Here is a 57671-nt window from a genome sequence, read left to right as displayed (position 1 = left end):
CGCGCTCGGCCGGGACAACGGGCACCTCGTCATCGCGGGCGCCGGCTGGATCGGCCTGGAGGTCGCGGCGGCGGCACGGACGTACGGCGCCGAGGTGACCGTCATCGAGCACGGGCCGACCCCGCTGCACAGCGTGCTCGGGCCCGAACTGGGCAACGTCTTCGCCCAGCTGCACAAGGAGCACGGGGTGCGGTTCCGCTTCGGGGTGCGGCTCACCGAGATCGTCGGCCAGGACGGCATGGTGCTCGCCGCGCGCACCGACGACGGCGAGGAGCACCCGGCGCACGACGTGCTCGCGGCGATCGGCGCGGCGCCGCGGGTCGGGCTGGCCGAGGCGGCGGGGCTGGAGCTGGCCGACCGGGCGCACGGCGGGGGCATCGTCGTCGACGAACGGCTGCGGACGTCCGACCCGGACATCTACGCGGCCGGCGACGTGGCCGCGTTCCCGCACGCGCTGTTCGACACGAGGCTCCGCGTGGAGCACTGGGCCAACGCGCTGAACGGCGCTCCGGCGGCGGCCCGCTCGATGCTGGGGCAGGACGTCACCTACGACCGGGTGCCCTACTTCTTCACCGACCAGTACGACCTGGGCATGGAGTACAGCGGGTGGGCGCCGCCGGGGTCCTACGACCAGGTGGTGATCCGGGGGGACGCGGGCAAGCGGGAGTTCATCGCGTTCTGGGTGAAGGAGGGGCGGGTGCTGGCCGGGATGAACGTGAACGTGTGGGATGTCACAGAGCCGATCCAGAGGCTGATCACTTCGCGGGCCGCGGTGGACACCGACGCCTTGGCGGATCCTCATGTGCCGTTGGAGAGCCTGGGCGCCTGAGGGGGGTACCGCTTTCGTCGTCGGGCGGGTGCGGGCCGTACGGGGCTGGTCGCGCCCACGCGGCGGAGCCGCATATCGGACATAGCCCCGCGCCCCTGAAGGGGCGCTCCGGCTCGCCGGAGTTGTCACCGCGCCCCCGTAGAATTCACCCGTGGCTGGACGGATCAATGACGAGGATGTGAAGGCGGTACGGGACGCGGTCCCGATCGACGCCGTCGTGTCCGAGTACCTCCAGTTGCGCAACGCGGGCGGCGGCAACCTGAAGGGCCTGTGCCCGTTCCACGACGAGAAGTCGCCGTCCTTCCAGGTCAGCCCGAGCAAGGGACTCTTCCACTGCTTCGGCTGCCAGGAGGGCGGCGACACCCTCACCTTCGTGATGAAGGTGGACCACCTCTCCTTCTCGGAGGCGGTCGAGCGGCTGGCCGCCCGTGCCGGTATCACCCTGCGTTACGAGGAGGGCGGGTACAACCCGTCCCACCAGCGCGGCGAGCGCATCCGCCTGGTAGAGGCGCACAAGACCGCCGCCGTCTGGTACGCGGAGCAGCTGGCCACCAGTCCCGAGGCCGAGACCGGCCGGGTCTTCCTCGCCGAGCGCGGCTTCGACCAGGCCGCCGCCGTCCACTTCGGCGTCGGCTACAGCCCCCAGGGCTGGGACCACCTCACCCGCTACCTGCGCGGCCAGGGCTTCACCGACAAGGAGCTGCTGCTCTCCGGACTCGCGCAGGAGGGCAGGCGCGGGCCCATCGACCGGTTCCGGGGCCGTCTCATGTGGCCGATCCGGGACATCGGCGGCGAGGTCGTCGGCTTCGGCGCCCGCAAGCTCTACGAGGCCGACAACGGGCCCAAGTACCTCAACACGCCCGACACCGCGATCTACAAGAAGTCCCAGGTCCTGTACGGCATCGACCTCGCCAAGCAGCACATCGCGAAGGCCAGCCGCGCGGTCGTGGTCGAGGGCTACACCGACGTCATGGCCTGCCACCTGGCGGGGGTGACGACCGCGATCGCCACCTGCGGCACGGCCTTCGGCAGTGAGCACATCAAGATCCTGCGGCGGCTGCTGATGGACAACGGCTCGGCCCGCGTGATCTTCACCTTCGACGGCGACGCGGCCGGGCAGAAGGCGGCCCTGCGCGCCTTCGAGGACGACCAGAAGTTCGCCGCCGAGACGTACATCGCCATCGCGCCGGACGGCATGGACCCCTGCGATCTGCGCCTCGCGAAGGGCGACGAGGCGGTCGCCGACCTGGCCGAACCCCGTACCCCGCTCTTCGAGTTCGCACTCCGCCAGATCGTCGCCCGCTACGACCTGGACACCCCGGCGGGCCGCGCGGCCGCTCTCGACGAGGCGGCGCCGATCGTCGCCCGGATCAAGAACAGCGGCGCCCAGCACGAGGTCGCCGTCGAACTGGCCGGCATGCTCGGCATCCTCGACACCCAGTTCGTGGTGAAGCGGGTCGCCCAGCTGGCCCGTTGGGCGCGGGAGAAGGGCGGCGGCGGCAGGGGGGCGGGCGGTCCGGCACGCGGCCCGCAGCAGCCGTCGTACGACACCGCCGCCCGCCCCGCCGTCTCCGGCCCCGCCCTCAACCTCCGCAACCCCGTCTACGCCACCGAGCGCGAACTGCTGAAACTCGCACTCCAGCGCCCCGAGCTGGTCTCCCCGGCCTTCGACGCGTACGGCATCGACGAGTTCACCGCCGAGCCGTACGCGGCCGTCCGCCGGACCATCATGGAGGCGGGCGGCGCCGAGTACGGCGTCCAGGACCCCCAGGAGTACCTGGTCCGGGTCCGGGAGACGGCGCCCGACGACGCCGTCCGCGCGATGGTCACGGAGCTCGCCGTCGAGGCGATCATGCGCCGCACGGTCGACGAGAACTACGCCGGCGAGCAACTCGTGACCGTCCGCCGCCGGGCCGTGGACCGCCGTATCCACGAGATCCAGATCACCCTCACCCGCCTCGGCAGCGGCGGCGACCCGGCTCAACTCGCCTCCGTGCAGAACGAGTTGTGGGTGCTCCAGCAGTACGGGCAGGCGCTGCGCGAGCACGGCGCGGCCGCCCTGTGAGCCACGGCCGGCCGGCAGGGTAACCGCGCGGTCACGGACCGGGCGCAAAAAGTCACCGCACGCCCCTCGTGGCGGTGATGTGTCTTACCCCACACTGGGGGGCGGTGCCTGAGTCCTCGGAGCGCGGCCGGCCCGTCCCGGACGGGTCCCACACCCCCGCCGTTCCGCTCATCGCGTACGGGACGGACAGCGGCGAGGCCGTCGTCTCCGCCCCCGAAGTACCGCTGCCGTACCCCCTGGCAGCGATCATCCTGGAGGTCGCCCCGTGCAGACCCAGACCCTGACCCAGACAGACAGCGGCCGTGCCGGCGTACCGCCGCAGAGCCGGGCCGTGCTGCACCCCGAGACCGAGCCGGAGGACCCGCCCGCGGAGGAACTCGCGGCCGACGCCCCCGACCCGGAGCCCGAGCCCGGACCCGAGCCGCCCGCCGCCGCCCGCGCGGACACCGGCGGCCCCTCCTCGGACCTGTTCCGCCAGTACCTGCGCGAGATCGGCCGCATCCCGCTGCTGACCGCCGCCGAGGAGGTCGAGCTCGCCCGCCGCGTCGAGGCCGGTCTGTTCGCCGAGGAGAAGCTGGGCAGCACCCCCGACCTCGACAGCGAGCTGGCGCTGGACCTGGACCGGCTGGTCGTCATGGGCCGTATGGCCAAGCGCCGCCTCATCGAGGCGAACCTGCGGCTGGTGGTGTCGGTCGCGAAACGGTACGTCGGGCGCGGCCTGACCATGCTCGACCTGGTCCAGGAGGGAAACCTCGGCCTGATCCGCGCCGTCGAGAAGTTCGACTACGCCCGCGGCTACAAGTTCTCCACGTACGCGACCTGGTGGATCCGCCAGGCCATGTCCCGGGCCCTCGCCGACCAGGCCCGCACCATCCGCGTCCCCGTGCACGTGGTGGAGCTGATCAACCGGGTCGTCCGCGTCCAGCGCCGGATGCTCCAGGAGCGGGGCTACGAGCCGACGGCCGACGAGGTCGCCGCGCACCTGGATCTGGCGCCGGAGCGGGTGGGGGAGGTGCTGCGGCTGGCGCAGGAGCCGGTGTCCCTGCACGCCCCGGTGGGCGAGGAGGACGACGTCGCCCTCGGCGACCTCATCGAGGACGGCGACGCGGCGAGCCCGGCCGAGTCGGCGGCGTTCCTGCTGCTGCGGGAGCACCTCGAGGCGGTGCTGTCGACGCTCGGGGAGCGGGAGCGGAAGGTCGTCCAGCTGCGGTACGGCCTGGCCGACGGGCGGCCCCGGACGCTGGAGGAGATAGGGCGGATCTTCGGGGTGACGCGGGAGCGGATCCGGCAGATCGAGTCCAAGACCTTGAACAAGCTGCGGGACCATGCTTTTGCGGATCAGCTGAGGGGTTATCTGGACTGATGCCGGGTGCGGGTGCGTGGGGGCTGGTCGCGCAGTTCCCCGCGCCCCTTACGGGGCTTCTCAGCCGCGGGCAGTCGTGCCTCCCCCAGTGCCTTAAGGGCCTGGGAGGTGCCCCCAGGGCGATGGGGGTCCCCCCGCGCGAGCGAAGCCGAGCGTGGGGGAGGGTGGGCGCGGGCGGCACCCCGCCAACGCGGGCGAGTGAAACCCACCCACCCGCGCCGGCGACGTCGTGCACTGCTCAGTCCACCTCGGCCACCGCCTGGGCGAACTGCGCCTTGTACAGACGCGCGTACGCGCCGTCCGCCGCCAGCAGCTCCGTGTGCGCGCCCTGTTCCACGATCGAGCCGTTCTCCATCACCAGGATGGTGTCGGCGTCGCGGATCGTCGACAGCCGGTGCGCGATCACGAACGACGTGCGCCCGTCGGCCAGTTTGGCCATCGCCTTCTGGATCAGCACCTCGGTGCGGGTGTCGACCGACGACGTCGCCTCGTCGAGGACGAGGATCGTGGGGTCGGACAGGAACGCCCGCGCGATCGTGATGAGCTGTTTCTCGCCCGCGCTGACGCCCGTGCCCTCGTCGTCGATGACGGTGTCGTAGCCGTCGGGCAGGGTCCGGATGAACCGGTCGGCGTGGGCCGCCCGCGCCGCCTCCTCGATCTCGCCCCGGGTGACCTCGCGCGCGGAGCCGTACGCGATGTTCTCCGCGATCGAGCCGCCGAACAGCCAGGTGTCCTGGAGCACCATGCCGATCCCGGCGCGGAGTTCGTCCCGGGACATGCGGGTGATGTCGACGCCGTCGAGGGTGATCCGCCCGCCGGAGACCTCGTAGAACCGCATGAGGAGGTTGACCAGCGTGGTCTTGCCGGCGCCCGTCGGGCCGACGATCGCGACCGTGTGGCCGGGGTCCACCGTCAGGGAGAGGTCCTCGATGAGCGGCTTGTCCGGGTCGTAGCGGAAGGAGACGTGCTCCAGGGCCACCCGCCCGCGCAGTTCGGCGGGCCGCTCGCCCTGCACCGGGTCCGCCCCCTGCTCCTCCGCGTCGAGGAGTTCGAAGATCCGCTCGGCGGAGGCGACACCGGACTGCACCAGGTTGGCCATGGAGGCGACCTGGGTCAGCGGCATCGAGAACTGCCGGGAGTACTGGATGAAGGCCTGGACGTCACCGATGGACAGCGCGCCGGAGGCGACCCGCAGGCCGCCGACCACGGCCACCAGCACGTAGTTCAGGTTCGACACGAACATCATCAGCGGCTGCATCACGCCGCTGTTGAACTGCGCCTTGAACCCGGCCTCGTACAGCGCGTCGTTCTGCTCGGCGAACTGCTGCGCCGACTCGTCCTGACGGCCGAACACCTTCACCAGGGTGTGCCCGGTGTACATCTCCTCGACGTGCGCGTTCAGCTTGCCGGTGGAGCGCCACTGCTGCACGAAGTGCGGCTGCGAGCGCTTGCCGATCCGGGTGGCGACCAGGAAGGACAGCGGCACGGTGACCAGGGCCACCAGCGCCAGGAGCCAGGAGACCCAGAACATCACCGCGAGCACGCCGATGATGGTGAGCACCGAGTTGATGAGCTGGCCCATCGACTGCTGGAGCGTCTGGCCGATGTTGTCGATGTCGTTGGTGGCGCGGGAGAGCACCTCCCCGCGCTGCCGCTTGTCGAAGTAGGAGAGCGGCAGCCGGGACAGCTTCCCCTGGACGTCCTCGCGCAGCCGGTACATCGTGCGGTTGACGGACCGGTTGACGAGCCGGGTCGCCACCGCCATCAGGAGGCCGGCGGCCAGGTACGTGCAGAGGGCGAAGAGCAGGACGTGTCCGACCTGGTCGAAGTCGATGCCCTTGCCCGGCGTGAAGTCGGTGCTCTTCAGCATGTCGGCGACGGTGCCCTGGCCCCGCTCGCGCATGCCCGCCAGCACCTGGTCCTTGGTGGTCCCGGCGGGCATCTGCTTGCCGATGACACCGGCGAAGACCAGGTCGGTGGCCCGGCCGAGGATCTTGGGGCCGATCACGCTGAGGGTGACGCTCGCGACCACGCAGAACAGCAGCGCGTAGATCGTGAACTGTTCGGGTCCGAACCGGGCGAGGAGCCGTTTGCCCGAGTTCTTGAAGTCCATCGAGCGCTGGTCGGGGCCGCCCCCGGCCATCATGCGTCCCATGGGCCCGGCCATCAGGCAGCCTCCGCTTCCGTCAGCTGGGAGAGCACGATCTCCCGGTAGGTGTCGTTGCCGGCCATGAGTTCGTGGTGGCGGCCGGTGCCGACGACGCGTCCCTCGTCGAGGACGACGATCCGGTCGGCGTCTCTGATGGTCGCCACCCGCTGGGCGACGATGACGACGGTCGCCTCGGCTGTCTCCTCGGCGAGCGCGGCGCGCAGGGCGGCGTCGGTCGCGTAGTCGAGGGCGGAGAAGGAGTCGTCGAAGAGGTAGATCTCCGGGCGCTGCACCAGCGTACGGGCGATGGCCAGGCGCTGGCGCTGGCCGCCGGACACGTTCGTACCGCCCTGGGCGATGGGCGCGTTCAGCCCGCCCTCCAGATTGCTGACGAAGCCCTTGGCCTGCGCCACCTCCAGCGCGCGCCAGAGCTCCTCGTCGGTGGCGTCCGGATTGCCGTAGCGCAGGTTGGTCGCCACGGTGCCGGCGAACAGGTACGGCTTCTGCGGGACCAGCCCGACGGTCTTCGCGAGCAGCTTCGGGTCGAGACCCGAGACGTCCTCCCCGTCCACGAGGACAGAGCCGTCCGTGGTGTCGAAGAGGCGCGCCACCAGGCCGAGCAGGGTGGACTTGCCGCTGCCGGTGGAGCCGATCACGGCGGTCACCTCACCGGGCCGGGCCACCAGGTCGACGGCCTTGAGCACCGGCTCCTCGGCCCCCGGATAGCAGAACCCGGCGGCGCGGACCTCCAGATGGCCGTGCCGGCGCAGCTCGGTGACCGGCGCGAGCGGCGGGACGACACTGGAGTCGGTGTCCAGTACCTCCTCGATGCGCTCGGCGCAGACCTCCGCGCGCGGCACCATCATGAACATGAACGTGGCCATCATCACGGACATCACGATCTGCATGAGGTAGGCGAGGAACGCCGTCAGGTCACCGATCGCCATCTGGCCGCTGTCGATGCGGTGGGCACCGAACCACACCACCGCGATCGAGGAGACGTTCACCGTCGTCATGACGATCGGGAACATCAGCGCGAGCATGTTGCCGGTGGCCAGCTGCATCTCGGTCAGGTCCCTGTTGGCCTTCCCGAACCGGCCCTGCTCGTACTCGTCGCGGACGAACGCGCGGATCACCCGGTTGCCGGTGATCTGCTCGCGCAGCACCCGGTTCACGGTGTCGAGCCGCACCTGCATGGCCCGGAACAGCGGGCGCAGCCGCCGCACGATCAGGGTCACCGAGATGCCGAGCACGGGTACGACGGCGACCAGTACCCCGGACAGCGGAACGTCCAGGCCGAGGGCGAGCACGATGCCGCCGACGCACATGATGGGCGCCGACGCCATCAGGGTGAACGCCATCAGGACCAGCATCTGGACCTGCTGTACGTCGTTGGTCGTACGAGTGATGAGCGAGGGTGCTCCGAAGTGACCTACCTCACGCGAGGAGAAGGACTGCACCCGGTCGAAGACCGCGGCACGCACGTCCCGGCCGAGCGCGGACGCGGTCCTGGCGCCGTAGTAGACGGCACCGACGTTGCACACCACCTGTGCGAGCGAGATGCCGATCATCAGGGCGCCGAAGGACAGGATGTAATCCGTGTCACCCTTCACGACGCCGTTGTCGATGATGTGCGCGTTGAGCGTGGGCAGGTAGAGAGTGGCGCACGTCTGCAGGAACTGCAGCAGCACCAGGATGGAGATGGGTTTCCTGTAGGGCCTGAGATAGGTCCGCAGAAGTCGTATGAGCACGCTACGTCTCTCGGAGTCGGCGGTGGGGGCGGGTTCGCTGGCCCCGGAAAGGCGGGGCCGCTTGCCCTAGGCCCCTATCGTCCGACACTCCACCCGCGTTACCTCAACCGATTAACCCGACAGCGGACGCACCCGGACACGCGCGGAGGCACGCGGGCGTGCGTTTCGCGGCGGTTACGCCCTGAACGCCCCTGGATGGGTCTGCTCCCGTACCGAGATGTACTGCTGCCGCACCGCCTGCCCGACCGCCAGCTCGTCCCCGGGCTCCAGCACCTGCGCCGCCGCGCCCTGCCACACCGGCGGGGTACGCGGGTCCAGCGTCCCCTGCGAGACCCCGAGCGCCCAGGCCGCCTGCCGCGCGGCCCCCATCGCCGCGTAGTCCGCCGGCTGCGGTACGACGACCTGCGCGCCGAACAGCATCGGCGCCGCCGCCTGCACGGCCGGCAGCTCCGCGGCCTTCCCCAGCAGGAAGATCCGCCGCACCTCGACACCCCGGCCGCGCAGCACGTCCAGCGCGTCGGCGAGCCCGCACAGCATGCCCTCGAAGGACGCCCGCGCCAGATGCTCGGCCCGCATCGACTCCCGGCGCAGCCCGGACAGCGTCCCGGCGGTGTGCGGCAGGTTCGGCGTCCGCTCGCCTTCCAGGTACGGCAGCATGACCAGCCCGTGGGACCCCGGCGTCGACTTCATCGCCAGGTCGGACAGCGCCTCCAGATCGGACAGCCCGAGCAGTTCCGCGGTGCCGCGCAGGGCCCGTACGGCGTTGAGGGTGGTGACGACCGGCAGGTGCATGCCGGTGGCGTCGGCGAGCGAGGTGATCATTCCGGAGGTGTCGGCGAGCGCCTCCGGGTGCACGGCCATCACCGACCCCGAGGCGCCGAGGGAGACCACGGCGTCCCCGAACCCGAGCCCCAGCCCGAAGGCGGCGGCCATGGTCTCGCCGGTCCCCGCGGAGATCAGCAGCCCCTCCGGGGTCGTACCGGCCGCGTCGGACGGCCCGATCACCTCGGGCAGCATCGTCTGGTGCCCCAGGGCGAGTTCGACGAGGTCGGGCCGGTAGGCGCCGGTGGCGGCGGACCAGTACCCGGTCCCGGAGGCCCCGCCCCGGTCGGTGGTCCTCCTGACCGGGCGCCCGAGCAACTGCCACACCAGCCAGTCGTGGGCCTGCAACAGTACGGCGGTGCGCCGGGCGTTCTCCGGCTCGGTCTTCGCCAGCCAGCGCAGCTTGGTGACGGGGTGCGCGGCCTGCGGCACCGACCCGACCGCCCGTGCCCAGGCCTCCCGCCCGCCGAGCGCGTCGATGAGATCGGCGGCCGAGACCTGGGAGCGCTTGTCGCCGCCGACCATCGCCGGGCGGACGGTGTTGCCCTGGGCGTCCAGCGGAATCAGCGCGTTCTGCTGTGCGGAGACGCCGATGGCCTGCACACCCTCCAGGAGCCCGCCGCCGGCGGCCTCGCCGAGGGAGAGCAGCCAGGCCTGCGGGTCGACGTCACTGGGGCGCGCCGCGCCGTCCGGCGTGTCGACCGGGTGCGGTGCGTATCCCTGGCGGAGCACCGCGCCCGTGTCCGTGTCGCAGACCACGATGCGCGTGAAATCCGGTGAGCTGTCCAACCCGGCGACTATCCCCATGACCGAAATTCTGCCGCACGCTCCGCTGTGGTTCGGCCGACGGGCGCCATTGGGGTGAGGGCCGCCCCGGGCGCGGGGCGTCGGGGCTGGTCGCGCCCACGCGGCGGAGCCGCGAAGCGATACGGCCCCGGGCCCCCCGGGGTCGCGGGTGGGCGTGCCGGAACCGGGAGGCGATCGTCAGGTGTTGCTCGTGCCCCAGTCGTCCTCGGCCGCGCCGTTCGGGCTGCGGTCGCGCAGGGAGCGGACCCGGGCCGTGACCGAGTCGGGCATGCGGTCGCCGACCTTCTCGCTCACCGTGTGGAAGGCCCGGCCGGCGTAGACGCGGCCCTGCTGGGCGGCGGTCTCGGCGGTGTTGCGGACGGCCGGGTTCTGGGCGACCTGGCGGGCCGACTTCTTCAGCTGTTCGTAGCGCTCTCGTCCGGCCCGCGTGCCGAGCACGTAACCGAGAGCGAGCCCGACGACGAACGTGAGCTTGTAGCGCATGGCGGCCACCCTTCCGACGTGGGGGGAAGTACCGATTGGCGGAGCACCCCCCTGCTTGCGCTAATGTATGTGTCGCAGCGAGCGGGCGCCCCCTGGCGAATACCCAGGGAGTTACGTTCGATGCAACGAGGCATTCCTCCGTAGCTCAATTGGCAGAGCAGCCGGCTGTTAACCGGCAGGTTACTGGTTCGAGTCCAGTCGGGGGAGCTCGGTCCTCCGTAGCTCAATTGGCAGAGCAGCCGGCTGTTAACCGGCAGGTTACTGGTTCGAGTCCAGTCGGGGGAGCATGCTGAACGAGGACCCCTGGCGGGGTCCTTTTTCATGTCCGCGGGAACCGCCGGGCCTGCACCGATGTCCTCAAGCTCGGGAACGTCCGCAGAAGCCGACCAGCCGAGGCAGGAGATCGTATGAGCGGCTATGCTGCGGCAGACGGCGCGCACACTTGTACGCGACACGCCGCTATGGGGCGGTAGCTCAGCCGGTTAGAGCAGCGGACTCATAATCCGTCGGCCGTGGGTTCGAGTCCCACCCGCCCCACCAGTGCAGGCTTCTGACCTGCGGAAACGTTCATTTTTTGGTGTCGGAGTGTCAACTTTGGTCGAACGGACTGAATCCGCTGCTCGTGAGTTCGGAGTCTCGCGGCGCTCCGAGGATTCCAAACCCTCTGACCTGCGGTGGAATAGGTGATCGAGGTTGTCGCTCGCAGTCCGGACGACTGCCCTGAGAGTCGATGCCAGGATCCAGGGGCCGTACGGGGGCCGGGATGGCGCGGCCGTGTCCAGGCGACAGCGTCTCCGGGCCGATAGCGCACCTGGTGTTCAGTGGCAGCAGGTGGCTGTCGAGAGAGCGTCTGGCGATGGTCGAGCGGTCGAGGAAACGGCCCGGAACGCGGGTGTAGCGGCCTCTGACGGGGTTCAAGCCCCTTCCCTCTCGGCTCGTGATCGCTCGTTCGTGGTATTCCGGGAGGTCGTGAACGCGATCTTCTGCCAGAACCGGGGGCCGTCAGTGGCGTTGTCTGCCTCATGATCTGCCGGGCTGTTCGGTGGTGTTCTACTACTCCGCGGCAGCCCTATGAGCTCCCGTCGGCGAGGCCGGTGCGGTGGGCGAGGACCACCAATTGCACACGGCCGCGGACCTCCAGTTTGGTCAGGAGGTATCCCACGTGGGTCTTGGCGGTTCCGTGGGTGATGTGCAGGTGCCGGGCGATCTCGGAGTTGGACAGGCCCTCGGCGACCAGGACAAGGACTTCGCGTTCGGTGATGCCTGTCGGCATCGTGGGTGCGGGGGCGGACCGGGCGGCGAACTCCTTGATCAACCGCCTGGTGATGCCTGGGGCGAGCGGTGCGTCCCCGGCGGCGACCACGCGGATGGCGGCGAGCAGATCCACCGGCGGGGCGTCCTTGAGCAGGAAGCCGCTGGCTCCGGCTCGCAGCGCACCGTAGACGTATTCGTCCAGGTCGAAGGTGTGAGCATGAGCACCCGTACGGTGCCTGTGTTCGTGATGAGCTGGCTGGCCTCGATGCCGTCCATGTCGGGCATCCGGACGTCCATGAGGACGACGTCGGGGTGTGTGTCGAGGGCGAGGGCGACGGCTTCGGTGCCGGTGGCCGCCTCGCCGACCACTGCCAGGTCCGGTGCGGTGCCGATGATGCCGCACAAGCCGGCGCGTACCAGGGCGAGGCTGAACGTGCTGGGCAGTATCAGAACGGACTGACGTACGAGGGCGGCCTGGACCGATGCCTTCGCGGTGGCTCGTAGGGCCGATATCCCGTCCCAAGTGTTTGGGGCAACGTCCCGCCGATTGATCGGACGAGCCGGTGGACGTCAGGGACGATGCTCTACCCCGGCACCAGGGGCGGAGCATCGGCGCGTCGGTAAGAGAATCCGCTGTGCGAAGGTTCCCTCCCCTTGGTTGAACCGAGCGGACGAGGACTGCTGCGGTTGTGAGCCCCCTCTCAGAGGTCTGGACATCCCCCCGTCCGCGACCTGCCCGCTGCGCGGACCGCCTCCACTCACGTCAGCACGTGTTTCTTCGCTCAGTACGACGGTGCTCGGCGACCACGGTTCAACCGCCATGTCCACCGAGCATGTCGTCGTGCCTCGCAGAGCTCCGAACTCCTGATCGTTGGGGGAGGAAGGGGACCGTAGAGGGCTGTTCCCGGGCGATCTCGCCGACGTTCGGTCAGGCGGCCGGCGATGGCCTGGTTGCCCCCAGCCGGCATTCGCCTGACGCCGGGCCCCTTGCCGACAGGCATGCGCCGAACCGCCGCACGGTGGCTCGCTCCGGGGAACCGGTCTGGAAGCCGGATATCCCGAGAGCGGGGGAGTGAGAGGCGGGCGAGACCCCGGACCGGGGCTCAGTCGGCGTCGGAGGACGGTTTGCGGAGTGTAATTCTGGCGGCTAGGAGGTGCTGGATCAGTCGTAGTGCCCGCTCGGTGTCCCACAGTCGAGGGGAAGCCAGGGGGCCACTTTCGGCGCACAGTTCGTCCGGGGGGAGAGCGCCTGCGGTGGGCAGGCCACGCAGGACATCGTTCAGGAATGTGCCGAAATGGTCGCCGAGCGGTTCGATGGTCGCCCGGCGCAGTTGCTCCAGCGTCGCCTCGACCGCGGCCAGCCGGGCGAGTACCGCGGCGTTGTCGACCAGTTCACTGGCCGGGGGAGCGAAGTCCATGTACCGCAATATCTGTTCGGCCACCGGCCCGTCGGCCGGTGCGGCCCGCCACTCGTGGGCTTCCATGGTGTCAAAGGCGCGCGCCACGATCTCGGCGACCGCACGGGCGAACGGCCGGGGGTGCAGGGCAAGCGGGCGGCCTGGCCAGTCGCCCGCGTACTCGGCGAACGAGGGGTCGCCCTTGATGTCGCTGTCCACACAGATGTAGTCGATGTCGAGCCTCTCGCGGGCCTCGGAGTGCTCCCACAGCAACTCCACCGGGTGATAGGCGTGTTCGTCCAGGAACGTCCACCATGCCTCTCGGGGGACCGGGGCATCGAGCAGCTCAAGCTGGATCCTGCACCGGTGACACACCACGTCAACGAGTTCCGACATGTCTTCCTCCACCCTTCCCGGCCGGGTCTCCACCCACCATGATCGATCACTTGCACTGACGTCCGTGCAGAGTCGCATCGTCGCCACGCCGACTGGGGCGGCAGACAGGCACATGTGATGTCATCGAGGAACTTGCCGATCAGGCCCAGCGCACGTTCCACGTCGAAGAAGGCCGCGGGCATGATGTCTCCCCGGTCCTTGAGGAAGGCCTCCGGCGCGATGTCGGCCACGGACGCGAGTGCGCCGGAGAATGCCCGCAGCGCCGCCGGGGAGGTCCACACTCGCCGGGGAACACGCGACGGTCGATGATGCGAGGTCGGCAGTTCAGCGCGATCTCCCTAGGGGAACCCCTGATCCCGGCGTCGGGGCGGCCGGACCGTTGTTCCGGGAAACCCCTTCGTCCCCCGGGCGGATTCGTCGTACTGGCGTGGACGGGCACCATCGTCCACGCCAGTACGACGGGGAGCACAGGGAACTTCGAGGGCGGGAGAACGATGACGGGCTCACGATTCGGGGCGTTGGCACTGCTGACGGTGTGCGCGCTGGTTCCCACGGCGGGCAGTGCGGTCGCCGCGCTGCCCGCCGTGGTGCCAGACGGAACCGCGTTGCAGGCGGCGCTGGACCGGGTGACGGCAACCGGCGCGGTCGGCGCGGTCGCCGAGGTCCGGCAGGGTGGCGCCGTATGGCGCGGCAGCAGCGGCAGGTCCAGGCTCGACGGCCGGCAGCCCGCCCCCGTCGACGGCCGCTTCCGCGCCGGAAGCGTCACCAAGACGTTCACCGCCACCGTGGTGCTCCAGTTGGTGGGCGAGGGGCGGCTCCGCCTGTCCGACACCGCCGAGAGGTGGCTCCCCGGCCTCGTCCCCGCCCCCGGAGGCGACCGGATCACGGTGCGGGAACTGCTCCAGCACGCCAGCGGCCTGCCTGAATACACCGACGGACTGCTCGACGGCGACGCCCCTCGCGACCGCTTCCGCACCTGGACACCCGCCGAGCTGGTCCGACGGGCCGTCAAGGACGGCGATCAGAACCGCCCTCTGCTGTTCCCGCCGGGCGCCGATCACCACTACTCCAACACGGACTACATCGTGCTCGGCATGATCGTCGAAAAGGTCACCGGCCGTTCGTACCGCACCGAAATCGACCGGCGCATCATCCGACCCCTCGGACTCCGGGACACCCGTCTGCCGGGCTCCTCTCCCTTCATCACCGGGCCCCATTCCCACGGCTACGAACCGGTGGAGAAAGGGGACGGGACACTCGTCCCGGTCGACTACACCACCGTCAACATGTCCATCGCCGACGCTGCCGGCGAGATCATCTCCACCACCGCCGACCTCGACCACTTCTTCCGCGTCCTGCTCAGCGGCGGCCTCCTGCGCCCGGCCGAACTGCGCGAGATGACCACCGACACCAGCGGCGCCGGCTGGGGCCTCGGCCTGGAGATGGCCACGCTCCCCTGCGGCACCATCGTGGGCCACGGCGGCGGCACTCCCGGCTACCGCACCATCTCCTTCCACACACTCGACGGCACCCGCCAAGTCACCGTGGACTGGACCGACTGGGGCACCGACGCAGACGCCAGCCCCGCGGCCCTCGCCCTGATGACCGCCGCCCTCTGCCCCTCGTAGCCGCCAACGGCCAAACATCCCGCACTCCGCAACGAGGTGGCAGCTGGGAACGGTGGAGCCCGTCTTCGAGGAGAACACCCGCTACGCCACAGTGCCCTGACACACGGCGCCGAGGACGGCACGGCCACGCCGATGCTGCCGGCCCGCTCCCGCCACACCTCTGCCCGCTCTCTGGAACGGTATGCGCGGCCCGGCGTCGCCCTGTCGCCCGGCACGTCGCCGAACGCGACGCTGCCGGTCGTCGGCGCAGGTGAACCCGAGCGCATAGGGCCTCGGGCTCATCCCGTTACTCCTTTGGCGCGGATCTCGGTCCCACCCCGCTCAAGCTGCGGGCGTGGATTACAGCGAACTTGAGGCGGACATTCTCCGGCTGATCGTCGGAGCCACCGAGGGCAGTGTCCGTGCCTTCGGAGAGGAGACGGTCACCCGTCTGGTGCGGCCGGAGCTGCTGCGTGGTGCGGCCGAGGACGAACTCACGGAGGAGGCCCGGGCGGCACTGACCACCGCGTGCGCGAACGTCCTGACGATCAGCGCCGCCGAGCTGGACGACGAGCTTGCGACGATCTATGACGGCATCCTGGTCGACGACGATCTGGAGCCCGGAGTCCTCACCGTCATCAGCGCGTTGGCGCACTGGAAGAGCTACCTGGAGCAGAACCGGCGCGGCGAGCTCTACGAACTTGCCATCCGTTCCATCGAGGACATCGACCACGAGGTGTCCGCGGATCTCGACGACTTCCTCACCACACCGGAGATGGTGGCCGAGTACGAGCGCATCCGGCGGCTGCTGGCCCCAGGCGCGAAGTAGGGGCGCCGGACCCGGTGCGGCTGGTCCCGGAAACCAATCCGCCATCATCCTCCGCATCCTCACACCATGATGTAGCACCGCTCAAGCGTGTCCGTCGGCGCCCGGCGGAAGTCGACAGCGTACGGACGGTTCGGTACCGCCACCGAAGTTCGCCGCCATGGCCCCCTCGCAGTGGCCGCCGGTCGACGAACAGCTCCGGCCGTTCGCGAGCCCCGGTCTCCCTCGCGGGCGGTCTGCCGGGCAGTCAGCCCCCGGCCCGTATCAGCCCGCTCTCGTAGGCGAAGATCACTGCGTGGATACGGTCGCGGAGGCCGAGTTTGGTCAGGATCCGGCCGAGGTGGGTCTTGACGGTCGTCTCCCCGACGAAGAGGCGGTCGGCGATCTCGCCGTTGGCCAGTCCCCGGGCGACCAGGGCGAGGACTTCCCGTTCCCGGTCGGTGAGCGCGGCCAGGCGGCTGCGCTGGGCGGGCGCGGGCGCGGGGGCGTTCAGGACGAAGCGTTCGACGAGGCGCCGGGTGAGCGAGGGCGCCACCATGACCTCGCCCCGCAGTACCGCCCGGACGGTCACCAGGATCTCCTCGGCGGGGGCGTCCTTGACGAGGAAGCCGTTCGCGCCGGCGCGCAGGGCCGCGTAGGCGTACTCGTCGAGGTCGAAGGTGGTGACGACGAGGATCCGGGGCCCGTGGGGCTGTGCGCAGAGGTGTCCGGTCGCGGCGAGCCCGTCCCGACCGGGCATGCGTACGTCCATCAGGACGAGGTCCGGCTCCAGGGCGGCCACGCCCGCGATCGCCGCGTCGCCGTCGGCGGCCTCGCCCACCACGGTGAGATCGGGCTGGCTGTCGATGACCATGCGCAGCCCCATCCGGATCAGCTCCTGGTCGTCGCAGATCAGCACCCGGGACGGCGACGGGGTGGGAGTCGGGCCGGTCATGGCATCGCCGTGCTGGGCTCGGGCTCGGTGGGGCGCAGGGTGGCGGCGACCTGGTAGCCGCCGTCGGGTGTGGGTCCGGCGTCGACGCTCCCGCCGTACAGGGCGGTGCGTTCGCGCATGCCGGTGAGTCCGCGACCGGAGGACAGCAGCGGGGTGGGGTGCTCTGGGGTGGCTCGCCCTCCGGCTCCGGCCGAGTTCTTCACCCAGACGCGCACCAGCCGTCCGGGCCCCTCCGTACCGGAGTCGACCCGTACATGGACGGTGGTGTCCGGCGGCGCGTGCTTGACGACGTTGGTGAGCGCCTCCTGCACGATGCGGTACGTCTGCACGGTGAGATCCGCCGCAAGGCCGTCTGGCTCTCCGCGAAGGTCCAACTGGGCGCGCGTGCCGTTCGTGTTGAGGCGCCCGACCAGCCGCCGCAGATCGGCCGAGAGAGACTCGCCGACCCCACCGTTGCCGGGTCCGCGTCCGGGGTCGCCGGACGAGGCGTCCGCGTCGGGGGTGCGCAGTACCTCCAGCAGCCGACGCAGTTCGTCCAGGGCCTCGCGGCCGGTGGCGCTGATGACACCGAAAGTGCGGTCGACGACCGTGGGGTCGGCGTGCCGCATCAGCCTGCCGCCCTCGGCGTTTAGCACCATCACGCTCACGCTGTGTGCGAGGACGTCGTGGATCTCGCGGGCGATGCGCGCCCGCTCCTCGGCGACGGCGACCCGGGCCAGGGCAATGCGTTCCGACTCGGCGAGCGCGACCCGCCGCTCGAACTCGGCGATACAGGCGCGCCGGGCACGGACGTACTCGCCGAACACCCAGGCCCCGGCCAGCAGGAGCCCCACGGCGAGCGGGGTGAGCCAGGCACCACGGGCACCTGGGCCCCCGTAGTCCCGCTGCCAGGCGGGAATCCACAGCACAACGCAGCCGGCGGCACAGATCACCGTCGCCGCGGCGGCCCGGCGCAGGCCGCGCACCGTGAGGGTGGCCAGGACCGCGGCCAGGGCGACGGCGCCGCGTCCCGGTTCCTGTCCCCACACCCGCCCGAGAAACTGCACCCAGAACCCGGCCGTCACCAGGGCCGCGACGAGGACCGGCCGGCGACGGCGCCACAGCAGGGGCAGCACCAGGGCGGCGTACAGGACCGCCTGCGCCCAGACCGGCCGCCAGCCCGGCTGCGGGCGAATCACCGGGGGCACGGCCACCAGCACGACCAGCAGGACGTCCGTCAGCCACGGATGTTCGCGCCGCAAGCGGGGCAGGGTCTCGATCAGCCGATGCACCGCCTCACGCTACGGTCGGGCCCCGCTCCCCCACATCGTCCTGACGGGCGTCGCGGGGTCCTCCCCCGGTCGTACCCGCACCGGCCGGGGATACGACGTGCGGCCACCCGGCGCGCTTCCAGCATGGCGGCATGTCGATCACCACCGAGTTCCTCAGACGGCCCCTCATGACCGGCGCCGTAGCGGCCAGTTCACGACGGCTGGGGCACGTGATGACCGAGGGCATCGGCCTGGAGCGGGCCCGGCTCGTTGTCGAACTCGGCCCGGGGACCGGGGTGTTCACCGACGCGATCCTCGCCCGGCTGGCGCCCGACGCACGACTCGTCGCCGTCGAGCTCAACCCGGTGCTCGCCTCCCGGCTGTCGGCCACCCGGCGCGACACCCGGCTGACTGTCGTCCAGGGCACGGCCGCCGGGCTGGCCGCCGCGGTGGGCGAACCGGTCGACGCGGTGGTCTCCGGGCTGCCGTGGACGGTCATGCCGCAGAACCAGCGCGGGTACATCCTGGACGCCGTGACCGAAGTCCTCACGCCCGGCGGCCGGTTCACCACCTTCGCCTACCTGCACGCGGCCTGGACCCCGCCCGCCCGTCACTTCGCCGCCGAACTGGCCTGCCGTTTCGACCGGTTGGAACGCTCGAAGACGGTGTGGGTGAACCTCCCGCCCGCTTTCGTGCACCGGGCCACCCAGAGGCCATGACCGCGAGCGGACCCGCGAGTGCGAGGACCACGACCGGGAAGACCAGCGCCGGAGGGGACGAGACCATCCGCGCGGGGACACGCGCCGCGGCCCAGGTCGACACGGTCATCGGCTCCGCACTGCACCAGGCCGTCGGCCGTGGGTTCGAGTCCCGCCAGCCCCACCTTTCACGTGGCTTGACCTGCGGAAACGTTCCTGGATCGTCTTCTCTTTCGCCTGCTGCGGGGGCATGGGGCTGCCACCCGTGGCACGGCTGGTCGAGTACTGGGCATGCAGCGGAGGCGGCGCAGTTGCGTTCTGCTCCGCCAGGGCCGCGCCGACCAGGCGGATCAGGGCGGCGCGGGCGTGGAAGATCCTGACCGTGTCGGTACGGCGGCGGATTTCCTTGTTCAGCCGCTCCGCGGCGCCGGCGTTCCCACCCGGCGGGGTGGGGCCGAAAGACCGACCCCGGAGCCGGCCGCCGCCGTCTCCGCGCCCGTCGAGGCTGTTTCCCGCCCGTCCTGCTCTCGCTGCTGCCGCATGGACACATCCCGAAGCGGAACCGTTCGGCGGTCCTCGCCGCCCCCGACTCCAGCACCGTCGACCGGCTCGCCGAGCGGATCACCCGCCGGCGGACGGCGTACGGCTCCGAGCCCGAGCTGTACGGCGGGGAGCCGCGTTCCCCGATCGGCATCACCCTGGAGCTGAGATCGGCCCTGTCCCGTGCTACCGGGTCCCGTCCTGCGAAGACGGTTTCCTGGTCGACACCCAGCGAGCCGTGCCGGGCGTGCGCCGAGCAGCGTGTGCAGCGCAAGGCTGACCGTCCGCCAGGCGGTCCCCGCGCAAGGCCGCGGGCGGCCACCGCGCGGGCCGAGCACGTCGAATGATCCGGACGGCTCCTACCGTGCGGTCCCGGTCCGGCGGGGCATGAGCAGGTACGCCGCCACAGCCAGGGCGAGCGGCAGGAGGCTCACGACCAGCATGGTGAGCCGCAGGCCGTTGGTGAAGTCCAGCCCGAGGTCCAGTCCGGACTGCCGGAGCAGGTTCGGGTCGTATCCGGCGGTGCCCGGACTGTGCGCCATCGCGCTTCGCGTCGCGTCCACGGCCTGATCGGCCTCGGACACCGACATACCGCGCGCGTCGGCGTCGTTGAGCCACTGCCGCCGGAAAAAGAGGTTGAGAAGCAGGAGGTAGACGGCGGGGCCGAGCGCGTAGCCGGTCATTCCGAACGCCGGCTGGACGGCGGCCACGGCGCCGGACTTTCCGGGCGGGGCGTGCGAAAGGACGGTCTCGGCCACCGCGGCGGAGGTCACCAGCGAGCCGAGGTTGGTGAGCCAGGTGGCCAGTACGACGATCCACAGCGCCATCGTGGGCGTAGCGGTGGCCGCCATCAGCAGCCCGCCCGCGACCATCACCAGCAGGCCGGTGATGAGGACAGGCCGGGGGGTGTACTTCCCGATCAGGCGCCCGGCGAGGATGACGGCGCCGGCGATCACCAGTGTGCCGGGCAGGAACAGCAGGCCGATCGTGCGCGGGGGCAGGGAGAGGATCACACTGCCGAACTGCCCGAGGGTGAAACTGAACCCCGCGACGAGGAAGTTGAGCGTCAGGCTGGCCAGCGCGGCCACGGCGAACGGACCGCTGCGGAACAGCGACAGGTCCAGGACCGGTTCCGGTGTCCGGCGTTCACGGAGCACTAACAGCACGCCGGCGACCGCACTGATCACCAGCGGCAGCCAGGCCTGGAACTGGGAGATCCCGTTCTCCCCCTCGGCGACGCCGTGGACGAGGGTCAGCAGCGTGACGCCGACCAGGCTGACGCCGACCACGTCGACTCCGCGGCGCTTCAGGACGGGGGGCTCGGTGACGTACCGGGCCGTCAGCCCGAGCGCGATCAGCGACAGCAGGGGGGCGAGCAGGAACAGCCACCGCCAGCCGACGGCCTCCACCACCCAGCCCCCGATCGCGGGGGTCACCCCGCACAGCACCATGTCGATGGCCATGAAGATGCCGATGGCCGCCGGTCGTCTCTCCGGCGGCACCGACACCTTGAGCAAGGCCATCGACACGCCTAGTACCGCGGCCAGCGCCAGGCCGTCGAGGAGACGCATCACCAGCAGGAACGTGTAGCCGGGGGAGATCGCGGAGAGCAGGTTGACGACGATGTCGCCGACCAGCCCCAGCATCAGCAGCCGCTTGAGCCCGAAGGTGTCCCCGAGACTGCCCACGGCGAGCACGCCGGCGGCCACGATCAGCGTCGCCGCGCCTCCCAGGAACCCGACGGCTTCGGGCGGCACGTGGAGCGCCCGGCTGACCTGCGGCATGTTCAGGCTGAGGACCAGCGGGTCGATGGCCGTGATCGTGAAAGCGAGGGCGAGCCCTGAGATGATCGGGAGGATCGCGACAATGGATCGCGGCTCCGCAGTCGACGACACAGCAGCACCTCCCGTACGTCGGTCGGCGCCGACCGCTCGCCGACCGACCGTACCGGGCCACCGCTTCCAGCCCGTCCCCCCCCGGGCCGACGCACGCGGCTCGACACCTGGTCGGACCAGGAGGGTCAGTCGTACGTGACCAGGAGCGCCGGCCCGCGCATGCGAAGGAGCTGTGACCGTCCGTCAGGCCGACCTGTGACAAAGGCCGCGGAGGCTCCGCGCCGGTGCACTTGGCGCGGAGCCTCCGCGCGTTGGAATGGGAATCCGCTGCGAGTGAGTTCGATACCGGGTTCCGAGCGGGGAGAGATCCTTCCCGTGCCCCTTGGGCCCGGTCCCTGTGGGCTCACCTCGTGTGGGCGGAAGCGGAGTCGTCGACGCTGCGTCAGCAGCCACTGTCCGGCCGTCGGACACGTGTCGACTCGGTCTCGTTCGGGGTGTCTCCCTGTGGGATCGGCGACAGCGATCACCGCCCCGGCCGCGCACATCACCGCGACGGCCGCGGCCACGCGCGCACCGCGGATGCCGGCGATCAGAGCGATCCAGGCCGGCGCGGCGACGGCCAGGGCGACGGGCGCCACGATCCCCGGGTCGCTGGGGAGCGTGGCAACGTTGATCCAGATCGATACGCCCAGTACCGCCAGCATGCCCGCGGCGCGCACCCGCGGGTCGGGGATCATGCCGCTCAGCCCGATCCCTGGACGGTCCGTGGCCGGGATGAATCTGCTGACGATATTCATCGGTGCGGAGTATTCCAGGACGGGGTGCCTGAAGACGGCGCCCGCAGCGCGCGCACAGCCCGGACGATCTCGGTGAGCAGTGGTATGAGGATCACCGTGCCTCGCCCGTCGCACGCGCGGTGCCCACGGCCGGTCGCTGGTCCACGGCCGTGCCGGCCTGGGCCAGGCGCGCCCGGCCTCGCACCCACAGTCCCAGACTGCGGAACAGGCTCATGCTCACGGACAGGAAGATGAAGCCGTTCGTCAGAGCGGCCTCGCTCAAGTGATGAGTGGTCAGAAACAGGCCGAGCCCCACCGGGAAGACGTGCTGGGCGCCGTAGGCGAAGCCGAGCCGGGCGGTGGTCACGGCGATCCAGACCGCGGCGTAACCGGCCCCCGAGCGGCTGACCGCGGCGGGCCTGCCCGGGGTGGGCGAGGTGCGCGGCCAACGGCGTCGCCAGTACGGGTCGTAGTCGACGGGCACCAGCAGCGAGCAGACCGAGAACAGCCCGAGCGCCGCCCCGGCCAGCGTGCCGGCGCCCTGCAGCAGCAGGTCGTTGCCGTCGACGGGCAGCGAGGTGAAGAAGAACGGCACGAGCACGGCGACGCCTACGACCGGCCGCCCCACCCGAAACCAGCCGATCTTGCGGCGGCCGAGATCCGACTCGAGCACCACGGCCAGGATCGCCAACTGCATGATCACGATGTTCGCTGTCATGCCCCCACCCTCGCTGCGACGCCCGGCCCTGCCATCGGCCCCTGGGCCGGTCACCGGGTGGAGATCCGGGCCCTCGGGTGGAGAACGCGGCCGCCCCCGCGCCCACTGGCTGCCGGCACGTCGATCGTGCCGAACCGCGCCATGGCCGACAGCTGGTACTGAGACGGACGGCACTGAGCAGACCGAAACGCCGCCAGAAGCTGATCCAGGGTCACTCTTCGGAGATCATCGGCCGGCGGATCACGCTGGGGCGGTACACCGTCATGAACTCACCGGCGCTGAGCGGGAGTTAATCGCTCGGCTTGTACCGCGGGCCAAGCCGGGACGACGGGGGTGGAGGACCGCCGGGTGATCAACGGCATGGTCGACAAGGTCCGGACCCGGATCTCCTGCCGTCACCTGCCCGAACGCCAAAGGGTCCCCCTCGCCGGCGACGGCCGGGGAGGGCCGCCGGCCGACCTGCTCACGGCCGGACGGCGCCACGACGGCATCTGCGCACGCCCGCTTGTCGAGCGGATCGGAGTGCCCGGCAGCGGTCGGGGATCGGCATCCTTCCTCGCGCACCACCGACGGCATACGCGTTGCCGTCGACTCCTGGTGCGCGGGAGGCGCCGCGACGTGGATGAGCGGGGGCGGAAGACGGACATGGCGAAGCTCCGCCACGAAGGTGTCAGCCGTGCGGCACGCCTGCCACCGGCTCACCACCGAGGAAGTCCTCCAGGATCTGGGTGAACCGCTCCGGCTGCTCCTCGGCCGGATAATGACCGCAGTCGTCGAGGACCACCCCGGTGACGTCGTCGGCCGCCAGCCGCATCGTCTGAGTGGCCAGCGCGCCGCTCCACAGCGCGCCGCCGACGGCGAGCACCGGCAGCGTCAGCCGGGTCTTGCCGCGCTGCTCGTTCTGCGCGATCGTCTCGTCCAGCGCCCGGTAGTACGCGAAGCTCGCCCGCAGCGCGCGGGGATCCGCGGCGATCGCGTCGACATAGACGTCGACGGCGTACGCGGGGATCGCGGCCGGGGTGGCGGCCTTGGTGGCGAACTGCCAGCCGAAGAAGAGCCGCTCCCGCCCTCGGACCAGTTCCTCGTTGAGCTCGGTGAGCCGGTTGAAGCCGAACTGCCAGAGCTTCTGGTTGACCGCGGCCGGGCTGAAGACCGGCGGGGACGGCACGAGACCGGGAATCACGGCTTCGACGACGGCGAGCCGGCCCACCCGCTCGGGGTGATCGGCAGCGAGGGCGTATCCGGTCCACGTGCCGATGTCGTGGCCGACCACGTCGAACCGGTCGTGCCCGAGCGCGGTCATCAGCGCGACCAGATCGGCGGCCAGCGTGCCGGCGTCGTAACCGTCGTCGGGCTTGTCGGAGAGCCCGGCCCCGCGCGAGTCGACGGCGACGACGGTGTGCTCGCGGGCGAGCGCGGGCATCACCTCCCGCCAGGCGTACCAGGTCTGGGGCCACCCGCCGACCAGCAGCAGCGGTGGGCCGTCCCCGCCGGTGACTGCGTGCAGCCGCAGCCCGTCCAGCTCCACGAGCCGGCTGGTGAACACGTCGGTGAACCCGTCGGGCAGCCGTAGCGAACCCAAGCTTGCCGTGCCGTCGGCCGTACTCATCATGGAACGATCGGTGCAACTTGTCATGCCGACGACCCTACTCATCTTGAAACGATCGGTGCAAGATGGGTAGGCTGACGAACCATGGCAGGCCGCAAGCAGTTCGACGTGGATGAGGCGCTACGACGTGCGATGCACGTCTTCTGGCGCTGGGGCTATTCGGAGGCCTCGATCGATCGCCTGACCGAGGGCACCGGCCTGGGCCGGAGCTCGCTCTACGGCACCTTCGGTGACAAGAGCACCCTCTTCCAGAAAAGCCTCCAACGGTACGCGGAGACCTACCACCCGCTGTACGACCAGGCGCTGTCCGGCCCCCACCCGAGCCCAAGCGCCGTCGTGGCCGCCTATCTGCAGGTCACCCTGAACCGCATCGCCGACCCGACGGTCCCGGACGGCTGCCTGCTCACGGTGTCGGCAACGCAGTTCCCGGCCCTCGACGCAAAGAGCCGGACGATGGTCCGCGCCATGATCGACAGATTGCGGGCGATGCTGGAACAGGCGTTGCTGGCGGCGGGGGCCGGTGAGCAGGAGGCGGCAGAGCTGGCGTTGTGCGCGCTGGCAACGAACAAATCCCTGGCGGTGCTGAGCCGCGCCGGCTTCTCGAGCGACGACCTGGCAACCGTTGCCGCGGCCGCCGCCCGTGTCCCCGGGAAGACCACACTTACTGCCTTGAGCAGTGCGACGGACACCCAGGGCCCCGGCAAAGTCGCTGGGTGATGCCGAGTGGTGCCAGTGGCCGGGTGCTGTCGCGGGCGTGGTGGCGGTCGGCGGCGGCGACGCCGGTGATGCGGAGTGTCGGCGGCAAGCTGAAGATCGTCGCTGACTTCGGTGACGAGACCTGTGTCCTGGGCTGATCCGATCGGCAGGCTGCGGCCAAGGTCCACGCGCAGTCCGGTGGGCAAGCCCGTCTCCTGGTGTCAGGGATGATGCTCCTCCCCGGTACCCGGGTGGAGCGTCGTTGTCGCGCACCGTCGGGACGACTGCTTGTTCCCACCTGCGCTCACAGGAAGGCCCCCGGCGAGTCGGGGGCCTTCCTGTGAGCGCCGAGATCGTTGGCTCGGCCATTGCTCGGTTGAAGCGACAACTGCCCCTCTGACGGCCTAGAGCCCTGGCCCGCTCTGGCGATCAGGTTCCAGCGAGCAGTTTCGCCTCTGCTTCCGGGGACAACCCGTGCCCCAGCGGTGGCTCGCCGCGCTCGCGGTCCCATGCCAGCACGTCAGCGACAGTCACCGCCAACGGAGTCGCCGGCATACCGGCGGCTCGGGCGCGAGACGGGCTGCGCTGCTGCGTCGACCACATCGCTTCGGGGCGGATCAGCGGGAAGAAGGGTGGCACCGCTTCGGCGGACACCGGAACGACCTCGACCTGGCTGCCTGCGACCCGCGCGCAGGTGTTGATCAGATCGGCCATCGTGGTCGGCTCGGCTGGACCAACGGCATGGAATGCACCAGGTCTGTCGTCCACGAGCAACTGCACCACAAGTCGGGCCAGGTCACGCGAGTCGATCACCTGAACCGGCTGCTCGGGACGGCCTGGCAGGGCCACCCGGCCGCCACGCGCTGCCCGGCGTACCCAGTACGTGAGCCCATCCTGCACGTCGTGTGGTCCGACTACCTTCCCCGGCCGCACGATCGTCGCCCGCGAGCCGTACCGGGCCAACACGTCGTCCTCGCAGGCTGCTTTGAGCGGCCCGTAGGTCTCTTCGGTCAATTCCTCGGTGTCACGGACCGGTGGCCGACGTGGGGTGTCCTCGTCCGAGCCCGGCTCCACACCCGCCCGTACATACACCGCTTGGCTGGAGATGAACAGGTATCTGCCGACCCGGTCGCCGAGCGCCTCCATCGCCTGCCTGACGTGGCGCGGCACGTATCCGCTGACATCGATCACCGCGTCCCAACTACCTTCGTGCAAGGCCGTGTAGTCACCGGTGTCCCGGTCGCCGATACGCCTGGGCATCCCCGGAAACAGCTCGGGTCCTGTCCGGCCCCGCCCGAAGAGGGTCACCTTCGCGCCCGTACGGAGAGCATCGTCCACGACGGCCCGGCCCACAAATGAGGTGCCGCCCAGTACAAGGATTCGCATGGCACCCGACAGTAACTATCTACGCACACTGCCTCCACAGCGTTGATCGTGATCTTGCTGTCGGGGTCGATGAGGAGACGCGGGCGGCCACCGCTGATCATCGGTGTGCGAAGACTGAAGATCATGCGGTGGTCGCAGGTCACAGCGTTGACCCTGCCCGCTGGCGCGAGGCGTTCGAGGGCCTGATGGGTCGGACAGCCGGCCGATTCACGCGGGGGTGAACCCCGTCGGCGCGTACGAGACCATACGGTCGGCGTGCAGCGCCAGTACACCGGTACGGCTGGCAGGATCGAGAACTCGCAGGTCGCGGTCTATGTCGTCCATGCGGGCCGGCGCGGTCACGCAGCGGTGGACCGCGAGTTGCAGGTCCCGCATTCGTGTTCCTCCGAGCCCGACCGCCGCCGGGCTCGGCGAGCAGAGCGCCTTCGCCGCAAAGCCGGAGCTGGCGGCCCGCATGATCGGCCGGTTCCTGGACGCGGGCCACCGGGCCCCGTGGGTGGCCGGCGACGAGGTCTACGGCGGCAACCCACGCCTGCGGGACACTCTGGAGGAACGCAGGTGCGGCTACGTGCTTGCCGTCGCCCGCACCCACGAAGTCCCCACCCCCGCCGGAAAGTTCCGAGCTGGTGCTCTGTCCAGGAAGCTGCCGAGGTTGGGCCTGGCAGAAACTGTCCGCCGGGGCCGGTGCGAAGGGGCGCCGCTTCTACGACTGGGCCGTCATCGACCTCGCTCGCCCCGGCCCTGGCAGCCACCAGATGCTGATCCGCCGCAACCGAAGCAGTGGCGAACTCGCCTTCCACCGCTGCTACTCGCCCCACCCGGTGCCGCTCACCGCGCTGGTGAGAGTGGCGGGATCAAGGTGGCGGGTGGAGGAGTTCTTCCAATCCGGCAAGGGCCTGGCCGGACTCGACGAGCACCAGGTCCGCCGCTTCGGCTCCTGGACTCGTCGGGTCACCCTCACCATGCTCGCCCACGCCTTCCTGGCCGTCGTCCGCGCCGACGGGCATGCCCGGGAACCCGTACCAGGGGGTGGTCCCGCCGGCTCCCGGCGGCCGGAGCGGTGACACCCGGGAGCCTTCAGCCAGTGCTGTGACCGCACAGGTACGCCGGGTCGGTGCTGCGTCATACGCCACCTCAAGGCTGTAGCTCCGCCGGGCACCGGACCAGCCCACCGGCCACCGCTCCGCTGCCGCCTGGACACCGAACATGCGAAGCCCTGCCATGGTCGGACGACCCTGTTTGCCGATTCGGCGGCCGCCCGGGACCTGGCCGACGGCCGCAAGGGCCAATCCAAAAGGGCGCCTCCGACGTATCGGAAATAGGCCGCATCCTGGGAGTGCGCACCTGGTCGGCTGGTTCCCGCGCGGCGGGATCCTGGATGCGGGACGTGCTCCGCGGCTGCGGCCACCCATCTCGTGCCGCCGAGAGTCGCGCGAGAGGACGAAACGAAGGGCGTATCCATCATGCGAGCACAACGCACGAGGCGTCTCGTCGCGGCGTCCGCTGCCGGCATTCTGATGGCCGGCGGCGCTGCGATCAGCGCAGCCGGCACGGCCGCAGCAGCCCCTGCCGCGCACACCCAGGTGACCACCAATGTGTGCTTCGACCACGACGACTGGCGCTGCTTCAACCAAGGCGGGTTCTGCTTCAACCACCCCGGGTTCTGTTTCGGCAACGGCTTCGACCACCGTTTCGGCAACGGCTTCGACCACCGTTTCGGTAACGGCTTTGACCACCGTTTCGGCAATGGAGGCTTCGTGATCTTCGTGCTTCGGTAGCGGTCACGTAGGTGGACAAAGGTGCACCCATCGGAGCAAGAACGGCCCCTGACCAGTCATGACGGTCAGGGGCCGTTGCCGTGCGCCTCAGACGTCGGCTCTTCTGGTGTGACCGTGCGTTGAGTCGTGCATGACGGGGCTGGCTGAGCGGTTGGTGCTTCCCCATGCTGAAGTCAAGCCGCCGCAGTGACTGAGGGTGCGACTCGACAGCACCATCGGTCACGGATCAAGGCCCGCAGAACGTTGACGCGCCTGCGGGCGAGGGCGAGCACGGCCTGGGTGTGTCGTTTGCCTTCGGCGCGCTTGCGCTCGTAGAACTTGCGCGCGTCGGGGTCGAACGGGACGCTCACCAACGCCGATGTGCAGAAGACCCGTTGAAGGCGCCGGTGGTAGCGCTGAGGACGGTGGAGATTCCCGCTGATCTTGCCCGAGTCGCGTGGTGCGGGCGTCACTCCCGCGAAGGCGGCGAGGCGGTCAGGACTGGGAAACGCATCCAGGCTGCCGCCGACGGCGACGAGGAACTCGGCACCGGGAACTGTGCCGATGCCGGGCAGGGATTGGATCACCTCGACGACCTCGGTGGCCGCCCCGGTGGCCGGGCCCAGGATGACCCGCTCGAAACCGGTCGCATAGGCTGGTCTCATTGTTGCCGGTAGAGAGTCGCGGGCTGCGGCAGCGTGTGCTCGCCGTCCGTCCGAGGGAGGCGTTCGAGTGGCAGTTGCCGGGGGCCGGTCGACGAAGCGGCTCCAACGGGGGACCCTGTCCCAGGGGCTCATCGTGGGGGCCGCGCTGCGCATCCTCGACGAGGACGGGCCGGACGCGCTGACCTTCCAGCGACTCGGCAAGGAACTGTCCTCCTCCGCGACCGCGGTCTACCGGCACTTCGCGAGTCGCGACCACATCATGGTCGCCGTCGCGGAGGAGCTCGACAGGATCTCCCTGGAGGGGTACGAGCCGCACGAGTCGTGGACCGAGTCGCTGCGGGACCTGGCGATCCGTGCCTGGAACACCGCGCTGGACCATCCGGCGGCCGCCGCGCTCTGCATGGGGAGAGTCACCCGGGGCGTTCACGAACTGCGCGCCGTCGACGCCGTCCTGGAAGCGTTCCACCGCGGCGGCTGGCGCGGCCGGGCGGCCGTCCTGCACTACCAGGCGTACTCGAACTTCGTCCTCGCCATGGCGAGCAGCAACGCCTGGCGGCTCGTCAACCAGCGGTTCGGTGCCGCGGTGAACTGGGTGCAGGAGTACCAGCCGGTGGACCCTGCCACGTACCCCTACGCCGAGGCGGCGAAGGAACACCTGCGCAGTATCGACATGACCGACGTCTTCCGCCGGCAGACGGACATCCTCCTCGCGGCTCTCGAGGCGGAGGCGGCGACGCTCCCGCGCGACTGACGCGCGCCCTCTGCCAGGCTTCAGGGCCACTGCCCCGCAACGGTCCTGCGCGGCGGCGTACACAAAGATAGTTAACGCTATTGACTACGTCGTTCACTGGGCGGCATCCTCTCCCCACCGAACGCTCCACGGCTCGCTCCCGCGCGGCGCCCACCGAGGGCCGCGCGCACCGCCTCCGCCCTGAACTGCTCGCGCTCGTTCCGCCTGATCCCGCCCGATCCCATGCGGCCTGCGCAGCGCCCGACTCCCCCTCCAGGAGCACCCATGCGCCAGACCCGTACCCGCGCGGTCCCCGTGACCGCGGCCGTCGCCATGACGGCCGTGCTCGCCGGCTGCACCACCACGGGATCGACGTCCGAAGACCCCGGCACCGGCGGTGCCGCGGCCGTGACGAAGATCCGGACGACGATCGACGTGCCGGCCGGCTTCGACCCGGCCAAGGCCTTGTCCCTGCCGGATTACCTGCTCGCCCGGGACAGTTACGACACCCTCGTGCGCAAGGACGACGGCGGGCTCGTCGGCGGGCTGGCCACCAAGTGGAGGAACACACCGACCTCGGCGACGTTCACCCTGCGCACCGACGCGACGTGTGCCGACGGGACGCCGGTCACGCCGACGGTCGTCAAGGCGTCCCTCGACCGCTACGCCGACCCGAAGACGGCGGCGCCCGATCTCCCCACCGTCTTCGGCCCCGGCAACACGGTGAGAGTGACCGCCGACGACGCGGCGCACACTGTGAAGATCACGCTGGCCAGGCCATGGGGCGACATGGTCACCGGCCTGTCGATCGCGAGCACGGGCATCGTCTGCCCGGCGGGACTCAAGGACCTCAAGGCCCTTGCCGCCGGCAGAGCCACGGGCTCGCAGTCCGGCCCCTACCTTCTTCAGAGGTCCCAGCCCGGCGTCTCGTACTCCTACGCGCTTCGTCCGGAGTACAAGGCCTGGCCGGCCTGGCGCACGAAGATCCCCGGCAAGGCCGCCACGACGCTGGAGTACCTGGTCTCGCCCGACCCGACGGCGACCGGCAACCTCGTCACCAGCGGCCAGCTCGACATCGGCAAGATCGACGCCTCGGGCATCCCGCGCTTCGACGGCGTGGGCGGCCACACGGTGAGCGTCAGCCGGTTCTCCGACTTCTACCTGCTCTTCAACGAACGGCCCGGCACGGTCTTCGCGGACGTCGCCACCCGCCGCGCGGTTGCCCAGGCCGTCGACCGCGCCGCCTTCGCCAAGGTCGCCTCGAAGGACACCGGTGAGCTGTCGACGATGTTCGTGCAGAAAGGCATCCCCTGCAACGACCCTGCCACCTCGTTCCTCGTACCGACGGACAAAACCGCGGCGGCGGCCGTGCTCAAGGGCAAGAAGATCCGCCTCGTCGGCCCCCAGGTGGTCGGGCCGGCCGGCGCCGGAAACCAGTACATCCAGGAGGCGCTGCGGGCCGCCGGCGCGGACGTCACACTCGCCAACGTCGACGTCGGGACCTGGGTCGGGACCGTGTTCGGTAAGCCTGACGCCTGGGACCTCACGGTCTTCGCCGACCTCAACTTCCTCGGCAGCCTCGCCAACCCGCTCGGCCACTTCGTGGGCCCGACCGTCTCCGCAGGCGGCGGGAACCTCGGCGCGGTGAGGAACCCCGCGGTGAACAAGGCCTTCGCCCGGGGCGCCGCGGCGACGACCGACCAGGCTCGCTGCGCCGCGTACCGGACAGCCGCCAAGGCCCTGATCTCGCAGGCGGACGCAGTGCCGCTGGTCAACGACCCGTTCATCTACGCGCTGCGCAAGGGGTTCAGCGCACAGATGCTCGGCGGCTCGCTCGACGACCCGATCCTGCGCATCACCGGCTGACGGACGGGCCGCCACACGGCGCAGACCCACGCGGCCGGACCCGGCCGTCCGGCACGCCGAATCCCCGCGCGGTTCCGGTGCCCGGCACCGAGACCCTTGCACCTTTCCGACAGGAGTCCCCTGGTGATCGACCCATTCAGCACCGCCCAGCAGATCGCCGACCTCGTGCGCGCCAAAGAGGTCAGCCCGGTGGAGGTGGCCGAGACCTACCTCGATCGCATCGAGCGGATCAACCCCGCCGTCAACGCCATCGTCTGGCTCGACGCCGACGCGGTGCGCGCGGCGGCCGTCCGGGCCGAGCGGGCGGTGCTGCGCGGCGATCCGCTCGGCCCGCTGCACGGCGTCCCCGTCCCCATCAAGGACCTCAACTCCGTGGCCGGGCAACCCAACACGATGTCCTCACTGGCGATCCGGGACACCCCGCAGACGGTCACGGACCCCGACATCCAGCTCCTCCTCGACGCCGGCGCGATCCCCCTCGGCCGGACCAACTCGCCGGAGTTCGGCGCCCTGACCGTCACCGAGAACTCCCGGCACGGCAAGACACGCAACCCGTGGAACCCGGCGCACACCTCCGGCGGGTCGAGCGGCGGCGCGTCGGCGGCCGTCGCGGCCGGGCTCGCCCCGGTGGCACACGCCTCCGACGGCGGCGGATCGATCCGGGTCCCGGCGTCCGTCACCGGCCTCGTGGGCCTCAAACCGAGCAGGGGACGCGTGCCCGCGTTCGTCCGGGGCTGGGAACACTCGACGACCGAAGGCGCGATCACCCGCACCGTGCGCGACGCGGCCCTCATGCTCGACGTCATGGGCCGTGCCGACCGGCTCGCCTGGTACAGCGCGCCCGAACCGGGTCGCCCGTACATCGAGGAGGCCGGTGCCGATCCCGGGCGGCTGCGGATCGGTCTGCTCCTCGACGCGCCGACCGGGCTGCCGGTCGACGAGGAGTGCCGCAAGGCGGCGCTGACGGCCGCGCAGGCCCTGCGAGACCTGGGACACGACGTCGTCGAGGCCCGCCCGAAGATGTTCTCGTACGAGGCGATCATGGGCTTCACCTGGACGATCATCAGTGCCTCCACCTACGCCATCGAAGTCGACGATCCCGACGCCGTGGACCCCTACATCCGGCGCCGCCGGGAGACCGCCCTCGAGGTCACCGCGGGCGACTACGCCCGGACGGCGGCGCGCCTGCAGGCCGAGTCACGCGACGTGGTCGCCCAGTGGGGCAGGGACTTCGACGTTCTCCTCACCCCCACCACGGCGGTCGTGGCGCCACCGGTCGGCCCCGTGTACGACGAGGCGAACTCCGACCCGGACGGCCCGCGGGCCACCGAGACCCGGATGGTCTCGTTCACCGCGTTCGTCAACATCGCCGGGCTGCCCGCCATCTCACTGCCCGTCCATACGACCGCGGACGGACTGCCGGTCGGTGCGCAACTCGTCGGCGCGCCCTACGACGAGGCGACGCTGCTGCGCCTGTCCGCCCAGCTCGAACCGCGGTTCCGCTGGCACGAGCGGCATCCGGACGACGCGGCACTCGCGGGGGCGTTGTGAGCGCCGGGTCCGCCGCCGAGGCCGGGCCGCTGCCGGCCGCGTCCGTCCGCCGCGTTCCCCGGCTGCGGCTGGGCGGCGGCTGGGCCGGGTTCGCCGTCCGCCGGGCGGGCGGCCTGCTGATGTCCATGCTGCTGCTCGTCCTCGTGACGTTCCTCATCGTGCCCCTGCTGCCCGGGGACCCGGCCCGTGCGATCGCCGGCACCAGTTCGTCCCCGGCCACGCTCGCGGCGATACGCCGACGCCTGGGCCTCGACGAGCCGATCACGACGCGGTTCGTGCACTACCTCGGCGACATCGTGTCCGGACGGCTCGGCACCTCGTTCCGGTTCGGCACACCGGTCGCGGACATCGTCGCGACCCGGTTGCCGTACACCGTCCAGCTCGTCATCCCGGCCGTGCTGCTCTCCCTGGTCATCGCCGTCCCGCTGGGCATGGCCGTCGGTGTCCTCACCCGTGACGGACGCCGCCGGCGGCTCGGCGTCGGTTTCGGCACGGTCGCCGGGCTCCTGGCGTCGGCGCCGGTCTACGTCGTCGCGACCCTCCTCATCGTCCTGTTCTCGATCAGCCTCGGGCTGCTGCCGGCCGGCGGCGCCACGACACCGAGCGCGCTCGTCCTGCCGATCGCCGCGCTCTGCATCGGCCCGGCCTTCGCCATCGCCCGGGTCGTCCGGCAGGAGACGGCCTCGGTGCTCGCCCAGGACTACATGAGGACCGCCCGCGGCCACCGCCTGGGATCCGTACGCCTCCACCTCCGCCACGCACTGCCCAACCTCGTGACGAGTGTCCTCACCCTGAGCGGACTCGTCCTCACGTCCCTGCTCGGCGGGACGATCATCCTGGAGAACGTCTTCACCTGCCCGGGGCTCGGCACCGAGGTCGTCCAGGCGATCATCTACAAGGACTATCCGGTGATCCAGGGCATCATCCTCGTCGTCGGCATGCTCGCCCTGCTCGTCAACCTCCTCGTCGACGTCGTCCTCGGGATCGTCGACCCCCGCACTCTCGAGGGAGGTCGTCGTGGCCACTGACGCGGCCGTGCGCCGATGGCGCCGCAACCCGTCGCTGCTGTCCGGCGCCGTGATTCTCGGACTGCTCCTCGCCGTGGCCCTCGTGGCCCCGCCGCTGCTGAGGGGTGCCGCGGAGACCCTCACCGACGGCGCCCGGCTGGGGCCCGGCGCCGGACACCTCCTCGGCACCGACGCCTTCGGCCGTGACGTCCTCGCCCGGGCCCTCGTCGCGACCCGGCTCACCCTGCTCATGGCCGCCGCCGCCACCGCCGCCTCGTTCGTCGTCGGCGTCGCGATCGGCGCGCTGGTCCACCTGGCCCCCGGGTGGCTGCGCGAGACCTGTCTGCGGCTCGTCGACTCGGCGGTGGCCTTCCCCTCGCTCGTGCTGGCCCTCGTCATCGCGGCGGTGCTCGGACCGGGCACGGTGTCCGCGATCGTCGCGATCGCCGTCGCCGGCGCCCCCGGGTTCGCACGGCTGACGGCGAATCTCGCCGCGACCGTCGCGGACAAGGACTACGTGCTCACCGCGCGCCTGCTCGGCGTTCCCGGCCTGCGCATCCTGGGCCGGCATGTCCTGCCGAACATCAGCGGGCCGCTGCTGGTGCTCCTCAGTTCGAGCTTCACCCTGTCCCTGCTCGACATCAGCAGTCTGTCGTTCGTCGGCCTCGGCGTGCAGAACCCGCAGTACGACTGGGGCCGGCTGCTCAACGAGGCACTGCCGTCGATCTTCGCCCAGCCGTCGGTCGTCCTCGCTCCGTCGATCATGCTCATCGTCACCGGCGTGGGCGCCATGCTCCTCGGAGACGGCGTGGCCTCCCTCGTCGACCCGCGAACCCGCGGCACAGCGCCCGCGCCGAGCGGGACGGCGGACGCGACGGGACCGGCCGACCCGGCACGGGCACCTGTGGCGCTTCAGGCGCCGGGCGGTGCGGGGGCAGCAGCCGACACCGAGCCGGACGGCCTGCTGACCGTCGCCGGGCTCACCGTGCGCGCCGGTGCCCGGACACTCGTCGACGACGTGTCGTTCACCATCGGGGCCGGCCGGATCGTCGGCCTCGTCGGGGAGTCGGGCTCGGGCAAGTCCACCATCGCCATGGCGGTCGCGGGCCTGCTCCCCGAGGGCCTGCGGGTGAACGCGTCGCGCCTCGCCCTCGGCGACCTCGACCTGCTCGGAACACCGCCGCCGCGACGCCTCGCCACCGAGATCGGCATCGTCTACCAGGACCCGATCGGCACCTTCAACCCCGCGCTGAGGCTCGGCACCCAGCTCACCGAGGTGGCCAGGGTGCATCTGCGGACGCCCCGGCGCCGGGCCGCACAGGACATGGTCCGCGCGCTGGCCGACATCCACGTCACCGAACCGCAGCGGCGGCTGCGCCAGCATCCGCACGAGCTGAGCGGCGGCATGCTCCAGCGTGCCTCGATCGCCTCCGCGATGACGACGAACCCGCGGCTCCTCATCGCCGACGAGCCGACGACGGCACTCGATGTCACCGTCCAGGCGGAGGTGCTGCGGCAGTTCCGGCGCATCAACCGCGAGCACGGCACGGCGATGCTGTTCATCTCGCACGACATCGGCGTGGTCGGCGAGCTCTGCGACACCGTCCTGGTGCTCCACGGCGGCCGGGTCGTCGACCGTACGACAGGCGGCGACCTGCGCCGGGGGACGGTCACCCACCCGTACACCCGCGCGTTGCTCGCGGCGACGCCCGCCGCGGTCGAGGCCGGCGGAACCCTCAGCGCGGTCCGGTGGACGGCCGACGCGCCTTCGGCGCAGCCGAGCGGGGCGCCGTCGGACGACCTTTCCGACAAAGCCGCGGACCGCCCCCCGGCCGCGGAAGGGAGCCGCTGATGTCCGCCACCGCCACCGCCACCGCACCGGACCCGCAGCCGGCCGCCCCGCTGCTGCGCGTCGAGGACCTCGCCGTCGAGCTGGGTCACGGCGTAGCGGCCCGCAGGGTGCTCAAGGGAGTCTCGTTCGACATCCCCCGGGGCAGCACCCTCGCACTCGTCGGGGAGTCCGGATCGGGCAAGACGACGCTCGCGCGGACGCTCGTCGGCGTCCACCGGCCGTCGAGCGGCCGGATCCTCGTGGACGGCGCCCCGCTGCGCACCTCGCGCGGACGGGCGGGAGCCGCGCGGGTCCAGATGATCGCGCAGGACCCGTACTCCTCGTTCGACCCGCGGCGCACCGTCGCGCAGTCGCTCGCCGAGGCACTCGATCCGATCCGGGCCAGGGTCGGACCGGCCCGGGCCCGGATCGCCGAACTGCTCAGCCAGGTGAGCCTCGACCCGGACAGCATGGACCGCTACCCGCACGAGTTCTCCGGCGGCCAACGCCAGCGGCTGGCGATCGCACGGGCCCTCGCACCGCGTCCCCGGTTCGTCATCGCCGACGAGATCACCTCGGCCCTCGATCTGACGACCCAGGCCGAGATCCTCAACCTGCTCGCCGATCTGCGCCGCCGGCTCTCGCTGACGATGCTTTTCATCTCACACGACCTGGCCGTCGTCCGGCACGTCAGCGACACGGTCGCGGTCCTGCTGCACGGGGACCTGGTCGAGCTCGGTCCGACCGGAGCCACCTTCGCCGAGCCGAACCACCCGTACACCGCTCGACTCCTCGCGTCCGTCCCCGGCGACCCGAGGTTCCGCCTCGACGACGAGCCCGCCACGAGTTCAGTCGACCGGACGCGGAGCGGCTTCCAGCCCGCCGACCGGTGAGGGTCGATCCGCGGCCGCCGTTGCGCGCCGACCGCGGATCGACCCTGTGGCGCGGGGCGCGTGTGCCTCGCAGGAACCCGAATCACGCGACGGACGAAGGACCGTCCGCCTCGGCAGACAACAGGCACGAACGGCTCCGGCAGCCACAAGCGTTCCCGCGGTTCGCTCGATTCCATCGTTCTCGCACTTGAATCGAGCATGTTCATCCGGCATTGTGCTTGAAACAAGCGTGATGACTGCCGTTCGTGCAGGAGAGAGGTGCCGCATGGACGACATCGACCGGGCCATCCTGCGGGAGCTGCAGGTCGACGGCCGGATCCCCTACGCCGATCTGGGCCCCAAGGTGGGGTTGTCGCCCTCGGCCGCGCGACTGCGGCTGCAGCGGCTGATCGACACCAAGGCGGTCCAGGTCGTCGGAGTGACCGACCCGATGACCCTGGGCCAGCAGGCGATGGCGCTCCTGGGCCTGCGCATCGACGGCGATCCCCGGGCGGTCGCCGATGAGCTGTCCCGGCACGACGAAGTCGTGTACACGGTCCTGACGGCCGGCGGCTTCGACCTGTTCGCGGAGGTCGTGTGCCCTCAGCCTCGGGATCTTCTGGACTTCGTCAACGACGTCGTGCGACCCGTCGAGGGTGTCGCATCCGTGGAGAACTTCCCCTACTTCGCGATTCACACTCACCGCTTCTTGTGGCACGTCGACTGAGGCGTCCGAGCGTCCGAGCCCTGTCTGCCCGCACCAGCCGAGGAACCCCGCATGCTGCCCGACGAGCACCGCACGATCGACTTCTTCACCGAGGACGCCCTTCCCGTACCCCGCATGACGCCGGCCGAGGCCGAGCTCATCGCTGCCGAACACCTCGGCATCACTGCTCGCGCGCGGGCCCTGGGCAGCCAGCAGGACGCCAACTTCCTGCTGCACGCCGACGACGGGACGCCCGCGGCGATTCTGAAGATCGCCAACCCCGCCTTCGGCATGGTGGAGATCGAAGCCCAGGACGCGGCAGCCGACCTGATCGCCTCGGCCCGTCCGGAACTGCGCATCGCCACGGTCCTGCGCCGCCCTGACGGCTGCCCGCGGCGCACGACGGTGGACACCGAGAACGGTCCGGCCGTCGCCCGCCTGCTGCGCTACCTGCCCGGCGGCACGCTCTCGGGACCACGGCACCTGTCTCCCGGCGCCGTGGCGGGCATGGGCACGATCGCCGGAAAGGTCAGCACCGCCCTGCGCGGCTTCCGGCACCCGGGCCTCGACCGCGTGCTCCAGTGGGACCCGCAGCACGCCGATCGCGTCGTCGCCAAGCTCGCCGGGCACATCGGCGAACCCGGCCGGCGCACCGCCGTCCGGACCGCGACCGCCGAGGCCTGGGCACATGTGCACAAGCTCGCCGGCGCGCTGCCGTCGCAGGCCGTGCACCTGGACCTCACCGACGACAATCTGGTCCGCTGCCCCGACAGCCGTCCGCCCGTGCCGGACGGCGTCATCGACTTCGGTGACGTGACCACGAGCTGGGCGGTCGGCGAACTCGCCGTGTCACTGTCCTCGATGCTCCACCACGACGGTATCGAGCCTCACCACGTACTGCCGGCCGTCCGCGCCTTCCACGCGGTTCGGCCGCTCTCCCCGGAGGAAGCCGAGGCGCTGTGGCCGCTCGTGGTCCTGCGCGCCGCCGTCCTGGTGGCGAGCGGGCAGCATCAGGCCGCCGTCGACGAGGACAACGTCTACGCCACGTCCGCGCTCGACCACGAATGGCGCATATTCGAACAGGCCGCCCGGCTGCCCCTGCCGGTGATGATCCGCCTCATCAGGGACGCGACCGGCATGACCGGCGTGCCTGCCCGGACCGCGCAGGCCGGCGCGCCGGTGCGCCCTCTCCTGCGGGACCTCGACGCCGACGACATCACCGTCCTCGACCTGTCCACCGACGCCGAGTCCATGGACCACGGAGCCTGGACGGACGCCGGCGCCGAGGCCCGGCTGGTGACCTCCGCGCTCACGGACGGAGCGGCCGCCGTCGCCACCCGGTACGCCCAGGCGCGTCCGACTCGGGCACCGGCGCTGTCGGCGGTGTCCACCGCCACGGTGCCCACCGGAATCGACCTCTGGCCCGGCCGGGACGCCGTGGTGCAGGCGCCCGCCGCGGGGAAGGTCCTCGCCGCGGCGCCGGGCCACGTGGAACTCACCTACGGCTCGCAGGTGCTGTCACTGTCCTTCCTTCATGCGGTCCAGCCCCTGGTCACCACCGGTGCGACGGTGCAGGCGGGCGAGGACATCGCCCACCTCGGCTCCGGTGCCCCGGTCCACGTGGCGCTGCGCGACGCCGACGGCCCCGCCGCCCCGCGCCTGGTCCGTCCCGAGTACGCCGCCGGCTGGCTCGCGCTCACCGCCGACCCCGCCCCGCTCCTCGGCCTTCCGGCCGGCTCCGACCCCGCGGGCGAGAGGGACCTGCTCGACCGGCGTGACGCCGCGTTCGCCACCGTGCAGGGGCACTACTACGCCAACCCTCCGCGTATCGAACGCGGTTGGCGCCACCATCTGCTGTCCACCGACGGCCGGTCGTACCTCGACATCGTCAACAACGTCACCCCACTGGGCCACGCCCACCCCCGCGTCGAGCAGGCGGTGTCCCGGCAGTTGCGGCGGCTCAACACCAACTCGCGCTTCCACTACGCCGCCGTGGTGGAGTTCACCGAGCGCCTCGCCGCCCTCCTGCCCGACCCTCTGGACACGGTGTTCCTCGTCAACTCCGGTTCGGAAGCTGTGGATCTGGGCCTTCGCCTGGCCATCGGGGCCTCCGGCCGGCACGACGTCGTCGCGCTGCGCGAGGCCTACCACGGCTGGACGTACGCCTCCGACGCGGTCTCCACCTCGCTCCAGGACAACCCGAACGCCCTGGCCACCCGCCCGGACTGGGTGCACACCGTGGACTCGCCCAACTCCTACCGCGGCCGTCACCGCGGGCCGGATGCCGTGCGCTACGCACCCGAGGCCGTTGCGGTGATCGACGAACTGGCCGCCGCCGGCCGCCCGGCGGGAGCGTTCATCGGCGAGACCTTCTACGGCAACGCCGGAGGAGTCGCCCTTCCCGACGGCTATCTCGCCCAGGTGTACGCGGCGGTACGGCGTCACGGCGGCCTGGCCGTCGCCGACGAGGTCCAGGTCGGATACGGCCGCCTGGGACACTGGTTCTGGGGCTTCGAGCAGCAGCAGGTCGTCCCCGACATCGTCTGTGTCGCCAAGGCCATGGGCAACGGACACCCCCTCGGCGCCGTCATCACGTCCAGGGCGGTCGCGGACCGGTACCGCGACCAGGGCTACTTCTTCTCCTCCACCGGCGGCAGCCCCGTCTCCAGCATCGTGGGCCTCACCGTCCTGGACACCCTGCGCGACGAAGACCTCCAGGGCAACGCGGTGCGCGTCGGCGGCCGTCTGAAAAGCCGGCTGGAGGCACTGGCCGACCGCTACGGCATCATCGGCGCCGTCCACGGCTCGGGCCTCTACCTCGGCCTCGAACTCGTCCGGGACCGCGCCGGCCTGGAACCCGCCACAGAAGAAACCGCCGAACTCTGCGACCGCATGCTCGACCTCGGCGTGATCGTCCAGCCGACCGGCGACCACCTCAACATCCTCAAGATCAAGCCACCGCTGTGCATCGACGCCGCCGCAGCCGACTTCTTCGCCGACATGCTCGACCTGGCCCTCACCCAACTCGGCCATTCCCGCTGACGCCGCACACCCGCAGGCCCGGGGCCCGGTGGCTGGTACGGCATCCAGCCGAGCCGTCGGAAGGCCGGGCCCCGGCCCGCCGATGACCCAATTCCAGGACAGGGGCGGGACGCGTTCGAAGGTCGGCCACTTGGCCGGGCCCCTGCCTGGGCCGTGACGGGGTGCGCGGTCCTGCCGCTGGAGGTCATCGCGCTGCAGACCGTCTTCCCCCAGCACTCCGCCGACCGCCTCGCCTGGTGGAAGGATCGGCGCCGCTACCGCGGTCCCCACCCGTACGTGCCAGTAGGGCCGAACGGCCCCTGCGGAACCACGGCGCGGCCTCATAACTTACGGAACCGTAGGTTCCACCCCGCAGCGAAAGGCCGGTTCCTCCATGGCCGCCGTCCCCCCGTCATCCTCTGTCCGCCGCACCACCTGGACGGACCCGCAGCTCCTGCATGCGCTGGAGGAGGTGGTCGAGCGCGAACTCAACCGCCACCTGGGGGTGTTCAAGGAGTGGATGCCCCACGAGTACGTCCCCTGGAGCCGAGGCCGGGACTTTGACGGGGTCCTGGGCGGTGAGCCCTGGGCGCCGGAGCAGTCTCCGCTGACCGCGGTGGGCAAGGTCGCGATGGTGGTGAACCTGCTCACCGAGGACAACCTGCCCAGTTACCACCACGAGATCGCCACCCTGTTCGGGCGTGACGGCGCCTGGGGTACCTGGGTGCACCGGTGGACCGCGGAGGAGGCCCGGCACTCCATGGTCATGCGGGACTACCTGGTGGCGTCCCGCGCCGTGGACCCGGCGGCACTGGAGCGGGCCCGCATGACCCACATGTCCGCCGGATTCGTCTCCGACAACCGGCACTCGCCGCTCCACACCGTGGCGTACGTCGCCTTCCAGGAACTGGCCACCCGCATCTCGCACCGCAACACCGGGCACAGCTCGGGCGACCCGGTCTGCGACCGCCTGCTGGCGCGCATCGCCACCGACGAGAACCTGCACATGGTCTTCTACCGCAACCTGCTGAGGGCCGCTCTGGAGATCGCCCCCGACCAGGCCCTGCGCGCCGTTGCCGACGTGGTGAGCGGCTTCCGGATGCCCGGCCACGGCCTGCCGGGCTTCGAGCGCGCCGCCGTCGAGATCGCCTTGGCCGGTGTCTACAACCTGCGCGTCCACCACGACGACGTCCTCCAGCCGGTGCTGCGGCACCTCAAGGTCCTGCGCCTGACCGGCCTTGGGCCCGAGGGGCTCAAGGCCCAGCAGGAGCTGGGCGAGTTCCTCGGTTCACTGGACGCGCAGGCGACCCGGTTCGAGGAGCGCCGGGCCGCCATCGTGGCGCGGCGCGCTGCCGCCAGGCGCTGAGCGCGCCGTGTCCGCCGCCGGCCGTCGTCGGCGCGATCCGTCAGGGCTTCACCGACGTCGAAGACCGTGGCCGCCACAAGTCGTCCGGATCGCCGGCGTACACCCGAGTTCATCCTCGGCCCGGTCCAGGACGCACTCGTGGCCCCACTCGGGCAGATCGCCTGCTCACGGTCCCGGTCGATGGTGAAGGCCGCCGTGTCGAAGCCCGAACCGGCCTTGGCCCGCGAACGCGGCCGTGCTCGCGGGGCGCCCTCCGCGCGATCGCCCGGGACAAACAGGTGTCGCGGGCTGTCCGATGTCACAGCCGTGTGGCCGTGCGGATCAGTCCCGCGAGGGCGAGGGAACGGCTGTGCGCGGGCCAGGCGATGTGGGTGACGACGGGGGGTGCGTCGGTCAGGGGGACGGCGGTGTGCTCGGCCCACAGCCAGGCGCGGGCGGAGTCGGGGAAGACGGCCACGGTGCGTCCGAGGGCGATCAGCTGGGCCAGCTGCGTCTGGTCGCGGATCTCGGGGCCCGGCCCGGGCGGGTAGACGCCGTGCCGGGACCAGCGGGCGAGCGGAAGGCCGGGGACGTCGCTGACGTCGGCCAGGGACAGGGCCTTGCGCGCGGCCAGGGGGTGCCCGGCGGGCAGGACGGCGATCTGCCCCTCGGTCATCAGTTCCTCGCTGTCGAACCCGGCGAGGGAGTTGAAGGGCTTGTGCATGAGCGCCACGTCGGCGCGGCCGTCGCGCAGCATCTCCTCCTGCTCGCAGGTGCTGCTCGGCAGCACCTCGATCTCCGCGGCGTCGGGCTCGGCGGCATAGGCGTCGAGGAGCTTGTGCAGCAGCTCGTGGGACGCGCCGGCCTTCACCGCCAGCACCAGACGGCTGCGGGGACCGCCCGGACCGTCGGCGCCACCGGCGCGACGGGTGCGGCGAACGGCGGCGGTGGCCGCGTCGAGGGCCGCGCGGCCCTCGTGCAGCAGCACCTCTCCGGCGCCGGTCAGGGTGACGCCGCGGCGGTTGCGTTTCAACAGGGAGACCCCGAGGCGCCGCTCGAGCTGCTGGATCGCCCGGGACAGGGGCGGCTGGGCCATGCCGAGGCGCTCGGCGGCGCGGCCGAAGTGCAGTTCCTCGGCGACGGCCAGGAAGTACCTCAGCTCGCGGGTCTCCACGGTGTCCATGGCCACAGCGTACGCCGGTGATACCTGCCGGGTATCACAGAGCACCGCATCGGTGTTGGATGCGGCGCTCGTTCGCGGGCGAGCATCGACGGCATGAGCGAAACGAAGATCGCGCTGGTGACCGGCGCGAACAAGGGAATCGGGTACGAGATCGCGGCCGGGCTGGGCGCCCTCGGGTACCGCGTGGGCGTGGGGGCCCGCGACCGGGCCCGGCGCGAGGCCGCCGTCCAGAAACTGCGCGCCGCCGGGGTGGACGCGTTCGGGGTGCCCCTGGACGTGACCGGCGACCAGAGCGTCACCGATGCCGCGGACCTGGTCGAACGGCAGGCCGGGCGCCTGGACGTCCTGGTCAACAACGCCGGCGTCTCAGGGGAGACGGGGCCGGGGTGGGAGCAGGACCCGACCACGCTCGACCTCGACGTGGTCCGTACGGTCGTGGAGACCAACGTCATCGGTGTCATCAGAGTGACCAACGCGATGCTGCCGCTGCTGCGGCGCTCCGCGGCGCCCCGCATCGTCAACGTCTCCAGTGCCGTCGCCTCCCTCACCCGGCAGGCGGACCCGGACATCGAGATCGGCCCCGTCATGGCCGCCTACGCGCCGTCGAAGTCGTTCCTCAACGCCGTCACGGTGCAGTACGCCCGGCAGTTCGCCGGTACGAACATCCTGATCAACGTCGCCTGCCCGGGCCTGGTCGCGACCGACTTCACCGGCTTCTACGGGACCCGCACTCCCGAGCAGGGCGCGGCCACGGCGATCCGGCTCGCCACGCTGCCCGACGGCGGCCCGACCGGTTCGTTCTTCGAGGACGACGGCGTCGTCCCCTGGTGACTTCGCACTCGTCGCATGCTCATGTGCGCCGCCTGAGCCCGGGTGTCCGCCCACACCGGTTGTTCCGGCTGTCCCGGCAGAAGCAAGTCACTGGACCGGTACTCCGCCCGCGGCCGGGCGGCCCTTGTAAGACGGCGGAAATCCCCGTGTGGCTCGGGCCCGGAACCTGGTCGGGGCCGTCTTGCGAACGCCGGATGGCGCGGGCTGGGCGCCCGGCAGGCCGGCCACATCAGGCCTGCGGATGAGGCGAGTTGGGGCCGCGTCCGGGGTCGGTGCTCCGGCGTCCGGCTGTGGCCGGCTGCCGTAGCCTGGCGGCCATGGTGCGTGGCTTTCCCCTTCGGCCGTGGATGCATACGGCCTATGACGTCGCGGTCGCCGGGGTGGTGGCCTGTTCGGCCTCCTACTACAGCGTGGGGTACGATCAGGTGATCGGCTGGGCGATGGCGCTGACGCTGCTGTTCCGGCGGCGGTGGCCGATGGCCGTGCTGGGCGCGGCGTCGGCGCTGGCATTGCTGCAGTACGTGCTGGCCGTTGTTCCGGACGTGGCCCAGGCGGGCGCGCCGACGGGCTACGACATGGCCGTCCTGGTGGCGGTGGTGTCGGTGGTCACCCACGCCCGTGCCATGTGGCAGGTGTATACCGCCGGCGCGGTGGTCGTGGCCGGCGTGGTGCTGGTGTTCGGCGGAGTCGGCAGCCTGTTCGTGCCACGTGCGGCGTCGATGGACTTCGTGTCGTTCGTGGCGTTCCTCGGTATCTGCGTGGCGATGTGGCTGACGGCTGTGGTGCTGCGGACCCGGCGGCTGTACGCGGTCGGCCTTGAGGAGAAGGCCGCTGTGGAGGAGCGGGAACGCCGGCATCTGGCGCAGCTCACCGCGGCCGAGGAGCGGGCGGAGATCGCCCGGGAGCTGCACGACGTGGTGGCGCACAGCCTGGCGGTGATGATCCTCCAGGCGGACGCGGTCGGCTACGTGCTCAAGACCGATCCGGACAGGGCCGGTACGGCGTTGCAGACCATCGCCGCCACCGGACGGGACGCGCTGGAGGACATGCACCGGATCGTGCGCGTCCTGCGCGCGGGCCGGGCTCCGGGCGACGGTGAGGGGGAGGGGTCCGAGCTGGGCGCCGGGCGGCGCCGGGCGTCGCTGGCCGGTCTGGAGACCCTCGTGGAACGGGCCCGTACGGCCGGACTGCTGGTGACCCTGACGGTCCACGGCGACCGGGACCGGTTGCCGACCGCGGACCAGCTGACGGTGTTCCGGGTCGTCCAGGAGTGTCTGACCAACGCGTTGCGGCATGCCGGCCCCGGCGCGGAAGTCGCCGTCACGCTCAGTTGCGAGGAGGACGTCGTGCACATCGAGGTGTCCGACGACGGAGGCGGCCGGCTGGGGGCGCCCGCACCAGCCGGAGCGGAGGGCGTGGCCGGCGGCGGCCACGGCCTCGTGGGCATGCGTGAGCGGGTGGAGGTGTCGGGCGGTCGTTTCACCGCCGGACCGCGCCTCGGCGCGGGATGGCGGGTCGAAGCGGACCTTCCGGCGAAGGCCGGGGCGGCGACGTGAAGGGCGGGAGCACTGACATGACCACGGACCCGAGCAGGGACACGGGTACGGACCCGAGCAGGCCGATTCGGGTGGCCGTGGTGGACGATCAGCCGCTGATCCGGGCCGGATTCACCATGGTGCTCTCGGCGCAGAGCGACATCGAGGTCGTCGGGGAGGCCGCGGACGGCGCCGAGGCACTGAGACTGCTGGAGAACACCGAGGCCGATGTCGTGATCATGGACATCCGCATGCCGGTCATGGACGGCATCGAGGCCACGCAGCGGCTCGCCGAGTGGGGAACGGCGCCCCGGGTGCTCGTGCTCACCACCTTCGACACCGATGAGGACGCCTTCGCCGCACTGCAGGCCGGGGCGAGCGGCTTCCTGCTGAAGAACTCCCCGGCCGAGGACGTCGTGTCGGCGATCCGTGTCGTGGCCGCCGGTGAGTCCGTCGTCGCTCCGCGGGTCACGCGGGCGCTGCTGGACCGGTTCGCGGGGAAGCTGGCGCCGTCTCCGCGGCGTGACGAACGGCTGGCCGTGCTGACCGCCCGTGAACGGGAGGTGCTCGAACTGGTCGCGGAAGGGCTGTCGAACGCCGAGATCGCCGCGCGTCTGTTCGTCGCCGAGGCCACCGTGAAGACGCACTTCGGGAAGGTGCTGGCCAAGCTGCACCTGCGCGACCGCGCGCAGGCCGTGGTGTTCGCCTACGAGTCGGGCCTCGTCCGTCCCGTCGGCTGACCCCCGTGGGCCCTGCACGGGGCGCGGGCCGGGGGAGCGGCGTCCGGGCGCGGGCGGACGGTGTCCGGGACCGGTCCAGGCGGAGGTCCGGGGCCGTAGCCGGGCCGAGAGGACGAGGGGCCGACGGGCCGAGAGGACGACAGGCCGAGAGGCCAGGCGGCGCGGCCGTAAGACACGGCAGCGCCGGATCCCCCCGGCGCCCCGCCGTTCGGCGGTCTCCGCCGGGCTGTCCGCCTGCGCCGGTCCGTCCGTGTGCCCTCGCGGATCGAGATCGCCGCCCCTCCCCGGGTCTACGACCGTGGTCGTAGACCCGCGCTGCCACTGCGGTCGCAGTCGCCCGCGACGAAACTCCGATCGTGCTCCGATGTGCCGGTGCCCCCGAACTCCGAGGATTGCTTCCACAGTCCGCCGGAAAACGCCGGCGGAACTACTCGGAGGTTATGGTCATGGCGGTTTCCGGTGCTGTCCGCAAGAACAGGTCCCTGGTTTTCGGGGCCGTCGGCGTGGTGCTCGCCGCCGTCCTGGCCGCCGCTGCCGCATACGGCTGGCACGAGCACAACAAGCCCAGCCAGGCATCCGCCGCGGACTGCCGGCTGGCGCAGCGGATCGTCGACGAGGCGCGGCGGCTCCCCAAGGACGCCAAGGCGGCGGACGCCTGGGGGCGGCGCACGGCCACGATGCGCAGGGCACAGATGAAGGACGGCTACCTCGGCGCGCAGATCTCCAACTACGAGGGCTGGGCGGTCCTGCACGCCAAGGGCGGGGGAGAGCCGCCGACCGGCAAGGAACTCGCCAGGATCGCCAAGGAGGCCAACAGCCACTGCACGGACGCCGGTATCACCCTCACCCTGCCCGCATTCGCTTCCTGACGGACACGACGACGTCTCCGGAGCGGAGCCGCTCTGGAGCGGAAAGGAATTCTGACGTGACCGCGGGGATCATCTCGGCCGTGAACCTGGTGAAGAAATTCCGGCAGGGGCAGTTGGACGTCACAGCGGTGAACGGGATAACGGCGGAATTCGCCCGCGCCCGTTTCACCGCGATCGTCGGGCCGTCCGGCTCGGGCAAGTCGACGCTGATGCACTGCCTGGCGGGGCTGGACACCCCCACCTCCGGCCAGGTCGTGCTGGACGGCACGGACATCGGCAGTCTGCCGGACCGGGCACTGACCCGGGTGCGCCGCGACCGGGTCGGCTTCGTCTTCCAGTCGTTCAACCTGCTCCCGCAGCTGACCGCGCTGGAGAACATCGTGCTGCCGCTCACCATGGCCGGCCGCCGCCCCGACCCGGCCCTGCTCGACCGGCTCGCCACCGTCCTCGGCATCACCGACCGCCTCGCCCACCGCCCCGGCGAGCTCTCCGGCGGACAGCAGCAGCGGGTCGCCCTGGCCCGCGCCCTGGCGGCCCGCCCCGCCGTGGTCTTCGCCGACGAGCCCACCGGCAACCTGGACTCCCGCGCGGGCACCGAGGTGCTCGGCTTCCTCCGCGACTCCGTACGCGACCTCGGCCAGACCGTGGTCATGGTGACCCACGACCCGGACGCCGCGGCCCGCGCCGACCGCGTGATCGTCATCGCCGACGGCCGCGTCGTCGACGACCTCGACGCACCCACCCGGACCGACGTCACCGACGCGCTGCGCAGGACGGTGAGCACCCGATGACCACCTCTGTCACCTGGCGCGCGAGCGTCCTGGGCTCCCAGCTGGCGGAACTGCTGCGCCGCCCGGCCCGCATGCTGACGACCGGCTCGTCGGTCCTGGTGGCCGCCTTCGTCGTGTTCGCCACCGTCATGGCGCAGCAGATCACCGAGAACACCGCCCGCGCCCACTTCCGCGGCACGCCCGCCGCGGTCTCGCTGGTCGTCACCGACACGGACGCCTCGATCGGCCCGGCGGCGCTGCGGCGGATCCGCGCGCTGCCCGGCGTCGCCGAGGTCGCGGCCCGGGTCGACGCCGGAGCCCCGGTCTCCGGCGGCCTGTCCCAGAACTATCTGCAACTGCGCGCCGACCCCGGCACCGGCCCGCTGTCCCGGGTCCGGCTCGCCGAAGGGAGCTATCCCGACGCGCCCGGCCGGATCGCCGTCAACCGCCCGGCGGCGGAAGAGCTCCGGCTGGCCCCGGGCCGCCGCATCACCCTGCTCTTCCCCGACCCCGCAGACCCGGAGAAGACCGTCCGCTCCACGCTGACGGTCACCGGCGTGGTCACCGGCACCACGAACGCCGACCGGGACGCCGCCGGGTACGCGACCGGGGAGGACCTCCTGCGCATCGCGGCCCTGTCCGGCTACTCACGGCTCGACATCCGAACCGTGAACGGCGCCGGCACCCAGGAGATCGCCCGGCGGGTACGGGACGTCCTGAGGACGCCGTCCCCGCACGCCCTGGTGAGCTCCGGCGACACGGTCCGGGCCGTGGAGGCCCGCGCCGCCCTCGCGCAGTACCGCGAGATCTTCCAGCTGATCGCCGTGTTCCTGGCCGTCGCCGTGGGAGCCGCCGCCCTGGTCGCCACCTCGGCCTTCCGTATCGTCTTCGCGCAGCGGCTGCGGCAACTGGCGCTGCTGCGTGCCATCGGCGCCCAGCGACGGCAGCTCGTCACCGCGCTCGTGACCGAAGGCGCCCTGGCAGGGGCCACCGCGGGGACACTCGGTGTCCTGGCGGCCTGGGGAGCCGGGCACCTGGCCCCCCTGGCCGCCCGCGTCGCCGGACAGGACCTGGCCGCGCCCGGCTTCCCCGCCGCGCAGGCCGCCCTGGTGATCGCCGGCGCCGCGCTGGTGACGGTCGGCGCGGTGCTCGCCCCCGCCCGGTCGGCGTCGCACGTGCCGCCGTTGCAGGCCCTGCGCGCCGCCTCCACCGTCACCGCCGAACACCGGCTGCGTCCCGCCCGGCTGGCCACCGGACTGTTCCTCGCCGTCACGGCCCTGGGGCTGGTGGCGCTGCTCGTCAGCGACCTGCCGCAGCCCGGGGCGGGCGGCTACGACCGGGACCTCACCTCCCTGATGGTGACCGTCGCCTCGGCGGCCCTCGCCTTCCTGGCGCTGATCGCCCTGGGCCCGCTGCTGGTCCGCCCGGTGCTGGCGGTCGCCGGATGGCCGCTGCGCCGGCTCGGGACCGCCGGCAGGCTGGCGGTCGGTGTGGTCGGCGGCGCACCGCGCCGGGCCGCGGCGGTGTCCGTCGTGGTCGCCCTCGGCGTGGCGCTCGTCGGGGGAGCCCTCGTCGCCGTCGCCTGCCTGGGCGGTTACACGGACCGCAAGCTGGCCGTCGAGGCACCGGCCGACTTCCGCGTGACCGACCCCAAGGGCTTCCCGCCGGCCCTGGTCCAGCGGCTCGACGCCTCCCCCCGGCTGTACGACGTCCTCGCCTACCGCACGCTCGACATCACGGTCGGGCAGACCCAGCAGACCGTCTCCGACCTGGACCTGCGGGCCCTGCCCACCGCCCACGACATCGACACGGCGACGGGGAGCCTGAGCGCCCTGCGCCCGGGCGAGGTGATCGTGGCGGCCCTGCTCGCCGACGACCTGGGCGTCCGCGCGGGGGACACCGTCAGCCTCCCCGCTCCGCACGGGCGCCTCCGGCTGACGGTCGCGGCCACCCTCGCCGGTGACGGCCCGGCCGGCACGGGACTCTTCGTGACACCCGCCGACCTCGGCCGGCTGGGCGCCGCCGCCCGGCCGACCGGCATCCTCGCCGACGCCTCGTCGGACGGTCTCGCCGCGCGTGGCGAGGCACGCAGGGCCCTGGAGGCTGCCGTCGCCGCCGAGGTCCCCGACCCCGACGAGGCCGGCCTGGACGTGCCGGCCGAGTTGCGGGACGTCACCCTCGGCGACATCCGGCTCGTGGGCACCGTCGCGCTCGGGCTCGTCGGCCTCACCATCCTCATCGCCGTCGTGGGCGTGGTCACCACCACCAGCCTCACCGCGGTCGAACGCACCCGGGAGTTCGGCCTGTTGCGCGCCCTGGGCCTGGGCCGGGGCTCCCTGCGCCGGACGGTCGCCGCGGAAGCCGCCCTGTACGGTGCCCTGGGCGGCGTCCTGGGGCTGGCCCTGGGAGTCCCGTACGCCTGGTTGGCCGTCCGGCTCGCCATCGCACCGGCCCCGCTGCTGCTGCCCACGGGCCGGCTCCTGACGGTCTTCGTCACCCTGACGGCCGTCACGGCACTCGCCGGACTCCTTCCGGCCCGCCGGGCCGGCCGCGCCACCCCCATGGCGGCGCTCGGCGACACCGAATGAGCCGAGCCACGCGCCGAGGCCGTCTCGGTCCTCGTCGGTCCGGGCAGCAGCTGCCTGAACGGCTCCGTCGTCCTCGCCGACGGCGGCGAACTCAGCGCACTGCCCGCCTGACGAGGACGGGGCGAAGGTCTGCACCGCTCGGCGGACGCCGGTCGCGGCAGGGCCGGCCGGCGGATCTCGTCATGCCGCGGTCCGGCGGGCGGCGCGGTGGGCCCGGTTCGCCGCGATCAGGCCGTCGAGCGCGTCGCGGGTGTTCAGCAGGTCCTGGATGTGCGCGGAGAGCCGGTCGCGCTCCTTGGCCATGCGGTCCAGCGCGGCGTCGGAGGTCTCGTCGCTGGGCGCGTCGCGGCAGGGCATCAGTTCCAGGACGGTGCGGCTGGACAGCCCGGCCGCGTACAGGCGCCGGATGAAGTCCACCCGCTCGATGTCGCCCTCCGTGTACTGCCGTTGACCGCCGACGCTGCGGGTGCTGGTGATCAGCCCCTGCTCCTCGTAGTAACGCAGCGAGCGGACACTGGCTCCGGTCCGCGCCGCGAGTTCGCCGATCCGCATCTCACCCTCCCGACGGTGGACCCGCCCCGGGACTTGACCCTCACATTGATGTCAGGTTCTAGCGTACCCGTCGGGCCCGCCGTCCGTGGGCCTTCGACTCGTACGAAGGAGTTCCGGCATGACCGGCAAGACCACGCTGTTCGACCGCTACCGGCTCGGCGGTCTGGAGCTGCCCAACCGGGTCGTGATGGCCCCGATGACCCGGGTCCGGGCCGCGGCCGGGGGCCTCGCCACCCCGTCCATGGCGGTCTACTACGCCCAGCGGGCCACCGCCGGACTGATCGTCACCGAGGGGGTGCAGCCGAGCCTGGCCGGGCAGTCCAACCCTGGCACCCCGGGCCTCTACACCGACGAGCAGGTGGCCTCCTGGCGCCCCGTGACCGAGGCCGTGCACGCGAACGGCGGGCGCATCTTCGCCCAGATCATGCACGGCGGCCGGGTCTCGCACCCCGACACCACGGGCCTGCGGCCGGCCGGACCGTCGGCGGTCGCCGCCGTGGGCGACGTGTTCACCCCGGCCGGCCCACGGCCCGCGCCGGTTCCCCGCGCCCTGGACCTCTCCGAGATTCCGGGGGAAGCCCGCTCGTACGCGGCGGCCGCCCGGCGCGCCGTCGACGCCGGCTTCGACGGCGTCGAACTGCACGGCGCGAACGGCTACCTGATCTCCCAGTTCCTGTCGTCCAACGCCAACCTGCGCACCGACTCCTACGGCGGCCCGATCGCCCACCGCATCCGCTTCGCCGTCGAGGCGGTCGCCGCCACCGTGGATGCCGTGGGCGCGGCCCGCACCGCGATCAGGCTCTCCCCGGGCGGCACCTTCTGGGGCGTGGAGGAGACCGAGGTACCCGAGCTGTACGCGGCCCTGCTCGCCGAACTCGCCCGCTTCGACCTCGCCTACGTGCACCTGGAGGCGACCGCCGAGGAAGAGGTGCTGGTCGGGCTGCGCCGCGCCTGGCCGGGCAGCCTGGTCATGAACCCGGTGATCCCGATGGGCCCGAAGCAGGCCGACCGGGCCGCCGCCGACCACTGGCTCGGCCTGGGCGCGGACCTGATCAGCTTCGGCCGCGCCTTCATCGCCAACCCCGACCTGGTGGAACGCCTCCGCACCGGCCTGCCCGTCGCGCCCGCCGACCCGGCCACGTACTACCAGGGCGGCGACGCGGGCTATCTCACCTACGCCGCCTACCAGTACACCGCCTGACCGGGCACGAAGGACGAGGAGCACTCATGAACGCGCATCCGCGCGCACGACCGACCCGGTAGGTCCCCTCGCGCTCCGCCGCGTACGCCGGTGCGGGTGGGCGTGGGCAGCGGCCGGGCCGGCGCGCTCACATCCCGGCCGTGCCGCCGGTGAGGCCGGGAGCCAGTGCCGGGACCCAGAAGACGGCGCCGGCCAGGGCGATCGAGGCGATTCCCACGGCACGGGCCACCAGGCGGCCGGCCGGCGTCAGCTTCTCGGCGGTGATCACGGCGGTCAGGACCACCATGGCCCACAGGTTCATCACCCCGAACGCCGCCAGCAGCACCATCAGCGACCAGCAGCAGCCCAGACAGAAACCCCCGTGGTGGGCTCCGGCCCGCAGATCACGCGTGGGCCTCGGGTACGAGGCGTAGCGCAGCGTGACCCCGATCGGCGAGCGGCACCTCGCCAGGCAGCGGTCCTTGAGGGGCGTGAGCTGGTAGACGCCGCTGACCGCGAAAAGGGCCGCGGCCACCGCGGTCCCCGTCGCGGCAGGGAGGCCCGCCACCCGGTCCAGGCCGGCGGCCAGTCCGTACGCGGGCAGCCCGGCCGCGGCCCAGACGAGCAGGTAGGCGACCGTGAACACGATCATGTGCGGCGTCCTGCGCACGGTGATGGTGCGGGCGTACAGCGCGGCGACGGACGCCGTGGCGGGCAGCATCATCGCGGCCGTCATCAGCGTCCACACGGCCAGGAAGGCGGGCAGGCCCAGTCCCATCGTGCCCGGCATCGCCCGGGTACCGCCCCAGTGCGTCACCACCCAGACCCAGGCGGCAGCCGCCGCGGCCAGCAGCGGCCCGGCGGAGCCCGCCCCGCGGCGGAGGGTGACCGGCCGATGGGTCACGCGGACCACGTGAAGGGCGCCGAGTGCCCGTTGCCGCCGGAGAAGTCCCAGGACCGGCCGTACACGCCCTTGCCCGTCGCCCGGGTGGACCTGGCGATGGCCAGCGTGCTGTTCACCGGGTGGAACATGCCGGTCAGGCCCATGACCGGGCCGTCCTCGCCGAACTGCGGGGCAACCTGGTCCTCGATCTCGATGTCGATGGCGTCGCCCACCCGTGCGGTGTGGCGACGGCCGTCGTCGCGGTAGTCGATGCGGACGCGCTCCACGCCGAGGACCTCGGCGATGAGCGGAGTGAGCGCCGCCATCGGCCCGCCGGCCCGGCCGGAGAAGACCTTGCCCAGCGCCTCCGCCTGGTCGTCGTCGGCCGAGGCGTCCAGGTACATTGCCACCTGCCAGCCGCCTTCGGCCATCACCCGGGGCGCGTCGACGAAGACGACGACGTTGCGGTCGGCGACGTTCACGCCGTCCACGTTCCCGCTGTCCACGTGGAACGCGAAGGTCACCTGGCAGCGCTCCTGGTCGGCCGGTGCGGTGAGGCCCGATGTGGTGCAGGGGCACACCACGTCGCAGTTGCAGCTCTCCAGATATGTGCCGCTCAGACTCCAGGGCATGGCTCTTCGCCTCCCTCTTTACGTCCCCCTTGGTGAAGGGGATGCATCGGGAGGCCCGTTTCGTCCCGGTGGCACCCTTCCCCAGGCTATTCCCGGCGGGGCCCGGCGCGCAGATCCGCCGCCGACGCGCTCACCCTCCTGCCCCCGGGGTGTCCGCTCTCGCCTGGCCGGCCGGGCGTCACTTGACAAGCGGGACGATGTTCCGGATAGTTAATCGGGACAGTGTTCCGTTTCGCCTGGTCGCGGCCGGACCCAGAAGGGAACCGCTCACCATGAGTTCATCCACCGACACCGCCGACACCGTTGCCGCCTTCGGTGCGGCCGCTCCTGTCCTGTCGTACAGCCCGGTGACCCTGTCCGTGCCCGGACGGCCCGTGGATCTCCAGGTCCGTGTCTCCGCGCCCGCGACCGGGACCGGCCTGCCTGTCGTCCTGCTCTCGCACGGGCACGGCGGGTCCAACAACCTCTCCTCGCTGAACGGGTACGCCCCCCTCGCCAATCTCTGGGCGGCCGCCGGATTCGCCGTCGTCCAGCCGACCCACCTCAGCTCCCGGACCCTGAGCCGACAACTCGCCGGCGCCCCCGGAGCCCCACTCTTCTGGCGCTCCCGCGCCGAGGACATGAGTCACATACTCGACCGGCTCGACGAGGTCGAGAACACCGTGCCGCAGCTCGCCGGGCGCCTCGACCACGACAGGATCGCCGTCGCCGGGCACTCCCTCGGCGGCCACACCGCGAGCCTCCTGCTGGGCGCGCGGATCACCGACCCCGACACGGGGACGGAAGTGGACCTGAGCGAGCCCCGGATCAAGGCGGGCGTGCTGCTGGCCGCACCCGGCAGGGGCGGCGACGTCCTCAACGGCTGGATGGCCGGGCAGGTGCCGTTCTTCCACACCACCGACTTCTCCACGATGACCACGCCCACCCTGGTCGTCGCCGGCGACAAGGACGACTCCTCGCACTTCACCGACATCGGCCCCGACTGGCACGCGGACCCCTACCACCTCGCCCCGGCCCCCAAGACCCTGCTCACCCTGTTCGGCGCCGAGCACCTGCTCGGCGGGATATCGGGATACGACGCCGACGAAACCACCGACGAGAACCCCGAGCGCGTCGCGGCGCTCGGTCACCTCACCGCGGCCTACCTGCGCACCCAGCTCCAGCCCGACCCGTACGCCTGGCAGGCGGCGTGCGAGGCGCTGACGACGGGAACCGCCCCGGCCGGACGAGTCGAATGCAAATAGCCGTCCATCCGTTCAGGCGTCCAGCCGTTCAGGCGGCCCGCCGGCTGTGGAGTTTCCGGCACGGCTTCCATGACTGCCCCTCCCGCGCGGCCGCGCTGAAGAGCACACCGGAGAGGTGAGCAGCCCGGAGCCGCGGGTACCGAAGCGGCGGTACCCGCGGCTCCGCTTCCCCGGGAGCGGCGTCAGACGGTGCCGTTCTCCCACCACCAGTCCCGGCCGAGGTCGGCCCGGCTGTCGACGTGCTGGTGGTCGGCGGTGTACGTCTCCAGCCCGGAGAACCCGCAGGTCTCCGCCTTCTGGTAGACGGTCTTGTTGGCCACCCCGGGCACGTCGAGGTCGGCCGCGGTGCCGTACAGGTGCATGCTGTCGCTGGCCCCGCCGATCTCGGCGTTGTGCGCGATGCTGCGGAAGCCCGAGTTGACCGTGATCGGCTGGTCGCCCAGCTTCTTGCGCAGCGCCTCCAGCTTGTACATGCAGCGGCGGACGTTCTCCTTCACCTGCGACGCGCTCAGCTTGCCGCCGTTGAAGGTGCCGTCCGACTGGTTCACGAACTCGCTCCAGTCGAAGTGGAGCGTGGAGCCGTCCGACTGCTCCAGCGCGTTGAGCTTCGCCTGGGTGGCGGGTCCGACGCTGGCGTCGGCGGTGAGACCGTACGCGGTCTGGAAGCGGCGTACGGCGGCCGCCGTCCCGGGGCCGAAGTCCCCGTCGACGCTCACCCGGCTCTGGCCGGCGCTGTCCGCCGCCCAGCCCGCGATCCGGATCTGCAGCTCGGTCACGTCGGCGCCGGTGGCGCCCTGTTCCAGGGTGCGCGACCACGCATAGGCCTGTGCGATGCCGGGGAACAGCAGCTGGCCGAGGGCGACGCCGGCGCCGGCGGCCAGCGTGCCGCGCAGCATGGTGCGGCGGTCGATGGGACGGAAGGAGGAGACCATCGTCGTCCTTTCGGGAACTTCGGATGAGTTCAGCAGGCGATCGGGAACTTCACGTGCTGTGCGTCGGTGTCGGAGGTGCGCACGGGCGGGACGAAGCGGGCGCCGTCGTTGACGCCGGTGGCGACGGTTCCTCACTCGGTGGCGTGCACCTGCCTCTCCGTCATAGGCCCGAACGAGCCGTCCGCCATGGTCGGCGTGGACCGGCTCGGCCTCGTCGCGAGATCGAGTGCGCATCGCGCCCCGCCGTCGGGTCCCCCGTCGATCCGCGCTCCCGCGTGGACCGTTCGCTCGGGTGCCCGCAGACCGCGGCCGCGGTGGCCCGGACTGAGCCGCGCGCCGCCGTCGGCCCGTACTGGGGCGGAACCGCTGCCACGACGAGGGCCGGCCCCCGCAGAGGCGTCCTCCGCCCCATCGGTGTTCCCCCTCTGTGAGTGACAGGAAACTCCCGGCGGGGGACACGCCGGCAGCGGCCGCCCCGAAGCCCGGATCCGCTCGCCCCGGATCGGGACAGCGGGCCCCGCCTCGTCCTGCTCGCCGCACAGCCCCGCGGACGGGCCACCCTGTGGCGGGGCCGGCCGGGTCCCGCGCAGACCCTGATCCCCGGAGCGGTAGCGGTAGCGGCGGGGGCGGCAGCGGCGGCGCCTGGCCGCCCCCCATCAGTACCTAGCCAGGGGACGCCCCGCTTTAGCGGGGTGGGGAATGGCTTCTGAGCCCTGCTCTGACCTCAACTGGGTGCACGGATCTGCACTGTTCACCTGAGCCAGCCTCTCTACCGCACTAGACATGCGGCGTGTGTATAGTGATCGTGTGACTGTGACCAGGAAGGTTCGCCGATTCTCCGGCGGCGTGTACGACCTCGGGCTCCACGTGGTGTGGTGCCCGAAGTACCGCCGTCCGGTCCTCGGTGGGCGGGTCGCGGAACGGTTGGACAATTTGATCCGGCAGAAGGCCGACGAACGCGGGTGGGAGGTCATCGCCCTTGAGGTGATGCCCGACCATGTGCACCTGTTCGTGAAGCACGACCCGAAGTCGTCGGCCTCGTACGTGGCGAACCAGTTCAAGGGCTTCACATCCCGCGTGTTGCGCGAGGAGTTCCCGCACCTGAAGTCACGGATGCCCACCCTGTGGTCGTCGTCGTACTTCGCCGCCTCGGTCGGCGCCGTGTCGGCGGCCACGGTCGAGAAGTACATCAACACCCAGTGGGAACGCCCGTGGAAGAAGGGGGACGGCTCGTGATCCGCGCGTACAAGTTCCTCCTGCGCCCCACGGCCCGTCAGACGGCAGCGCTCGGCGAGATGCTGCGGGACCACTGCTCCCTGTACAACGGCGCGTTGCAGGAGCGCCGGGACGCCTACCGGCACACCTCGAAGACGAGCATCAAGTACGGCGACCAGTCCGCCCAGCTCAAAGACATCCGCGCATTCGACCCGGAGCGTCAGGGCCGCTGGTCGTTCTCCTCCCAGCAGGCCACCCTGCGCCGTCTCGACAAGGCGTTCCAGGCGTTCTTCCGCCGGGTCAAGGCCGGGCAGATGCCGGGCTACCCCCGTTTCAAGGGCGCAGGGCACTTCGACACCGTCACCTTCCCCAAGGACGGCGACGGCTGCCGCTGGGACTCCACCCCACACGATGCACAGACCCGCGTACGGCTCCAGGGCGTCGGGCACGTCCGTGTGCACCAGCACCGGCCCGTACAGGGCCGCGTCAAGACGATCAGCGTGAAGCGTGAAGGGAACCGCTGGTACGTCGTCCTCGCCTGCGACAGCGTGCCCGCCGAGGAGCTGCCGCCCACCGGGGCGATCGTCGGTGTCGACATGGGCGTCGCTCACTTCCTCACCACCTCGCACGGCGAACACGTCGCCAACCCGCACTTTGTCCAGGCGATGGCCGACGAACTCGCCGAAGCGCAGCGGCACCTCGCCACGTTCCCGAAGCGGACCCGGCAGCGCACCAAGCGCCACCGCGCGGCGGCACGGAAGGTCGCCAGGCTGCACGGCAGGATCCGGCGGCAGCGCGCCGATTTCCACCACAAGACCGCACGTACGCTGATCACCGGCCACGACGTGATCGCGCACGAGCGACTGAACACAGCGGGCATGACCAAGAGCCCCGCACACAAGGCCGACCCCGGGCAGCCCGGCAGCTTCCTGCCGAACGGTGCTGCCGCAAAGGCCGGCCTCAACCGCAGCATCC

45 protein-coding genes, 3 tRNA genes and 4 pseudogenes (2 of these 52 only partly in view) are annotated in these 57671 nt (G+C 71.5%); 33 read left to right on the top strand and 19 right to left on the bottom strand.

Going from position 1 to position 57671, the window contains the following annotated elements; genetic code table 11:
- From LQ326_RS15455 to LQ326_RS15440, 4 genes are all read left to right on the top strand, one after another.
- Window positions 1–829: the 3' portion of an NAD(P)/FAD-dependent oxidoreductase gene (locus LQ326_RS15455; RefSeq protein ID WP_234536851.1), read on the top strand. Its footprint begins 437 nt before the window's first position; 829 of the gene's 1266 nt are visible here — the last part of the coding sequence; the start codon falls outside the window, past its left edge; its stop codon occupies window positions 827–829.
- A 151-nt stretch (window positions 830–980) separates the two neighbouring features.
- Window positions 981–2894 (top strand): DNA primase, encoded by a 1914-nt coding sequence (dnaG, locus tag LQ326_RS15450; protein ID WP_234536849.1) that lies wholly within the window; start codon window positions 981–983, stop codon window positions 2892–2894.
- A gap of 104 nt (window positions 2895–2998) precedes the next feature.
- Window positions 2999–3178, top strand: a complete 180-nt coding sequence (locus tag LQ326_RS48300; protein ID WP_234536846.1) for a hypothetical protein — start codon at window positions 2999–3001, stop codon at window positions 3176–3178.
- Entirely contained in the window at window positions 3160–4257 is a 1098-nt protein-coding gene (locus tag LQ326_RS15440; RefSeq protein ID WP_234536844.1) for an RNA polymerase sigma factor, read from the top strand. Before LQ326_RS48300 ends, LQ326_RS15440 begins: the two co-directional genes overlap by 19 nt.
- Before the next feature lie 238 nt (window positions 4258–4495).
- On the opposite strand, the gene LQ326_RS15435 is transcribed toward LQ326_RS15440, so the two are convergent.
- The 4 genes from LQ326_RS15435 to LQ326_RS15420 form a co-directional block, all read right to left on the bottom strand.
- Window positions 4496–6424, bottom strand: coding sequence for an ABC transporter ATP-binding protein (locus LQ326_RS15435; protein ID WP_234536842.1), 1929 nt, complete (start codon window positions 6422–6424; stop codon window positions 4496–4498).
- Window positions 6424–8157, bottom strand: coding sequence for an ABC transporter ATP-binding protein (locus LQ326_RS15430; RefSeq protein ID WP_234536840.1), 1734 nt, complete (start codon window positions 8155–8157; stop codon window positions 6424–6426). The genes LQ326_RS15435 and LQ326_RS15430 overlap by 1 nt, the downstream gene beginning before the upstream one ends.
- A gap of 174 nt (window positions 8158–8331) precedes the next feature.
- The gene (locus tag LQ326_RS15425; RefSeq protein WP_234536838.1) at window positions 8332–9786 is read right to left on the bottom strand and encodes an FGGY family carbohydrate kinase; all 1455 of its coding nucleotides are present in this window, start codon (window positions 9784–9786) and stop codon (window positions 8332–8334) included.
- A 177-nt stretch (window positions 9787–9963) separates the two neighbouring features.
- A complete protein-coding gene (locus LQ326_RS15420; RefSeq protein WP_234536836.1) occupies window positions 9964–10269 on the bottom strand; it encodes a YtxH domain-containing protein in 306 nt (101 codons plus the stop codon).
- A gap of 134 nt (window positions 10270–10403) precedes the next feature.
- Between LQ326_RS15420 and LQ326_RS15415 the strand changes: the two genes are divergently transcribed.
- The 3 genes from LQ326_RS15415 (at window position 10404) to LQ326_RS15405 (ending at window position 10809) form a co-directional block, all read left to right on the top strand.
- Window positions 10404–10476, top strand: a tRNA-Asn gene (locus LQ326_RS15415).
- Window positions 10477–10481: 5 nt separating this feature from the next.
- Window positions 10482–10554: transfer RNA gene (locus LQ326_RS15410), tRNA-Asn, on the top strand.
- Window positions 10555–10732: 178 nt separating this feature from the next.
- Window positions 10733–10809 (top strand) — tRNA-Ile (locus LQ326_RS15405).
- Between the two features lie 529 nt (window positions 10810–11338).
- On the opposite strand, the pseudogene LQ326_RS15400 reads toward LQ326_RS15405, so the two are convergent.
- Together LQ326_RS15400 and LQ326_RS15395 are read right to left on the bottom strand one after the other, a co-directional pair.
- Window positions 11339–11973, bottom strand: a pseudogene (locus tag LQ326_RS15400) (response regulator).
- Window positions 11974–12626: 653 nt separating this feature from the next.
- The gene (locus LQ326_RS15395; protein ID WP_234536834.1) at window positions 12627–13316 is read right to left on the bottom strand and encodes a hypothetical protein; all 690 of its coding nucleotides are present in this window, start codon (window positions 13314–13316) and stop codon (window positions 12627–12629) included.
- Window positions 13317–13810: 494 nt separating this feature from the next.
- Here LQ326_RS15395 and LQ326_RS15390 point away from each other — a divergent pair, with 494 nt between their 5' ends.
- Window positions 13811–14944, top strand: a complete 1134-nt coding sequence (locus LQ326_RS15390) for a serine hydrolase domain-containing protein (RefSeq protein ID WP_234536832.1) — start codon at window positions 13811–13813, stop codon at window positions 14942–14944.
- A gap of 334 nt (window positions 14945–15278) precedes the next feature.
- On the top strand, window positions 15279–15752 hold the full coding sequence (locus tag LQ326_RS15385) for a hypothetical protein (protein WP_234536830.1): 474 nt from the start codon (window positions 15279–15281) through the stop codon (window positions 15750–15752).
- A gap of 244 nt (window positions 15753–15996) precedes the next feature.
- Here the strand turns inward: LQ326_RS15385 and LQ326_RS15380 are convergent, their stop codons facing one another.
- Both LQ326_RS15380 and LQ326_RS47885 read right to left on the bottom strand, forming a co-directional pair.
- Complete coding sequence (locus tag LQ326_RS15380; protein WP_234536828.1) at window positions 15997–16683, bottom strand: response regulator; 687 nt, start codon at window positions 16681–16683, stop codon at window positions 15997–15999.
- Complete coding sequence (locus LQ326_RS47885; protein WP_308401924.1) at window positions 16680–17954, bottom strand: sensor histidine kinase; 1275 nt, start codon at window positions 17952–17954, stop codon at window positions 16680–16682. Before LQ326_RS47885 ends, LQ326_RS15380 begins: the two co-directional genes overlap by 4 nt.
- Window positions 17955–18085: 131 nt before the next feature.
- On the opposite strand from LQ326_RS47885, the gene LQ326_RS15370 reads away from it, so the two are divergent.
- A complete protein-coding gene (locus tag LQ326_RS15370; protein WP_234536827.1) occupies window positions 18086–18652 on the top strand; it encodes a class I SAM-dependent methyltransferase in 567 nt (188 codons plus the stop codon).
- A gap of 294 nt (window positions 18653–18946) precedes the next feature.
- On the opposite strand, the pseudogene LQ326_RS15365 reads toward LQ326_RS15370, so the two are convergent.
- From LQ326_RS15365 to LQ326_RS15350, 4 genes and pseudogenes are all read right to left on the bottom strand, one after another.
- Window positions 18947–19051 (bottom strand): annotated as a pseudogene (locus LQ326_RS15365) (transposase); the annotation flags it as partial.
- Between the two features lie 479 nt (window positions 19052–19530).
- On the bottom strand, window positions 19531–21066 hold the full coding sequence (locus LQ326_RS15360; protein WP_234536825.1) for an MFS transporter: 1536 nt from the start codon (window positions 21064–21066) through the stop codon (window positions 19531–19533).
- 828 nt (window positions 21067–21894) lie between these two features.
- A complete protein-coding gene (locus LQ326_RS15355) occupies window positions 21895–22500 on the bottom strand; it encodes a hypothetical protein (RefSeq protein WP_234536822.1) in 606 nt (201 codons plus the stop codon).
- Window positions 22501–23170: 670 nt separating this feature from the next.
- Window positions 23171–24136: an alpha/beta fold hydrolase gene (locus tag LQ326_RS15350; protein ID WP_234536820.1), complete on the bottom strand. Its 966-nt coding sequence runs from the start codon at window positions 24134–24136 to the stop codon at window positions 23171–23173.
- 57 nt (window positions 24137–24193) lie between these two features.
- On the opposite strand from LQ326_RS15350, the gene LQ326_RS15345 reads away from it, so the two are divergent.
- On the top strand, window positions 24194–24826 hold the full coding sequence (locus LQ326_RS15345; protein WP_234536817.1) for a TetR/AcrR family transcriptional regulator: 633 nt from the start codon (window positions 24194–24196) through the stop codon (window positions 24824–24826).
- The gene (locus LQ326_RS15340) at window positions 24823–24963 is read left to right on the top strand and encodes a hypothetical protein (RefSeq protein ID WP_234536814.1); all 141 of its coding nucleotides are present in this window, start codon (window positions 24823–24825) and stop codon (window positions 24961–24963) included. The genes LQ326_RS15345 and LQ326_RS15340 overlap by 4 nt, the downstream gene beginning before the upstream one ends.
- Before the next feature lie 271 nt (window positions 24964–25234).
- Here LQ326_RS15340 and LQ326_RS15335 read toward each other — a convergent pair whose 3' ends face one another.
- The gene (locus tag LQ326_RS15335; protein WP_234536811.1) at window positions 25235–26191 is read right to left on the bottom strand and encodes an NAD-dependent epimerase/dehydratase family protein; all 957 of its coding nucleotides are present in this window, start codon (window positions 26189–26191) and stop codon (window positions 25235–25237) included.
- A gap of 243 nt (window positions 26192–26434) precedes the next feature.
- Here LQ326_RS15335 and LQ326_RS15330 point away from each other — a divergent pair.
- Both LQ326_RS15330 and LQ326_RS15325 read left to right on the top strand, forming a co-directional pair.
- Window positions 26435–27222, top strand: a pseudogene (locus LQ326_RS15330) (IS701 family transposase); the annotation flags it as partial.
- A gap of 432 nt (window positions 27223–27654) precedes the next feature.
- Window positions 27655–27969: a hypothetical protein gene (locus tag LQ326_RS15325; RefSeq protein WP_234536809.1), complete on the top strand. Its 315-nt coding sequence runs from the start codon at window positions 27655–27657 to the stop codon at window positions 27967–27969.
- 173 nt (window positions 27970–28142) lie between these two features.
- Here the strand turns inward: LQ326_RS15325 and LQ326_RS15320 are convergent.
- Window positions 28143–28538, bottom strand: a pseudogene (locus LQ326_RS15320) (transposase); the annotation flags it as partial.
- A 142-nt stretch (window positions 28539–28680) separates the two neighbouring features.
- On the opposite strand from LQ326_RS15320, the gene LQ326_RS15315 reads away from it, so the two are divergent.
- The 9 genes from LQ326_RS15315 (at window position 28681) to LQ326_RS15275 (ending at window position 41563) form a co-directional block, all read left to right on the top strand.
- Window positions 28681–29364, top strand: coding sequence for a TetR/AcrR family transcriptional regulator (locus LQ326_RS15315; protein WP_234536807.1), 684 nt, complete (start codon window positions 28681–28683; stop codon window positions 29362–29364).
- Window positions 29365–29628: 264 nt separating this feature from the next.
- The gene (locus LQ326_RS15310) at window positions 29629–31209 is read left to right on the top strand and encodes an ABC transporter substrate-binding protein (protein WP_234536804.1); all 1581 of its coding nucleotides are present in this window, start codon (window positions 29629–29631) and stop codon (window positions 31207–31209) included.
- A 123-nt stretch (window positions 31210–31332) separates the two neighbouring features.
- On the top strand, window positions 31333–32760 hold the full coding sequence (locus LQ326_RS15305; RefSeq protein WP_234536802.1) for an amidase: 1428 nt from the start codon (window positions 31333–31335) through the stop codon (window positions 32758–32760).
- Complete coding sequence (locus tag LQ326_RS15300) at window positions 32757–33788, top strand: ABC transporter permease (RefSeq protein ID WP_234536800.1); 1032 nt, start codon at window positions 32757–32759, stop codon at window positions 33786–33788. The genes LQ326_RS15305 and LQ326_RS15300 overlap by 4 nt, the downstream gene beginning before the upstream one ends.
- Window positions 33778–35619: a dipeptide/oligopeptide/nickel ABC transporter permease/ATP-binding protein gene (locus LQ326_RS15295; protein WP_234536798.1), complete on the top strand. Its 1842-nt coding sequence runs from the start codon at window positions 33778–33780 to the stop codon at window positions 35617–35619. Before LQ326_RS15300 ends, LQ326_RS15295 begins: the two co-directional genes overlap by 11 nt.
- Entirely contained in the window at window positions 35619–36491 is an 873-nt protein-coding gene (locus LQ326_RS15290; protein ID WP_234536796.1) for an ATP-binding cassette domain-containing protein, read from the top strand. Before LQ326_RS15295 ends, LQ326_RS15290 begins: the two co-directional genes overlap by 1 nt.
- A 265-nt stretch (window positions 36492–36756) precedes the next feature.
- Window positions 36757–37197 carry an Lrp/AsnC family transcriptional regulator gene (locus LQ326_RS15285; protein WP_234536794.1) on the top strand — a complete coding sequence of 147 codons (441 nt, stop codon included), beginning with the start codon at window positions 36757–36759 and terminating at the stop codon, window positions 37195–37197.
- Between the two features lie 51 nt (window positions 37198–37248).
- A complete protein-coding gene (locus tag LQ326_RS15280; protein WP_234536792.1) occupies window positions 37249–40218 on the top strand; it encodes an aminotransferase in 2970 nt (989 codons plus the stop codon).
- Between the two features lie 373 nt (window positions 40219–40591).
- Window positions 40592–41563 carry an acyl-ACP desaturase gene (locus LQ326_RS15275; RefSeq protein WP_234536789.1) on the top strand — a complete coding sequence of 324 codons (972 nt, stop codon included), beginning with the start codon at window positions 40592–40594 and terminating at the stop codon, window positions 41561–41563.
- Between the two features lie 298 nt (window positions 41564–41861).
- On the opposite strand, the gene LQ326_RS15270 is transcribed toward LQ326_RS15275, so the two are convergent.
- Window positions 41862–42725, bottom strand: a complete 864-nt coding sequence (locus LQ326_RS15270) for a LysR family transcriptional regulator (protein ID WP_234536787.1) — start codon at window positions 42723–42725, stop codon at window positions 41862–41864.
- 93 nt (window positions 42726–42818) lie between these two features.
- On the opposite strand from LQ326_RS15270, the gene LQ326_RS15265 reads away from it, so the two are divergent.
- The 6 genes from LQ326_RS15265 to LQ326_RS15240 all read left to right on the top strand — a co-directional run bounded on the left by LQ326_RS15265 (window position 42819) and on the right by LQ326_RS15240 (window position 50058).
- Entirely contained in the window at window positions 42819–43556 is a 738-nt protein-coding gene (locus LQ326_RS15265; RefSeq protein WP_234536784.1) for an SDR family oxidoreductase, read from the top strand.
- A 347-nt stretch (window positions 43557–43903) separates the two neighbouring features.
- Window positions 43904–45112 (top strand): sensor histidine kinase, encoded by a 1209-nt coding sequence (locus LQ326_RS15260; RefSeq protein WP_234536781.1) that lies wholly within the window; start codon window positions 43904–43906, stop codon window positions 45110–45112.
- 17 nt (window positions 45113–45129) lie between these two features.
- Entirely contained in the window at window positions 45130–45831 is a 702-nt protein-coding gene (locus tag LQ326_RS15255) for a response regulator (protein WP_234536779.1), read from the top strand.
- Window positions 45832–46277: 446 nt separating this feature from the next.
- Window positions 46278–46700 (top strand): hypothetical protein, encoded by a 423-nt coding sequence (locus LQ326_RS15250; protein WP_234536776.1) that lies wholly within the window; start codon window positions 46278–46280, stop codon window positions 46698–46700.
- Complete coding sequence (locus LQ326_RS15245) at window positions 46697–47491, top strand: ABC transporter ATP-binding protein (protein ID WP_372496854.1); 795 nt, start codon at window positions 46697–46699, stop codon at window positions 47489–47491. The genes LQ326_RS15250 and LQ326_RS15245 overlap by 4 nt, the downstream gene beginning before the upstream one ends.
- Complete coding sequence (locus tag LQ326_RS15240; protein WP_234536773.1) at window positions 47488–50058, top strand: ABC transporter permease; 2571 nt, start codon at window positions 47488–47490, stop codon at window positions 50056–50058. The genes LQ326_RS15245 and LQ326_RS15240 overlap by 4 nt, the downstream gene beginning before the upstream one ends.
- Window positions 50059–50238: 180 nt before the next feature.
- Here LQ326_RS15240 and LQ326_RS15235 read toward each other — a convergent pair whose 3' ends face one another.
- The gene (locus LQ326_RS15235; protein WP_234536770.1) at window positions 50239–50610 is read right to left on the bottom strand and encodes a MerR family transcriptional regulator; all 372 of its coding nucleotides are present in this window, start codon (window positions 50608–50610) and stop codon (window positions 50239–50241) included.
- A gap of 118 nt (window positions 50611–50728) precedes the next feature.
- Between LQ326_RS15235 and LQ326_RS15230 the strand changes: the two genes are divergently transcribed.
- On the top strand, window positions 50729–51811 hold the full coding sequence (locus LQ326_RS15230; RefSeq protein ID WP_234536768.1) for an alkene reductase: 1083 nt from the start codon (window positions 50729–50731) through the stop codon (window positions 51809–51811).
- 127 nt (window positions 51812–51938) lie between these two features.
- Here the strand turns inward: LQ326_RS15230 and LQ326_RS15225 are convergent, their stop codons facing one another.
- Window positions 51939–52694, bottom strand: coding sequence for a DUF2182 domain-containing protein (locus tag LQ326_RS15225; protein WP_234536765.1), 756 nt, complete (start codon window positions 52692–52694; stop codon window positions 51939–51941).
- Complete coding sequence (locus tag LQ326_RS15220) at window positions 52691–53305, bottom strand: DUF1326 domain-containing protein (RefSeq protein WP_234536763.1); 615 nt, start codon at window positions 53303–53305, stop codon at window positions 52691–52693. The genes LQ326_RS15225 and LQ326_RS15220 overlap by 4 nt, the downstream gene beginning before the upstream one ends.
- Before the next feature lie 272 nt (window positions 53306–53577).
- Here LQ326_RS15220 and LQ326_RS15215 point away from each other — a divergent pair, with 272 nt between their 5' ends.
- Window positions 53578–54549: an alpha/beta hydrolase family protein gene (locus LQ326_RS15215; protein ID WP_234536760.1), complete on the top strand. Its 972-nt coding sequence runs from the start codon at window positions 53578–53580 to the stop codon at window positions 54547–54549.
- 182 nt (window positions 54550–54731) lie between these two features.
- Here LQ326_RS15215 and LQ326_RS15210 read toward each other — a convergent pair whose 3' ends face one another.
- Entirely contained in the window at window positions 54732–55481 is a 750-nt protein-coding gene (locus tag LQ326_RS15210) for a D-Ala-D-Ala carboxypeptidase family metallohydrolase (RefSeq protein WP_234536757.1), read from the bottom strand.
- Between the two features lie 813 nt (window positions 55482–56294).
- Here LQ326_RS15210 and tnpA point away from each other — a divergent pair.
- Together tnpA and LQ326_RS15200 are read left to right on the top strand one after the other, a co-directional pair.
- Window positions 56295–56717, top strand: coding sequence for an IS200/IS605 family transposase (gene tnpA / locus LQ326_RS15205; RefSeq protein ID WP_372496852.1), 423 nt, complete (start codon window positions 56295–56297; stop codon window positions 56715–56717).
- On the top strand, window positions 56714–57671 hold the 5' portion of the coding sequence (locus LQ326_RS15200) for an RNA-guided endonuclease InsQ/TnpB family protein (protein WP_234536752.1). It continues 251 nt past the right edge of the window; 958 of the gene's 1209 nt are visible here — the first part of the coding sequence; it begins with the start codon at window positions 56714–56716; the stop codon falls past the right edge of the window. Before tnpA ends, LQ326_RS15200 begins: the two co-directional genes overlap by 4 nt.

It is taken from the genome of Streptomyces shenzhenensis (assembly GCF_021462265.1).
GTDB classification, from domain to species: Bacteria; Actinomycetota; Actinomycetes; order Streptomycetales; family Streptomycetaceae; genus Streptomyces; species Streptomyces shenzhenensis.
This window is presented reverse-complemented; position numbering and strand designations above follow the sequence as displayed.

What these genes read in the sequence shown, in the direction of transcription:
- LQ326_RS15210 (WP_234536757.1), bottom strand. Translation starts at nt 55,481, where the DNA reads ATGGTCTCCTCCTTCCGTCCCATCGACCGCCGCACCATGCTGCGCGGC.
- LQ326_RS15345 (WP_234536817.1), top strand. Translation starts at nt 24,194, where the DNA reads ATGGCAGGCCGCAAGCAGTTCGACGTGGATGAGGCGCTACGACGTGCG.
- LQ326_RS15370 (WP_234536827.1), top strand. Translation starts at nt 18,086, where the DNA reads ATGTCGATCACCACCGAGTTCCTCAGACGGCCCCTCATGACCGGCGCC.
- LQ326_RS15220 (WP_234536763.1), bottom strand. Translation starts at nt 53,305, where the DNA reads ATGCCCTGGAGTCTGAGCGGCACATATCTGGAGAGCTGCAACTGCGAC.
- LQ326_RS15285 (WP_234536794.1), top strand. Translation starts at nt 36,757, where the DNA reads ATGGACGACATCGACCGGGCCATCCTGCGGGAGCTGCAGGTCGACGGC.
- LQ326_RS15250 (WP_234536776.1), top strand. Translation starts at nt 46,278, where the DNA reads ATGGCGGTTTCCGGTGCTGTCCGCAAGAACAGGTCCCTGGTTTTCGGG.
- LQ326_RS15350 (WP_234536820.1), bottom strand. Translation starts at nt 24,136, where the DNA reads ATGACAAGTTGCACCGATCGTTCCATGATGAGTACGGCCGACGGCACG.
- LQ326_RS15290 (WP_234536796.1), top strand. Translation starts at nt 35,619, where the DNA reads ATGTCCGCCACCGCCACCGCCACCGCACCGGACCCGCAGCCGGCCGCC.
- LQ326_RS15215 (WP_234536760.1), top strand. Translation starts at nt 53,578, where the DNA reads ATGAGTTCATCCACCGACACCGCCGACACCGTTGCCGCCTTCGGTGCG.
- LQ326_RS15420 (WP_234536836.1), bottom strand. Translation starts at nt 10,269, where the DNA reads ATGCGCTACAAGCTCACGTTCGTCGTCGGGCTCGCTCTCGGTTACGTG.
- LQ326_RS15255 (WP_234536779.1), top strand. Translation starts at nt 45,130, where the DNA reads ATGACCACGGACCCGAGCAGGGACACGGGTACGGACCCGAGCAGGCCG.
- LQ326_RS15390 (WP_234536832.1), top strand. Translation starts at nt 13,811, where the DNA reads ATGACGGGCTCACGATTCGGGGCGTTGGCACTGCTGACGGTGTGCGCG.
- LQ326_RS15335 (WP_234536811.1), bottom strand. Translation starts at nt 26,191, where the DNA reads ATGCGAATCCTTGTACTGGGCGGCACCTCATTTGTGGGCCGGGCCGTC.
- LQ326_RS15275 (WP_234536789.1), top strand. Translation starts at nt 40,592, where the DNA reads ATGGCCGCCGTCCCCCCGTCATCCTCTGTCCGCCGCACCACCTGGACG.
- LQ326_RS15435 (WP_234536842.1), bottom strand. Translation starts at nt 6,424, where the DNA reads ATGGCCGGGCCCATGGGACGCATGATGGCCGGGGGCGGCCCCGACCAG.
- LQ326_RS15280 (WP_234536792.1), top strand. Translation starts at nt 37,249, where the DNA reads ATGCTGCCCGACGAGCACCGCACGATCGACTTCTTCACCGAGGACGCC.
- LQ326_RS15380 (WP_234536828.1), bottom strand. Translation starts at nt 16,683, where the DNA reads ATGACCGGCCCGACTCCCACCCCGTCGCCGTCCCGGGTGCTGATCTGC.
- LQ326_RS15310 (WP_234536804.1), top strand. Translation starts at nt 29,629, where the DNA reads ATGCGCCAGACCCGTACCCGCGCGGTCCCCGTGACCGCGGCCGTCGCC.
- LQ326_RS15355 (WP_234536822.1), bottom strand. Translation starts at nt 22,500, where the DNA reads ATGACAGCGAACATCGTGATCATGCAGTTGGCGATCCTGGCCGTGGTG.
- LQ326_RS15425 (WP_234536838.1), bottom strand. Translation starts at nt 9,786, where the DNA reads ATGGGGATAGTCGCCGGGTTGGACAGCTCACCGGATTTCACGCGCATC.
- LQ326_RS15230 (WP_234536768.1), top strand. Translation starts at nt 50,729, where the DNA reads ATGACCGGCAAGACCACGCTGTTCGACCGCTACCGGCTCGGCGGTCTG.
- LQ326_RS15265 (WP_234536784.1), top strand. Translation starts at nt 42,819, where the DNA reads ATGAGCGAAACGAAGATCGCGCTGGTGACCGGCGCGAACAAGGGAATC.
- LQ326_RS15235 (WP_234536770.1), bottom strand. Translation starts at nt 50,610, where the DNA reads ATGCGGATCGGCGAACTCGCGGCGCGGACCGGAGCCAGTGTCCGCTCG.
- LQ326_RS15240 (WP_234536773.1), top strand. Translation starts at nt 47,488, where the DNA reads ATGACCACCTCTGTCACCTGGCGCGCGAGCGTCCTGGGCTCCCAGCTG.
- LQ326_RS15260 (WP_234536781.1), top strand. Translation starts at nt 43,904, where the DNA reads ATGCATACGGCCTATGACGTCGCGGTCGCCGGGGTGGTGGCCTGTTCG.
- LQ326_RS15395 (WP_234536834.1), bottom strand. Translation starts at nt 13,316, where the DNA reads ATGTCGGAACTCGTTGACGTGGTGTGTCACCGGTGCAGGATCCAGCTT.
- LQ326_RS15270 (WP_234536787.1), bottom strand. Translation starts at nt 42,725, where the DNA reads ATGGACACCGTGGAGACCCGCGAGCTGAGGTACTTCCTGGCCGTCGCC.
- LQ326_RS15325 (WP_234536809.1), top strand. Translation starts at nt 27,655, where the DNA reads ATGCGAGCACAACGCACGAGGCGTCTCGTCGCGGCGTCCGCTGCCGGC.